The sequence below is a fragment of the Ruegeria sp. E1 genome (assembly GCF_056534225.1).
Window position 1 is genome coordinate 56,207 of sequence record NZ_JBQFPE010000005.1, and the last position, 55,731, is coordinate 111,937.

Below are 55,731 nucleotides of genomic sequence, written 5' to 3' on the forward strand. Positions count from 1 at the left end.
TGGGACAAAGGGTTGTCGATGATCTCGGGCTTTATTGACGAATTGGAAGCCATGGAAGGCTGAACCTGACGGGCTGCCCGGTGTGGGCGGCCCATTTCATCCCTCGGTTTTCTTAAGTGTTGTCAGAAAGATAGAGAGCACGATTAACGCAGCGCCCAGCACCGCCGGGATGGTAATCGACGCCCCCAGAAACAGCGCAGAATTGATGAAGGTGAAAACCACAGAAGCCGCGAACAACAAGGTCGCGGTCAATGTCGAAAGACGCGCGGCGGCCTCGTACCATAGGTAATAGGCCAGCGCCGTGGGCAGGATGCCAAGCAGCAACAGAAAGAACATATCCTGTGCGCTTGGCATCTGCATCGAGAACGCGGCCAGTGGCGTCAACAGCACGCCCGAGCACAGAAATATCCCGAATAGAAAGTTCAGCCGGTCAGACGTGGTTTGGGAAAATTGCATCGCGCGGCTGCTTGAGATCAGGAACACCGCCCAACTCAGGCCCGCGCCGATTTCCATGATATCGCCTATTAGGGGCTCACCGCCGCCCTGAAAGTCCTGAAAAACGGTGAGGAACACGCCAAATATCGCCAGAACGGTGGCAATCACTTCGATCCGACCGATCGTGGTATCCGCGAAAAAATACAGGAATATCAAGACGAAGAACGGAGCGGTATTCTCAAGCACCATTGCATTTGCGGCCCCTGTATGCTCAAGGCCGATGTGAAACAGGATGTAATTCACCACGGTTGATAGAACGGCCAGCCGAAAGTTCCAGTCCGCAAAGCGGATCGAAACACTGGCCCGCAGCACCCGCAGGATCGCATAAATCGCAAGCGCGGCAATAAATAGGCGCATCACCGCGATCTGCAGCCCGCCCAGATCGGTTGTCAGATATCGAACAATGACACTGTGCGTCCCCCACAAAAAGGCCGCCAGAAACCCCAGAATCAACCCGCTTTGCGGCCACATATGTGCTTTTTTCGGTACAACTGTCACTTCAGTTGGCTGTCCTTCGAACCCCGCCGGTTAATCCCACTGCGCGCCTTGAACGCACCGTCGCGTTCCTGCTGGCAATCCAGACACAGCTTGACCCCCGGCAAGGCAAGACGGCGTTTTTCCGGGATTGGCTCTTCGCATTCCGCGCAATGTGTCAGGCTTTTGCCAACAGGGCGTTTCCTTGCTTGCATCCGCGCCAATTCGTCCGAAATGGATGCCTCAATCTGTTCGCTTACCGCGCCGTCTCGCGCCCAGCCCCCAGCCATGATCCACCTCCTGAATGTGTGTCGGACAGATTAGGCGTGAACATGGGGCGCTGGCAAGCAAGCCGTCAAAGCGGGACAGCACAATCGAAAACGCGGTCAATCATGGCCTGGGTTCCTTTGGAGAATTCCAATGGGCAAGGGTATGCGTCGCCATTGCTTATGGTCCGCCCGAACGCCTCGACCTGCAGCTTATAGTGATCGTCGCCGGGAAAACGCGTGACCTGCAACTCAAGCCCCGGGCGGTGCAGTTCGACCCGCGCCTCGCCGAACACCCGCGCGTTGAACGGCGCGGTCAGACGGATGACGCCGCCTTCGCCGTGAAACTCCATCGCCTGATTGGGGTGCATCCGGGTCGAGACATAGGTGGAGTAAGTGAAATCGGGAAAACGCGCGGTGATCTCGGTGAACACGTCTACCTCATTCTCCCACCTGATCCTCGATTGCACTTCGATCGGTTCTTGCCCGGTCACAAATCGGGCGCTGCCGATGGTGTAAACGCCGATATCGCGCAGACCGCCGCCGCCGGTTTCAGGGCGGTTGCGGATATTGCCGGTGTCAGTACGATTGTCATAGGTGAACACGCCCGTAACGTGAACCAGTTTGCCAATTGCCCCATCGGCAACCAGCTTGCGCAAAAGTTGCCACTGGGGATGATGGACGATCATGTACGCCTCAGCGGCCAGCAGACCTGTCTGATCCCGTTTGGCGATGAGCTGGTCAAACTCTTCGGCCCGCATCGTCATCGGTTTTTCGCACAGAACATGCTTTCCCGCGTCCAACGCCTTGAGGCTCCATTCGACATGCAGATGATTGGGCAATGGGATATAGATCGCATCAATCGCTGGGTCCGCCAAGAGCGCGTCATAGTTACCGTAAACGCGCAGATCCGGGCAGAATTGCTGAAACGGCGCGGCCTTTTCCGGGGCCGACGTGGCGAGACCCGCAAATCGCGCACCCTCGGCCGCATGGATCGCAGGGGCCATATACTGACCTGCGAATTTCGAGGCCCCTAGAATACCCCAATTGATCGGTTGATACATGCTTTTCCCTCGAATATCGATTGGATCCCAAGCGACAAAACTTGAATTCCATGTCTGTGGCAACTGACTAAAACCAGCCTCGGACGTGTCAGGCCTGACCTGACCCTGTACAGATAACCTGTTTTAAACGATTTCAATCCAGATTCAGCACTCAGGTATAAATATCTGAAAATCTGAGTGAATTACCCGGCGCGGTCCGCTTCAAAACCCAGTCCTGCCGATTTCGCCGAATACTTTTGTTGATCCACTCCGCTGCGATGGTCGTAGCAATCACATCGACGGAGGAACGCGAAATTGTCGCACACGCTCTGTCCCGAACCTAGGCATACAGGGTGGGAGGCTTTCTGAAATGCCAGCAACACATACGATCACAGAAACAGTATTGCAAAGTGGTAATCCCGGAACTTTCGACGCCAACAGTGAGGATTTCGACATCCTGCGCGAGGCTGTCATCGCGGCTGGTCTGGCGGGCGTACTTAACGATCCGAATGTGGAACTGACCGTCTTTGCGCCCAACGACGCGGCGTTCGTCACCTTGGCGCAAACCCTGGGATTTGAGGGATCCGACGAGGCTGGCGCGCTAAGCCACATCGTCAAGGCCCTTACTTTGCTGGGCGGCGGTGACCCAATCCCTCTGCTGACCAATATCCTGCAATATCACGTGGTCGATGGGGAGTTCGACAGCACCACGGTTGTTGGCCTAGGAAACGGTGCCGAGATTGAAACGCTGCTGGGATCGGCGGTCACCCTGAACCTTGAAAGTGACCCACCCAGCTTGGGCGACGCGGACCCGGGGATCGACGATCCGGGGCTGATCGGATTTGACGTGGATGCGTCGAACGGGATCATCCACATTCTGGACGGTGTTCTACTGCCGGTTTCCGTCACAGGAATTCTGGGCCAAAAGAACACCGACTTTGTCTTGGGCGACAGCAGTGACGAGTTTATCTTTACCGGGCGCGGCCAGGACTTCGCGTTCGGTGACGGCGGCAACGACGTGATCAAAGCAGGCCGAGGTGACGATGTTGCGCTCGGTGGCGCTGGCAATGACATCATATTCGGTGGACGCGGCAAGGATATCCTGCGCGGCGACGAAGGGCATGACATCATCTATGGAGGTCGCGGGAAAGATATCATCGACGGCGGCGCGGATAACGACAAGCTTTTCGGTGGGCGCGGCAAGGATATGTTCGTGTTTGAAAATGGCGATGGCGACGACTGGATCGTCGATTTCCGCATCGGAAAAGACAAGATCGATCTGTCCGGTTATGAAGGCATCACCAGCTTTGAAGATATCGAAGACGGCATCGACGGCGAATTCTTCGGCACCGAGATCGAGCTGGAAGACGGCGACAGCATCTATCTGTCTGGTGTCTGGGCCAGCCATCTGTCCGAGTCGGACTTCATCTTCGCCTGATACAAAAGAAAGTCAGCCCGCCTTTGCAGCGGGCTGACGAAACACGAGATCAGTTCGATCTCAGCATTCCCTTTTCACGTGCCAGTTCACGCATCTTTTTCTGCAGTTTCTCGAACGCCCGCACCTCGATCTGACGGATACGTTCGCGGCTGACGTTGTACTGAGTGCTCAGTTCTTCCAACGTCACAGGCTGATCCATCAGACGGCGTTGCGTCAGGATGTCCTTTTCACGGTCGTTCAGCACATCCAACGCAGCAGTCAGCAACTCTCGGCGCGCTTCAAGCTCGTCCCGCGCCTCGTAGTCACCAGCCTGATCGGCATCTTCATCCTCAAGCCAGTCCTGCCACTGCATCGTGCCTTCGCCTTCGGACCCCACGGTGGCGTTCAGCGAGGCGTCGCCGCCGGACATACGGCGGTTCATGCTGATGACCTCATCCTCGGTCACGCCCAGATCTTCGGCGATCTTCTTGACGTTCTCGGGACGCAGATCCCCCTCTTCCAGCGCACCGATACGGGCCTTGGCCTTGCGCAGGTTGAAGAACAATTTCTTCTGCGCCGAGGTGGTGCCCAGTTTCACCAGTGACCACGAGCGCAGGATGTATTCCTGGATCGAAGCACGAATCCACCACATGGCATAGGTGGCAAGACGGAAGCCTTTTTCCGGGTCAAAGCGTTTGACGGCTTGCATCAGGCCCACATTGGCCTCAGAAATTACTTCGGCCTGCGGCAAGCCGTAGCCGCGATAGCCCATGGCAATCTTGGCTGCCAGACGCAGGTGCGATGTGACCATTTTATGCGCGGATTCGGTATCCTGTTCCTCGACCCAGCGCTTGGCCAGCATATATTCCTCTTCCGGTTCCAACAGCGGGAACTTGCGGATTTCCTGCATATAGCGGTTCAGACCACCCTCGGGTGTCGGTGCGGGAAGATTTGAGTAATTTGCCATTTGTTTCTGCCCCTTGGACAAATGTTTAAGCCCTTAACATAGCATATGGTAACGCAATCAGTCACATTCAAGAGGTACTGTTAACAGTGTGTAATTAACCTGAGATTAAGAAAAGCTGAGATTACGCTAATCACGCGTCTTTGCAGATTATGACACCGGCCCGCGCAGCCCGTCCAGCAGAGTTTCCATGTCCTCGGGCAAGTCGGCCTCGAAGCGCATAAATTCTTTGCTGATGGGGTGTTCAAAGCCCAAAACGGCGGCATGTAGCGCCTGACGCGGGAAATCACGCACGGCTTCGGCGGTTTCTGCCGTGAAAGCGCGCGCGGCCAGCTTGCGTTTGCCACCATAGACCGGGTCGCCGACCAGACCATGCCCGGCATGGGCCATATGCACACGGATCTGATGCGTGCGACCTGTTTCCAGCCAGCATTCGATCAGCGCCAGTGCAGCCGGAGAGCCAAAGCTTTCGACCACACGCGCGCGTGTGACGGCGTGCCTGCCACCGTGGAACAGAACCGCCTGTTTCTGGCGGTCAGTCTTGTGTCGCGCCAATTGCGTGGTCAGACGCATGATATTGCCCGGTTCGAAACTGACGCCCTTCACGCCCCGCAACCTCGGATCGTTGGCATCCGGCACACCGTAGCAAATGGCGCGATAGTACCGTTCGACCGAATGCGCCTCAAACTGGGCAGCCAACCCCTGATGTGCCGCATCCGACTTTGCGACGACCAGCAAGCCGCTGGTCTCTTTGTCGATGCGATGCACGATCCCCGGACGCTTGACCCCGCCAACGCCAGACAGATCATTGCCGCAGTGGTGCAGCAGCGCGTTGACCAGCGTACCGCTGGGCGAACCGGGGGCCGGATGCACGACCATTCCTGCCGGTTTGTTGATGACGATCAGATCATCATCCTCATGGACAATGGCCAAGGGAATGTCTTCGGGACCGATATGGCTGTCTTCGGCCTCGGCCACGGTGATCGCGATATGTGCACCCTCGGGCACCTTGGCCTTCGGGTCGACCGCGGCCGCTCCGTCCACCAAAACCGCCCCGTCCTGTATTAAACGCGCCAATCTGGTGCGCGACAGGTTTTCCCCATCTGGCACATCCCGTGAAAGCGCCTTATCAAGGCGGGACGGCGGCGCAGCCGCGATGTGAAACTCTATCAGGCGGGTGCCCATGACTGTCCCTTCCGACCCTCAGGAACCGCAGGAAACGCCTCAGCTGCGATTGCTGCGGCGCATGGTCATGCTATTGACCGCGGTGATGATTGGCGGGGTTCTATTGACCTTCGCATTGATTGTCATCCGTTTATCGGATCGAACGCCCAAGCTGCCTGATCAGATCGAACTGCCTGATGGCGCACGCGCGCAGGCGCTGACCATCGGGGCCAACTGGTACGCGGTTGTCACGGATGACAACCGCATTCTGATCTTTGACAAGACGACGGGCAATTTGCGGCAGGATATTCCGGTTCGATAAGCCCTACCCCTTGAGAACAGGTTCAGCACCGGACAAATCCGGTGCAATCCGGATCGTGTGTTGCAACGTGGTCCCGCCCGGATCGGGCAAAAACCCAGCCGGAATCGTTGTCGCCGCGGCCAAAGCTTCGTCCAACGCAATACCAACCTTGGTGGTCAGAACGCGTATTGCGGTGGTCAAATCCAGATCGGCCCCAGCCAAGGTGCCGTCTTGCAGCGTCAAACGGCCACTCTCACGCCGGATCAGGCGACCTTCAAGTTGGAACTCCGTTAGGGACGTCCCCGCAACGGCCATTGCGTCGCTGACTAGAAAGATCCGACCCGGCCCGCGTTTGGCAGCCCACGCGGCGCGCATCGTGTCAGGATGAACATGGACCGCATCAGCAATCAGACCTGCCGACATTGTCCCGCAAGACAACGCCGCCCCAACAAGACCGGGTTCACGGCTGCCAAGTTGGCTCATCGCGTTGAACAGATGGGTGGCACATCGCGCACCGGCATCTGCAAACGCCGTGCAAGTCTCAAACGACGCATCCGTGTGACCCAGCGAGACGATGATCCCGGCCTGCGTAAGTGCACTGACCTGCGCGGGCGTCGTGCTCTCGGGTGCTATCGTGACCATCAGCGCCGGAAGCCGCGCCGCAGCTTCGACCAACGCCTCAAGGTCGGTCTGCTGCATGGGCCGGATCAGGGCCGCATCATGCGCGCCTTTGCGCCGCTCGGACAAATGCGGGCCTTCAAGGTGAAATCCAGCGATTCCCGGAACGCCTCGCGCAACTGCCTCAACCGCAGCGTCAATCGCGGCCAGTGTTTTCTCAGCCGTATCCGTGATCAGAGTCGGCAGGATCCGCGTCGCACCCAAGCCCCGATGGGCCGAGGCGATCCGCGTCAATGTCTCGACAGACGGATCGTCGTTGAACATCACGCCATCACCGCCATTTACCTGCAAATCGACGTAGCCGGGGCTAAGGATATCCCCGGACAGATCCTCGATCCGGTCGTCGGCCGGAATGTCGGCCTCGGGCACCACGGCCCGCAGCACCCCATCCCGGAACCGCGCAGCATGACCGCTTCGCAGGGATTTTCCGTCAAAGATTGGGCCGCCAGCGAAGGTGATGTTGGTGGGGCTCATACCGTTTCCGTCACTTTCCGCAGATGCCTCGGCGTATCGGGGTTCACCCCACGCTGTGTGGCGACCCGTTCGACCATACCGTAGAAAGATGCGATCAGCGGAATCGGATCCGTCATCCAATGAGATGTACGCACATGGGGTAATACCGTTGCACGTTCCACGCGACTTGTGGTTGCGAATACCCTCGCCCCCTTGTCCGACAGGGCATCGGAAACCTCGGCCAGATTGGCCTCGGCCGCATCGCCAGAGGCCAGCGCCAGCACTGGAAATCCCTTGTCCACAATCGAAACCGGCCCGTGCAAGACCTCGGCTGACGAATAGCTTTCCGCGTGAATCTGACAGGTTTCCTTGAACTTCAACGCGGCCTCGTTCGAGATCGACAGTGATGTCCCGCGCCCCAGCGTGAACACGGATTGTCCATCCACAGCATCCGCCATAACGTTCCAGTCGCAGGCGATGGCAGCGGCCAAGTTGTCAGGTAGACCACGAACGGCACGCAACAGATCATCGTCGCGTTTCACCTGCGCGATCAGCCACAGACCGGCGACCAGCGAGGTGACAAAGGTCTTGGTCGCCGCAACGCTCAGTTCAGGCCCCGCATGGATCGGCAAGGTGGCCGAGGAAACGCCCGCAAGCGCCGAGCCAGAATCGTTGGTAATTGCCACAGAATACGCGCCACCTTCTGTCAGCGACCGGGTCAATTGGACGATGTCCGGGCTTTGTCCGGATTGCGAAACAGAGATGCAAATCGCATCGTCGCACCGAATATCAACACCGTAGATGGAATTCACCGAAGGCCCCACCGACGCCATCGGCAGACCCAGCATCAGTTCCGAGGCGTATTTGAGATAGCTGCAAGCATGATCCGACGATCCACGCGCGACCGAGATCAGGAAACGTGGATCGCGTGCGCGGATTTCGTCGGCAGTTTGCAAGACCGTTTGTGCGCCTTCGCTCAGCAATCGTTCAACGGCATCGGGTATCTCATTGATCTCCCGCCGCATTTGAGTTCTTTCGTCAGACATTTTTCCCAGGCTTTCAGTTTGACAGGCGCAGCTCGGCGACAAAATCGTAAGCCTCGCCGTGATAGATTGAGCGCGTTAGCTCGGCCACGCGCCCGCTTTCCAGATATGACGTCCGCTGAATACGCAGCCCAGCAGTCCCTTCGGCGACATCCAGCAACTCGGCCTCGGCAGCTTCGAGGTTGATGGCCGAGATTTTCTGAATGGCGCGGACCGGGCGGAACCCGGATTGTTCGAGAAACGCATAGAGCGAACCACTCACTTCAGTTGGATTCGGCAGGATATCCAGCGGCAACGCCGCACGCTCCAACGCCATGGGTCTGCCACCCGCTTCGCGCAGGCGATGGATACGCGCAACCTGCTCATTCGCCGAAAGGCCCAGCGCCATCATCTCTTCTGGCGAGGGCAGGAATATCCCGCGCTCCAACCATGTCGATGTCGTCCTAAGACCGCGCCGTTCCATATCTTCTGTGAACGACGTCAAATGCGACAGAGATTGTTCGACCCGCGCCACAGGCTCACGCACGAACGAGCCCGAGCCCTGCCGCTGTTCGATCGCGCCTTTTCGCACCAGTTCCTGAATGGCCTTGCGCACGGTCACCCGCGACAAGTCGGTCAGTTCGGCGATCTCGCGTTCGGGCGGTAATGAGCTGTTGGGCGGCAGGATCCCGTCTTCGATCCCCTGCTCAAGCCGCTGGCGCAGTTGCACATAACGGGGCCCCGCCGTTTGGCCAAGCCATCCTTCGGGGCGCAGGAAATCAACTATGTTCATCTTCGATCTCCTCTTGAAACGCCTGCGCCAGTGCGATCGCGCCGGACAGCGGATCGCCTGCGGGTTCAGTCAACGCATCCTGCATGTCGGCTGGCAAGTACCGTGCGAAGTGCGGCCCGATGCCACCTGTCAGGCAGATCGGCGACCCCTTGACCCAACCCAGCCTGACCATCCGATCCGACAGATAGCCTGCGGCGTCGCGCAGGATTGAAATCGCCAGCGCGTCCCCACACCTCGCATGTTCGGTCACTTGGGGTGCAATCGCCCCGAATTCGGCTGGTGTCATGTTGGAAGCGGCGCTCACGATTTCCGCCGTGCCGCCAAATTTGGCCAGCAAAGCATCAGCCATGTCCGATGGCCCGGTCACACCATCTGTTTTCTCAAGCGTGTCAGACAGCGCGCGGCGTCCGACCCACTGGGCCGACGCTTGATCCCCAAGAACCGAACCCCAACCCCCGGCAAGTCGCGTAGCTCCTCCGATTTGGGCCGCGATGAATGATCCTGTCCCACAATGCGCGACGATCCCGTCCGCAGAACCAAGCGCACCGCGCAGAGCCGCGCGTCGGTCATCTTCAATCCGAACCCGTTTCAGCGGAAGAGCGGCTGAAAGCCTGTCCACAATTGCCTCACCGGTGATTCCCGCCAGACCCAGATAGGCCGGAGCAGATGCAAGCACGTCGGCTGAATATCCCGAAGCCGTAGCCAACGAGTCCAGCCCTTTGATAAGTTCATGACAGGCTGCGTCGAAATCAGTCGAAATGTTCGCGGCCCCAACTTCGACCCGATGCACGACACCCGCGTGGCACGCAGCCAGGCGACAACGGGTCCCCCCGCCATCAACAGCCAGTACAAGAGTGTCAGAAGATCGAGTCATGACAAGACCTTTATAATACCTTTTGTGATTTTTGAAGTCCTAAATATAACCAAATTATCTGATATATCTGATTTTGCGCCACTTCTCTGGCTAAAAAACAAAATGGTAGACTAATGGTATCTAAAAGGTATGATGCCTGAAATCCAAAGGGGGAATCACGTGCCAACACCGGTAACGGAACAACTGCATCAGGATGCGCAGGGGCTGGATGCCCGGCCGCTGACCGACGTTGCCGCCTTGCTGGCCGAATCCCAGGCGGTGGCTGCCCGGGCCGCGATGGGTGCGGTTGATCCGATTTGCTCGGGTGCGCAGGCGATGGCAAATACGATCCGTTCGGGCGGCGCCTTGCGGTATCTTGCGGCGGGTTCCTCAGGTTTGATGGCCGCGTCCGACGCAATGGAACTTGGTGGAACCTTTTCGATTCCAACGCACCAGATACGCATTCACATGGCGGGCGGCCTACCCACCAGTGCCGATATGCCCGGTGATGTCGAGGATATCGCCGACAGTCTGGACGGTGATCTGGCCGATCTGACCCCCAACGACACATTGATTGCGGTCTCGGCCAGCGGCACAACGCCCTACACCGTTGCGGCGGCAAAAATTGCCCGCCAGAAAGGGGCCGCAGTTATCGGCATCGCCAACAATGCCGACACACCGTTGCTGCAACTGGCGGATCACGCTGTCCTGCTGGCCACTCCGCCCGAACTGATTTCCGGATCAACCCGTATGGGGGCCGGAACCGCGCAAAAGATAGCGCTAAACATGCTGTCGACATTGATGGCCGTTGAACTGGGGCATATTCAGGACGGCATGATGATCAACCTACGCGCCGACAACGACAAATTGCGCGCCCGCGCCAACGGCATCGTGTGTCAGCTGACGGGTGTAACGCCCGAGCGAGCCAATATGGCCCTGAATACCGCCAACGGAAACCTCAAATGCGCGGCGCTTATCGCAGCAGGTGCCGAGACGCTGGAGGCTGCACAAACTCTGTTGCGCGAAACCAACGATCACCTGCGCCCCGCATTGGAGCGACTGAAGTGAGAAAACAAGCCAATCAGCCTGGGAGTAACCAAATGAAACGCAATACCCTGAGCCTGGCCCTGCTGAGCACCACGCTCATCGCCAGCGGTGCTTATGCCCAAGATGCCACGCTAACCATTGAAAGCTGGCGCAACGATGACCTTGCCCTGTGGCAGGAAAAAATCATCCCGGCGTTCGAGGCAGAACACCCCGGCATCAAAGTGATCTTCTCGCCGTCGGCCCCAGCCGAATACAACGCCGTTTTGAATTCGAAGCTCGAGGCCGGATCAGCTGGCGACTTGATCACCTGCCGCCCCTTTGACGCGTCGCTGGCGCTGTATGAAGACGGCCACCTGACCGATCTGTCCGATCTGGATGCCATGAGCAACTTCTCGGACGTCGCGAAATCGGCATGGCAGACCGATGACGGCTCGGCCAGCTTCTGCGTTCCGATGGCATCGGTGATCCACGGCTTCATCTACAACAAGGACGCTTTCAACGAGCTGGGCATCGAAGTTCCGACCACCGAGGCCGAGTTCTTTGCCGCCCTCGACAAGATCAAGGAAGATGGCACCTACATCCCGATGGCGATGGGCACCAATGACCAGTGGGAAGCCGCAACCATGGGCTATAACAACATCGGTCCGAACTACTGGAAAGGTGAAGAAGGCCGTCAGGCGCTGATCAAGGGTGAGCAAAAGCTGACCGATCCGCAGTGGGTTGCACCTTATGCAACGCTGGCGAAATGGGGCGCTTATCTGGGCGACGGGTACGAGGCGCAGACCTATCCTGACAGCCAGAACCTGTTCACTCTGGGCCGTGCGGCGGTTTACCCTGCAGGTAGCTGGGAAATCTCGGGCTTCAACACCCAAGCCGATTTCGAAATGGGTGCGTTCAAGCCCCCAGTCCAGAATGCGGGCGATACCTGCTATATCTCGGATCACACCGACATCGGCATCGGCATGAACGCCGCCAGCGAAAACCAAGAGGCTGCGCGTACCTTCCTGGCGTGGGTCGCAAGCCCCGAGTTCGCCAGCATCTTTGGCAACGCCCTGCCCGGCTTCTTCCCGCTCTCCAGCACTCCGGTCGAGTTGGAAGATCCGCTGGCCAAGGAAATCGTCGGCTGGCGGGATGAGTGCGAAAGCACGATCCGCTCGACCTACCAGATCCTGTCGCGCGGCACGCCTAACCTTGAAAACGAGACTTGGGGCGCATCTGTGGCCGCCATCAAAGGCGCAGAAACACCCGAAGCTCTGGGCCAGCAGCTGCAAGACGGTCTGGCCAGCTGGTACGCACCGCACCAGTAAAACCTGAACCACTCACACCGGACGCGGCATCCGTGTCGCGTCCGGGCCTTTATCCCCCGGAGATTCCCATGCAAACCCGCCGCATACGCTGGCACATTGCCGTTTTCCTCGCCCCTGCGGTGCTGGTTTACACGGCGGTGATGATCTTCCCTTTGTTCAACACGCTGCGTCTGGCGCTGTTCACCGAAGTTGATCAGGCGCGCGTCTACGTGGGCTTGCAGAATTTCCGCACCCTGTTTTTCGATCCGATCTGGTCTGAACAGTTCTGGAACGCTTTGGGCAACAACTTCTGGTTCTTTCTGATCCACATGCTGGTGCAGAACCCGATTGGGATCGCTCTGGCGGCACTCCTGTCGCATCCGAGACTACGGTTTGCGGCACTTTATCGGTCGGCCATCTTCATCCCGACGATCCTCAGCTTCGTCATCGTCGGCTTCGCATGGAAACTAATCCTGTCCCCGCTCTGGGGCATCGCCCCATCAATGCTGGACGCCGTCGGCCTGAAATCCCTGTTCGCACCGTGGTTGGGCAAGGAAGAGTACGCGCTGACCACGCTGGCGCTGGTTTCGGTCTGGCAATTCGTCGGCATCCCGATGATGCTGATTTACGCCGCCCTGCTGTCGATCCCCGAAGAAATCCTGGAGGCCGGAGAGATCGACGGCATCACCGGAGCCTCGGCCTTTTGGAAGATCAAACTGCCGCTGATCTTGCCTTCGATCGGGATTATCTCGATTCTGACATTTGTGGGCAATTTCAACGCCTTCGACCTGATATATGTCTCGCAAGGCGCGCTGGCGGGGCCGGATTTCTCAACCGACATCCTCGGCACCTTCATGTACCGAACCTTCTTTGGCTTCCAGCTGCAACTGGGCGACCCGCATATGGGATCGGCCATCGCCGGGGCCATGTTCGCAATCATCCTTGTGGGTGTTTGTATCTACCTTTTCGGCATCCAGACCCGGATGCGCCGGTATCAGTTGTGAGGGCCAAGCGATGAACAAAGCACGTTCCAACCCACTCAACACCGCCGCAATGCATGGCGCGTTGATCATCTACACGCTGATCGCCCTGTTCCCGGTCTTTGTGATCATCATCAACAGCTTCAAAAGCCGTCGCGCCATCTTTCGCGAACCGCTCGCCCTGCCGGATGCCGAGAGCTTCTCGCTGATCGGTTACCAAACAGTGGTGAAACAGGGGGACTTCTTCCTCTACTTTCAGAACTCGATGATTGTCACCGTCGTGTCGCTGGCCTTTGTCCTGCTGTTCGGCGCCATGGCCGCATTTGCGCTGAGCGAATACAAATTCAAGGGCAACACGCTGATGGGCCTTTATCTGGCGCTAGGCATCATGATCCCGATCCGCATCGGTACGGTCGCAATTTTGGAGATGATGGTTGCCACCGGGCTGGTCAACACGCTCTGGGCGCTGATCCTAGTCTACACAGCGCAAGGATTGCCGCTGGCCGTTTTCATCCTGTCCGAGTTCATGCGGCAGGTGTCTGACGATCTAAAGGACGCCGGGCGTGTTGACGGTCTGTCCGAATACACAATCTTCTTCCGGTTGGTCCTGCCCCTCGTACGCCCCGCCATGGCAACGGTTGCCGTGTTCAACATGATCCCCATCTGGAACGACCTCTGGTTCCCGCTGATCCTCGCCCCCGCTGAGGAAACCAAGACCCTGACTCTGGGAAGCCAGGTCTTCATCGGCCAGTTCGTGACCGATTGGAACGCGGTTCTGTCGGCGCTCAGTATGGCGATCCTGCCGGTGCTGGTGCTTTACGTCATCTTCTCGCGCCAACTGATCCGCGGCATCACATCCGGAGCTGTCAAATGACCAAAGTTCTGATCGCCGGCCTTGGCAATATGGGCCTCAGCCACGCGCTGGCCCACCACCATCACCCGGACGCTGAAATCGTCGGGCTAGTGAACCGGTCAGGTCGCGTGGATCATCCGGATCTGTCCGGCTACCCGGCCTATTCGGACTTTCACGCGGCTTTGGCCGAGGCCAAGCCCGATCTGGTTGTTGTCGCCACCTATTCCGACAGCCACGCCGATTATGCCTGCGCGGCGATGGAGGCTGGCGCGCATGTCTTTGTTGAAAAACCGCTAGCGACCACTGTGGCGGACGCCAAGCGCGTCGTCGCAAAGGCAATTGAGACCGACCGCAAGCTGGTCATCGGCTACATCCTGCGCCACCATCCCTCATGGATGCGTTTGATCTCTGAGGCGCGCGATCTGGGCGGGCCATATGTCTTCCGCCTGAACCTGAACCAGCAGTCGTCGGGTGCCGAGTGGGAGACACACAAGGCGCTGATGCAAACCACCTCGCCCATCGTCGATTGCGGTGTGCATTATGTCGACGTGATGTGCCAGATCACCGATTCCGACCCGGTACGCGTCCATGGCATGGGCTTGCGGTTAAGCGATGAGATCGCCGAAGACATGTACAATTACGGCCAGTTTCAGGTGATCTTCGAGGACGGCTCGGTTGGGTGGTACGAGGCTGGATGGGGTCCGATGATGTCCGAGACCGCGTTCTTCGTGAAAGACATCGTTTCGCCCAACGGTTCGGTCTCGATCACCGACGGCAATAAGGGCGCATCGGCCGATATCGACGGCCACACCAAGGTCGGCGGCATTTTGGTCCACCGCCCCGCGGGCGACCAGACAATCGACATGCCCGATGAACCCGGCCATCAGGAACTCTGCGATGCCGAGCAAGCTTACATGCTGCGCGCAATTGCCGAGGATATCGACCTGACCCGCCACATGAACGACGCCGTGCAATCGCTGGCCATTTGCCTGGCCGCCGATGAAAGCATCCGCACCGGCCAACCCATTTCGCTGAAAGAGGCACGCACATGACCGCCCTGACGCTCACCAATGTGAACAAGTCCTTCGGCACTGTCGAAGTTCTCAAGGACATCAACATCGATGTAGAGGACGGAGAATTCGTCGTCTTCGTCGGCCCATCGGGCTGCGGTAAATCCACCCTGCTGCGCGTGATCGCGGGGCTCGAAGATGTAACGTCGGGCGAGGTGCGTATCGGCGGAGAGCTAATGAACCTCACCCCGCCCTCGAAACGTGGCATCGCGATGGTGTTCCAAAGCTATGCGCTCTACCCGCATCTGAACGTGCGCAAGAACATGTCGCTGGCGCTGAAACAGGAAGGGCAAAGCAAGCAGGTCATCGAAGACCGCGTCGCCAAGGCCAGCAAGATGCTGAACCTTGAGCCCTATATCGACCGCTATCCTTCGGAATTGTCGGGCGGCCAACGCCAGCGCGTCGCCATCGGCCGCGCCATCGTGCGCGAACCCAAGCTGTTCCTGTTTGATGAGCCGCTTTCCAATCTGGACGCCGCCCTGCGTATGAACACGAGGTTGGAAATCGCCAATCTGCATCAACAACTCGATGCCTCGATGATCTATGTCACCCATGACCAGACCGAGGCGATGACGCTGGCCGACAAGATCGTCGTACTGCGTGACGGCCGCGTGGAACAGGTCGGCAGCCCGATGGAACTGTACAACAATCCCGCGAACCAGTTCGTCGCGGGATTCCTAGGGGCTCCGGCGATGAACTTCTTCCCCGCCAGCCTGCTTGGCAACAGCGCGGACATCACAACCGGTATTCGGCCCGAGGATCTGTTTCTGACCGATGACGGCCCGATCGCCGCGCAGGTCACTCATGTCGAACATCTGGGCGGAGACACCAATGTCGTCGCAAACATGCAAGACCACCAGATCACAGCACGTCTGTTCGGCCAGCATCAGGTGCGTTCAGGCCAATCAGTCCGCTTTGGCTATTCGCCCGAACGGACCTACAGGTTCGATCCAAACGGTGCCCGGCTCGACTGAGCCGGGGAAACAGGGTCTCGTGACGTTCGATTAAAAGAAGCTCAGGCACCATTCACCTGATCGCACCCTCGAGTGGTGCAAAAAGCCTAGAATAGCTGCAAATCCTTCGCGCCACTTTGGATTTCGGCAAAGTCCGGCATGTTCTGCACCACCACGGGGGCTGGTTTCGCACCCGGCATTGCCACCGTCGGCTTTGCCGCCGCAGCCTTGCCAAAGGCGGGTTTCTCAAGCTCGCCCCGAATATCGCGCAACAGCGTCTTGTGATCCGGCATCGTCTTGAGGATCTGCGCAAGATCCATTTTTGCACCCTTCCACCACTGGAACCAGATCGGTTTCTTCAGCGGGCGAATGCGATCCCGGATACCGGTGCCATAGCCCGTATCATAGACCTGTTTACCCAAAAGCACCGTCTGGAAAACGCGGTGGTCAAACAAAGTGGCGAACTCGACATCGTGCTGCATCGGAAGGCGGTGCTGCCACAGTTCCAAATTCTCGGCCAACCGGTCCGGAAGCTTCATTTCCGTACGCGCGTCGATCCAGTACTGGTCATCTGTGCGGTTGCCCAAACGGTAGTGCAAACAGATAAATTCCAGCACCTCGTTATATAGCTTGTCCATCTGCCGGTTATAGCGCGCCCGCAACGATGGCTCGATATCGCGCGTTGGCAGATGCTCGGCGAACCAGCGTATCGCGTGATCGATCATGTGGATCGCGGTGCTTTCAAGCGGTTCGATGAAGCCGCCGGACAGGCCAATGGCCACGCAATTCTTGACCCAGGCATTGCGCACACGCCCAACCCGCATCGGGATTACGCGCGGCGTTAGGCCCTTGCCGCTGTCGCCAAGCCACTCAAGATATTCATCCGCCGCCTGATCATCCGTTCGATGCGCCGATGAATAGACATATCCCGTGCCGACGCGGTTAAACAGCGGCACCCGCCACGTCCAGCCCGCGCCCAGAGCGGTCGATCGCGTGGCGCTTTCGATCTTTTCCGGGTCGGGATGTTCGACCTGCAATGCCATCGCCCGGTCGTTGGGCAGATAGTCCGAATAATCCAGAAACGGCTCACCCAAAGCCTGATTGATGATCAACCCGCGGAAGCCGGTGCAATCCACGACCATCTCGATGTCATGGCGGCCCTTACGCTCAAGCATCAGGTGGCTGACATTGCCCTGTTCGTCCAGTTCGACCGACTGCACCTCGTCCTGGATATGCTCAACCCCGCGCTTGGTGCAGACTCTGGTCAACATGCCAGCAAACTTCACCGCGTCCAGATGATATGCATAGCCAAACCGCTGCTCAAACTCGGGCTGGCCCAATTGCCGCGCACCCTTGCACAGACGTGCCAGATCATCATGCGGCGAGATCGACTGAGTAAAATCCCGATCCCCGTTGCCAAAGCGCAGGAAATATTCGGCTGCTTCCAGCCCCTCCAGCATCTGGCCGTGGGCAAAGGGATTCATATAGTCGATGCGATTGCCCTTGGAGTCATTGTTCCAGTTGCAAAACTTCACACCCAACTTGAACGAAGCATTGGTTTCGCGGAAAAAATCCCGCTCGGTTATCCCCGCCTGACGCAGAGTGACCGGCATCCGAGGCACCGTAGCCTCGCCCACGCCGACGGTCGAGATATTGGGGCTTTCGATCAGGCAGAGGCGCGGACGGTCCTTAGGCGCAGAGGTGCGGGAAAACACCATATCGAGGATCAGCGCGGTCATCCATCCTGCAGTACCGCCACCCACGATGGTGATCTTGCGCAAACGATTATTCATGTGACTCAGTTCCTGTTGGCTTAGGGATTTTATCGCCGCCGCCCTTTTTTGGTTTTGCGGGGATTCGAAAACGGCGTTCCCTTTTGGCTTTGGGTGGACCATAGCATCTTTCGCGCGTTCAGCTAGGGTCAATAGAGCCACGCCCCAATCATCTTTGCCCTCCGCAAGATGCCCATGAGCTGCGATCAACCCATTGCGGTGCACCAAGCTACAGGCTTTGGCACCGCGCTCTCAGGATCAATGCGAAACTATCTCATAACACCGGATTTCACCTGAGCGAAAACACGAATGATAAGTTGTCGAAAGCTGATTGTTTGGTGCGGTCGAGAAGCATCCGGTGATTTCGAACTAACTTCTATGACCCCTTATTTTTATGGGCGAAATACCCTAGGGCAGCCTTCAGGTTTCCCCGAATGTGTGCTGTCCTAGGAGTTATTGTGTGTCGTTCGGTCTGTCAAGTCGCCCAGATTTGTTCGCCTAGACCAACGCACTGAAGATTGCACATCTCGTGATTGGGTCAGCAAGGGCGTCTTAGTTCACGTAAATCGCTGTCCCTGAAACGGTCTGCTCATCATAGGGGTACGCAATATTGTCGATCATGATGAAGCCGCCCGTTTGAGCGCCCGTGGAACCAATCACGACGCCGTTGGCACCGACCTTTGCAGCTTGGTTCTTCAGTTCAGCCACCGCGTAGTCGATGGATTGCTGGTCTGTCCAACCATTGCCACTACTCGCACGGACAAGACCAATGACTTCATAGGAGGACTGAGGTGTCTGTGGATACAACTTCACCTGTTCAGGGTTGATTGCGGGACGCTGCTGTCCGGTCACAACAGTGGTGCCCTCCGCACACGCGACAAGAAAAGCTGCGGATAAAATAGCGGCAGTAAATTTCGCGATTCTCATTTCTTTCTCTCTCAACAATTGGCCCTGACTACTAAACCTGCTCGAACTTCTGGTTAAAGGGGGAAGTATCGAAGGGGCACTTTTTGCGAAACAAAAGTTGCATTTTGATACCCTAAATGTTTTCGGGGCAAAAATTTGAGAGCCCGAGATAGAATAGGATGCCGCGCATCACCCCCCGCTAGGGGCACCGTCAATCCACCTTGTTTCCACCTGCGGGACATTCCCATTAGTGGAGCTAAATCAATGGGTTGACAGGGGTTCTCGCATGACTCATCTAGGCGTTGCATCACAACGATGCAGCACTACCAAAATTAGGATTACCTTCATGCTGAAATTCTTCGACCTTCGCTTTGGCTCTTTCGTGTCTCACCTGTACGTGGCAACTCCGCGTTGCTTTACGCCAAGATGCGAGACTACTGACCCCAAACATATCTTCGACTTCCGCGTTGGTCCCCTTGATCTTCTGATACTGCGCTACTCGCAGGCTGCTGCTTTCAAGGTCGAGAGTGACCGCCGCGATGAAGTCACCGTCGATCTTTGGAAGCTTCAAGCCATGTTCACATACCACCGCAAGGAAACCAAAGGCGCTGATTTTGTCACAGCCGAATAGCCCTCGGATAGCTGCGTAACAGTCACAACCTTCGTTGACATTTGCAACGGTTGAATGATAGGCCCCTCCTGAAACACTCAGCGAGGGGTCTTCTTGTGGAAAAGTATGTCATTTACCGCAGAGTCAGTACCGAGGACCAAGGAAGGTCCGGGCATGGAATTGACGCGCAAAAGCGGGACATAGGGCTTTTCCTAGAGAACTACTCTGAGGAGCCTTTCGAAATCTTAGGTGAGTTCGAAGACATACTGAGCGGCAAGACCAGTGAAAGACCAGAACTTGCTAAGGCGCTTGAACTTGTTCGCAGCAATGGCGCTGAATTGTTGGTATCTAAATTGGACCGACTAAGCCGCAAGGTGTCCTTCATCGCCACCATTATGGATGACCCGAAGGTGAAACTCAGGGTGGCCTCAATGCCCTATGCCGACAATTTCCAACTTCACATCTACGCTGCGTTAGCTGAACAAGAACGCGAGTTCATATCCGCTCGGACGAAAGCCGCATTGGCGGAGGTCAAAGCCAAAGGGAAAAAACTTGGTGGCCTTCGTCCAAAGACTGAGGCGAGAAACAAGGCCATTCAGGCCAACGCCATAGCCAGAGCGGAGCGGGTATCCAAAACTGTGCTGCCTCTCAGGGCACAAGGCGTATCCCTCAGAGAGATAGCGGAAGCACTAAACACCTCAGGAGTGCCAACGGCGCGTGGCGGTAAGTGGCAGGCGTCACAAGTAAAGCGGGTGATAGAGAGACTGGGGCAAACATCCTAAGGCTTCAGGCCAATTCACCCACCCCAAAGCCCTACACAGCCGTGCCAGCCTAGCTGCACCCTCGGTATCGCCCTCATAGGGGCCTTCAGCAAGCCCCGAAGTCTCGGTCAAGGAAAGGTCCGAGGGTGTCGCTAGGGTGGTGTGCGGTCGGCCTGTTGCAGCGATTTACCCACCCCATAGAAGAAGACAGGCGCAGCAAGCGTTTCAAATCTCCGAAACCTGTCTGTTAGGTGGGGTGTTCAATCAGTTACGTTCGCAAGTTGGACCCAAGTTAACCGGCTTTGCTCACTATGTGGCGGGATACCCACCCGGAAATACCCTCCGTAACCCTTTAGGTAGTTTGAGGGGCTGAAACCTCCATCATCTCCTTGATTAGGAAGACCATGATCGGCTTCGCCGGAGGAGACCGATATCAATCATCACCCCTAACCAACTCTACGGGCAGTTTTAGCCGCCCCCAAAGGGACATGCTCATTATGCTCACAGATATTAACAATGCCCCCTTGTTCACTGATGTCTTCACCCGTCATGTCTTCAGCCACAACGGTGAGGACATAGACATATTGGTCTCCAACGGAAACGTCTGGTTCCACGGGTCTGATGTGTTGCGCTTCGCCCGGTTCACGGAACATGCAAAGGGCGGATTTGGACGAACCCTAAAGCGTGTGTCTCCGCCCGACATAATCAAGATCAAAGAAACTCCGTTCAGGTTCCCTGATGGTCGCCGCAACAGAGGCGCGTTCATCAGCCCGCGAGGTTTCATTGAGTTGGTCGAGAATTCCCGAAAGGGTTACAACAAGATACTCGCAGGTTTCTTTGCTGATTGGATGAGGGACAACCTATTCACTGACGGCAGAAACGCAGATTTCTGGTCTCCTGCACGAGAGGAGCCAGTAAAGCTACAGCCGGTTTTCAGGGCTACCTCGTTTCCCGATGACAAAGAAACGAAGCTAGACCCTCTGGCACCAGTAGGGCCAAATCCGAGACTCAATGATGGAACGGCCATCAAGCCGGATGAAGTTCAATTCTGCCTATGTGGACGTGCATGCAAGTGTGAGCTTCGAGAGATCAGGCCCCACCATCCACCGGAAACAGACGATTGGATTGACCATGGCGATGATTTCTCGCCCGAGACCTCGTGGCCCGTTGTATGGGCGAAGGTCATTCATGAAGGGGCCGGACCTGACTACTTCAACTCCCTAACACTCCTTGGCCGTCCCTCCACGTGCGACAGCTAAAGTAAAATCCCGGAACTCATGGGGATAAGGGCGAACAACAGCCCTCCACCAAACCTCAAGGAAAATCTATGAAGACCTTACACACCGCCGCCAAGCGGCCCTCTAAGCATGCCCGACAGGGTCTTGGGGAGAAATCTCGAACCCGTTTCACGCGACAACTGAACGACCGCGCGCGCATTCTGTTTGGCCCGTGGCGTTGGGCATCAATACAGCGCAACTGGCTCGAAGATCGCCGCGAAGCTACTGGACGACAGGAGGGCCACCTGTGGGCAAACCTGAAAGTCCGCCCTGAAGTGGTCCATGCTGCTCACATCTTCCAGAGCCGCTATCTGGCGAACAAAGGTGATGAGGTCTCCCTTAGCGAGGTCATCAGCCTAATGGTGGCTGAAGGCATCAAAGCCGTGGACCGCATGCCTGATTTCAAGGGGAAATCGTCATGAGGCAAGAACTCAGAGAACGATTGAGAAAGGTCGTCAGGGACAACCACAGGCCACCTTCAGACCGCTCAGACAATCACCCCCACGTACACTTCATCGACATATTTGGGGAATACCGTCTGGTGACCTCTGTCAAAAGCACCGGCTACGCCTTCCAAAAGCGAACTGGCGACCAGCCGCACAGACCTTGGATTACCCTAGCCAAGCACCAGAACCCACGCGCCCTCCGTAGTGGCGTTGTCAAATGTCTCGCCCGAGAGGTGGGGCTGAACCCTAGCGACGTTGAATTGCGATCTGACATCAACGCCGCCTTCACCAAACTCAGAAAACACCAGCAAACCGAAAAGGACACCCCATCATGACCGGATGGTATGACGCAACGGGCAACGAACAGCCCAACACATCAAGCAACATCGCATCAGAGTACCGGCAAGGCGGGCCGATTATCGAAACCAGCCGACCGGTTGAAGTGACCATCCGCAACGGCGAGATGACAACTACCGTGGAGAATCCAAGCGAGTATCAGGCAGCCAGCAACCACGACCGGGGAACCGGCATATTGGCGACTGTCCGCGATGCTGGAAATGGTCTCATCCACTCGCGCGCCTTGCGTGAAACGGACACGGTGGACATTGGCGGCATGCGCACCGACATCGCAACGGCAATCTCTATGGGGTTTGTGGAACGGGATGGCCGAGGTGGCTACCGCGAAGCAATCATTCAGGATGCCTCTCAGGTAAACCAACAGGAAACATCTGAAGGTGCCTCTGATGAGTTCCATATTGGAGATGATGGGGAAGCCGCTATGGACCGATTGGTCACCAGTATTGACCAAGGCAGCCTCCATTCTGCGGTTACGCAGGTTATCCACTCAGGTGAAATCAACGATAGCACCATTGAACGGATTGCCCGTGGCATCGGTGCAGAACCAGCAGAAGCCCAAGAACTCGTAAATCAGGCGTGGCAGGGTTTCTATGACAACAGCATTGCCCGGTTCGAAGATGCAGGGGTCTCGGAAGAAGCCCTTGAGGGTCTCCTGAACAGCAACCCGAGGGCGGCTTCGCTTATGAAAGAGGCGGCGCAGGATTTGTTCATGCACAACGACACAGCAAAGATTGATGACGTTCGCCAGATGGCGTTGGAAAACCTTGATCGGCTGGACCCGGCAGAGGTCACCCAGGCTTTGACGGATGCTGGCTACGGATACCGCATCGAAAGAAACGGGCAGGTCTTTGTCATCGACCAAGCGGGACTGGTCACACCTTGGAGCGCCGCCGTGCGTAGCGGCCTAATCCGCTTCCTTTAACTCGCCCCCACTAACAACCTGAACTTTAGGGCTGGCCTGCGGGCTGGCCCTCACTCAACCCCCAAAAAGGACAAACCCCAATGACAAACCACATTACTGAACAGCAGAAACAGGAAGTCCTGCTTGAACGTACCCGTCGCGCCCTAGACCATTTTGAAACCATTTCTGCCTTACTCTCCGCTATCGTGCAGGACTGCCCCGAACTGTCATCCTTACTGTGTTTGACTGGCGATGAAGTTGATCGCGCCAAGAAACTGGTGGGTGCCTTAGAGGACGTTCTGGACGGCTATACACAGAAGGTGGCGTCTGGTGCTTGATACTCAACGACGGCTTTCCCCGGCAGCCAAGCGCCGTTTACGGAAGGGGATGGAGCGGAACGCCTTGGAAGACGAAGCCCGCCGCACAACGCCCGAGACCTACGCTCTGAAGGCGAAAGCCGAATGCGAAGCCTCAGCACAGCGCATTATGGGTGCGGCAGCCAAATCCATCCCCCGCCCAGCGCACAACCCCAAACCGTGTCAGACACCGGCAGATCAGGTTGATCTATGACGGGCACCGAAATCACAATCCACACAGATGGCTCTTGTCTCGGAAATCCGGGGCAAGGTGGCTGTGCCGCCGTAGTACGCCGATATGAGGGTGCAGCAGAAATCAAGAAGCGGGTCGTTCAAGACAGTCAGACATCGACAACGAACAACCGCATGGAGATGACAGCCGCTATCCTCGGGCTTCGCCAGATCAAGCGGGACGAACAAGCTTCGATCACCATCTACTCAGACAGCCAATTGCTCGTCAGGGGGATGAACGAGTGGTTGCCGAAATGGGTAGCCAACGGCTGGTGCAAAGCCGGACGCAAGCCTGTTGAGAACCGCGACCTTTGGGAAGAACTAATGGCGTCGTCAAACGGTTTGGACGTGCGCTGGCAGTGGGTCCGAGGCCATGCCGGAGACCCTCGGAACGAAGAAGTAGACGCATTGGCGTTCGCCGCAGCCAACAAGGCGGCGTGAATATAGCCCGTTCAATACAGACAAGGACAATCATGAATATTAACCGCCCACAAACCCAAACGGAACTGCAGGATGCGCCTTCAGTTCGCGTTACAGCACGACCGACCGGTGACCGGGCTGCCGTTGCCCGCGTACCTCAATCCGGGGCCATGCAACTCGCCGCCGCTCTGACTTCCGTTGAGCCCAAGCTACAGGGATACCTGAAGGAGCTTGAAGGCCAGCATGCGGAGCAAGAGGAACAACGTGCCTATGACACCATCCAAGGCATGACCTACGAGCAATCCGCTCAGATGGTGAAGTCTGGCGCGATGCGTGACACCGAGAGCCCGTGGTTCCAAGCCGCCTTCAACAAGCAGTTCGGTATGGCCCACGCTGCCCGCCGTAAGCGCGAGATCGTGGATGCGTACAACAACGAGTTCGACAAGGAAAGTGGCGACCTAGAAGCCTTCCTCGCTCAGTACGCCAAGACTGACTTCGAAGCATATGGCAACAACAACTTCATCATGTCCGGTTACCGGGAAGGGCTGAAGGGGGTCTTTGGGAATATCAAGGACCAGCATGCCGAGTTCGTCTCAGGGAATACCCGAGAGAGAACCGCAGACCAGTTCTTTGACGTCGCTCGTGGTGCAATCGACACTGCGGTTGAGGCGGGCTTCGATCCGATGGCCCGCGTCCGTCAGCTTTACACCGACCACAGCAAGGCCCTCGGGCTGACCTATGGTGAGATGGATGACTACGTCATGCAGATCGCCGCTGAATACGCTGAAGCCGGTGACCTGGCTACGGTTGAGGCATTGATGAACCATAACGCTGTCGGTGACGACGGCACCAAAGTGGGTTCGTTTTCCAGCCGCGCGAAGTATTCAGAGAAGGCCGCACAACTCGTCGAAACCGCCAAGGCCAACCAAGGGGACTTCCTCAGGGAAACCAACACGGAAGCCTTTGTGGACCTTCAGGTGAGTGCGACGGCTGGTCTTCTGACCGAGGCCGATAAGGTCCGTCTGGTCACCATGAAGGACAGCGATCAGATCACTCAGGCGCAGCACGAGGCTATCCTCAAGGCCAACGCTCTGGGTATCGAACGCAGCCGCGCCGCCGCCTTCACGCGCAACCGGGAAGCCGAGATACTCAATCAAGGCATGGACATGATCACGACCGGCAATGCCCACGCCATCCGTGACGTCACCTTCACCGACACCTCAGGGAAGTCGCACACGATCTCCGCAGACACCATCCGTGAGAAGAACACCCTCGCGCTGATGGACCAGTTCGCCGCGCAGGACGTTCCGACGCCTGTTATGGCAGCCCATCTGGCCTCCTACGGTGTGGACGTGAACTACCCGGAATGGGAACAGGGCATGACCAACGGCATCACCGCCCTCAGTGCAAGCCTTGCTACGGCAGGCGCGAACGGGGAGACGAAGGTGCCTGAGCGGGCTCTGAAGGGTTACGCGATCTACAAGTCCCTTGGTGAACAACCGCACCTGCGAGAGCGCCACATCAATGACAGCACTGCCTCGTCCATCTACCGCGATGCAGCCGCTCTTGAACGGGTTGGCTGGGATGCTGAAGAAGCCTTGATGGCCTCTGCGTCCATTGATCGAAAAGGTCCCGGCACAACTCTTGTCAGCGCAAAGGACCTGCGAAACTTCAGGAATGCAGTGAAGGAGCAACTCAGGACTGGTGGGGCTCTTGGTCTTGGTTCGTCATTTGTCTCTAACGGTACACATGTCGCTCAGTGGATCGAAGAAAGCGTTAGGATTCAAGTCGATCTTGGTGTCCCGATGCGTTCGGCAATCCAGAACGGCATCAAATATTACGAGGAGAGCCACACGGTCATTAACGGGACCGCAGTCAACACGCGCAATGTCTTTCTGCCTCCGACCTTCGAAGAAGACTTTCAAGAGGTTCTTGAAGATTTCGCTGAAGCAACCGGGGAGGACATTGACGACCTGACTTTGGTGCCCGCACACGACGATTCGAACTACTGGCACATTTCTTACAAGGCCAGTGCAATACCCGTGGTCACCGCCCCCGGTGTCCCAAGTATCGTTCACCTTTCTCAGATCAAACAGATCGGGGACGAACGTCGAGAGATGCAGGCCGCTATCATCCAGCAAGAGGCGGCGGTGGCGATTGCTGCCCGAGCCGAGGACCGAGCAATTCAAGAACGACATCGTCAAGGTTTCCTTGAGTGGCAAGGATTGACTCGGAAGGAACGCAAGGAACGCGGCCTCCCGACTTCATGGCTGGGAGCGCAGAGGCACTTCTCATCCAAGAGCGATGAGCGCAAAGCAGCAAAGCGTCGTGCTGAGGAAAAAGCCGTTGCTGAACGTGAAGCGCAGCAAGCAGAGATGATCGAAGCGATGATCGACGCAGGCGTGATCCAGTCACCGGAAAACCCTGATACCAAATAAATGTGTCCCCGCTTATGCGGGGGCATCAGCCTTTTATGCGGAACAATCCCCCTAGTGAATCAGGCGCAGCGCTACTATATCTTGCCGCAAGTATTACATGAGGCACAGATTATACCATGTCGCGTTGGGCGGAAAAATTCGAGAAGCACCCTATTCATGCCACTTTGGAGCAATTACTGAACTGGTTAGAGCCTAATGAAGCAGAAATAGATGCTGATACGGAAATCGAAAAGCGGCGCTTGAAGAAGGTCTTATTGCACATCCAGCAAACGGTCGAAGGGCTTGATCCAGAATACGTGCCTGAAGACCAGGTAAACCAAATTGAAGCTAATCTGAAGCATCAACACATTTGGGCACAGTTGCAGTCCTTCCATCGCGAGCAAACCGTTGGATTCCTTCGGACGGCGAATGACCACATTAGTCGGACAATTCCTTTGGTTTGTACTTTATCCGCCGCCTCGACACCGTCAGATCAGTTGGCACAGATGCGCGAAATCGAACACGCCCACGATAATTTCTGCCAAAAAACGGATGACCAATTGAAGGCATATGCTGAGGAATCCCGAAAGGGGACAAACGCCTTTCGGGAACTTGTCGAGTTGTCAGATAAGAGATTAGAGGCATTTCACGAGCTTTCGGTAAGCACGTTAAACTCACTTAAAGAATGGCAAACTGAGTTTACAAATGCTCAGACATCGCGGGCCGAAGATTTTTCCAACGCCCAAATTGAGCGGGGAAAGCAATTCGATGAGACGATAAGGGGTTACAATGCGCAGGCTCAGAAAGAAACAGCGCAGCGAGCGCAGCGGCAACAACAGGAAATCGAACGCCTACACGATGAGTTGGCTGAGGGTGCCAATAGCATCATTGAAGACATGCAAGAAAAACACGTTAGTGTCCTAGAAATCCACGGCCTAGTGGGAACAGACGGAGTGGCTGGCGGGTATGCTCGTGGGGCAGCAGACGAACATTCCCAAGCGAATTTTTGGCGATGGGCGGCGGTAGGAGCTTTAGTGCTGGCTGCCGCTTGGCTTTGCCTGAAGTATTTTATGGGCTTCGAACTGACTACCGAAGGTGGCGTCAATTGGTCGGAGGTGATAACAGCTAGTTCGCTTACCGCAATTTTATTGGCCACAGCAGGTTATGCCTCCCACCAGTCAAAAATACACAGGGAGACAGAGCAGCAGATGCGCTGGTTTGCCTTGGAAGTGAAAGCGCTCGATCCATTCCTGTCGTCATTATCTTCCGATCAGCAAAAGGAACTGAAAGCTCAGCTAACAGAAAAGATGTTTGGTCAGAATCGAGTTACGACTGGTAAAGGCTCTGATGGTATTGACCCGAAGTCGCTAAAGGCATTGTCGGATTCGTATCTGTCACCGCTAAAGGAATTGATGAAACTAACTGGAAAGTAGGGGATAAGGCCCTTATGCGGGTCTTCGCCTGTAATTGCAGCGACCCCTTTTATTCGGGCGACATCATTGGGATTAATTTAGCGAACAAGTGTCACCTTGAAACTCGAACTAGTGGTACATAATGTAGTTCAGAGCAGTGTTTGCACTACCTATGGGCTAAAATGATAGATCAGCAAATCGACAACCGTCTTCGCAGCATTGGAAAACTGGCAGTGGTTGGCGGTTGGTTCGAGCCCGAAACTGAGTGCGACAACAGGTACGCACTGCACCTTAGCGCGACGTTTCGGGAGGAGCGGCTTGGGGGTGTACCAGAATCAAATATTCACTTCCGCGTATCTCTGAAGCAATGTGAAATCGTGACTGTACTTCCTGAAAGAGGGAATGGTTTTCGCATAGATCAAAAGACGATGGCTAGAACAAAACCGGGTCCAGCAATCGCGGTCAACGAGCGCCTAGTTCAAAAGGATGAAGCGGGTGGCTCCCTGCAATTGAACATCGACAACAACGGAATCATGGGGAAAGCAGCGGCGTTGATCTCTCGCAAATACGAGCGGACCAGTGACACCACAGACGTTCGTGATGTACCCCGAATGGAGGCTATGCATAGCGAAACCCCTGAAGGTCACCCGAGTTGGGTTGTTTCAACAATATTGTCTCAATTGGAAGGCGCTGTGTGGGACGCCTCAACCGAGCCCCGCTTTACTATTGTTGACAATAGACCGGAGAGCCAAGTTCAGGCGGAAAAAGAAAATAACATGCCGCCAATGGCGCTCATACAAGTTCGATGCAAAAGAGAAGACCTAAAAGTCTATCATGTCGAATTCAAAGACCTTACGCGCGACGGAATAAGGCAAAACAGTCAAAATCAAGAAGTCCGTCAGAGGGCCGCTGAGGCATTCTTAAAGGCTGAAATCCAAAGGCAGGGATTATTCGTCGGTGACATAGGCGACAAATTCTCAGAGATGACTTTGGCAGAATACGTTGTACCCCTATTTGAATGACAGATTTCTTCCTCACTGCTGAAAAGATTCTTGAAGCGGACACGACGGACCTTCAGGAGCTTGCAAGTATCGCAGGATACGACCCGCGTGTAATGTACTACGGGGCGTCTCTAAATGGTGCCGATTTACGTGGACAAGATTTGGCATTCTTAGTCGGCCTCAAAGTCGACTTTGAAGGGGCAATCTTGGACGACGAGCAGACTGCTTTTCTAGAGTCGCATCAAGAGCTTGAAAGCGAATCTACGACCGAAAGCACCGCCACTTCGATAGCCGAACTAAGGACCGAAATAATCATGAACTTCATGACGGAGGTTGGTGGATACCCCTCGGCAGACGAGTTCGTGCTGAGGTTGGTGGAGCCGCTTGTTAGACGTGAATCGCATCTTAACCGGCAACTGATCGACGTCTCTTATCCAAGGTTTGCAGTGACTACACTCGCCAAGGAGTGGGACGGCTTCCGAAACACGGCACACCAGAGATCGTTTGTAGCCGCTTTGAACAAGTGCAGGTTTACCTACAATGAGGAGACCCTTGGAACTTTTCAGAAGTGGATGCCAAGTACATTAAATGCAAGGTACTTTGGGCAATGCTATTCCACCCAGAACTGCACTGTCGGATTCATTATCAAGGCATTGCGGGAAATGAACCGCTACGAGTCCAACAAGATTTTCGGTGTCTTGAACGACCTGCTCGACAATTTGCCGAAACTGACTGACAAGTTCGCTATCTTTGCGTTGAATTTGTCACCACCACACAGGCTAACTCTGAAGGTGCTAAACAAGCTGACGGACGATAGTCTGATACGTTCTAGGTATTCTCTGGCTGAGTACCTGGGGAATAAGGCAAATACGGTTTCGGACGTAAACGATTTTGCGGGTGCGCTGACTGATGCTCCTCACACCAGAGAGACGTTCCTAAACAACGTGTTGAAGTCTCAGAATTTGACGGTCGCGCTTGCAGCGCTTGGAGTACGCGCGAAAGAAGACTTCAGACTCAGAACTACCGAGTTGAGCGATATTGCCTATCATTTGGATGGAACCGAAGTGAGGCTCAAGTATGCGAGGTTGGCTAAGGTTGTCTTGCAGGAAGATGACCATAAGTTCTTCGTTCATGAAGTAGAGAAAATTGCCAAAACCCGCCCTGAAAAGGAGGTGGTCAGACGTCAATGGCCTAGCTATTTTTCCCGCTAGGCCAACAACGCAATCCACCAAACCCCGCTAAAGCCCGGCCTGCACGCCCCATCGCGCGAACTCTCTAAGCCGCGCCTCCCGTCCCCCATAAGTATTCTCAGCGACCGACTGAGCAGAGTGACCGAGATAGCCATGACGCACTTCTACAGGTGCCCCAGCATCTCTTAGTTTGTCGCTTGCCCGGTGACGTAGCCCATGCACCTTCATCCGCTTATCATCAGTGGCCTTTCTGACCGCTTTCATCAGTGCGGCGGACGCAGCCGTGGGGCCTCCTTCACGGCCATAAGAGGGGAATAGAGGCTTGTTGCCCGCCTGCCCCTCTACGCGCTTCCTGAGGGAATCTATGAGGCTGTCTGAAGCAATAGGAACATACCTGTCGCTGTTACTATTCTTGATGCCGTTGATTTCATTGGGCGTGACTAGGATAGACGGGGTTTCACCTTTGAGGTCCACATCGCTTACGCGCAGACCACAGGCTTCGCCCAGCCGCATACCCGTGCCCTTAAGCACCCGCCATATATCCGGCAGGTCTTTACTACGCCCTCCTTCAAGGGTTTCTTGAACAGCGTCCACGATGCCATCTGGTAATGGGACGTTCTTGTCTAAAGAACTGACTTGTTCCTTGGGCCACGGAAGGCGTTCAAAATGGTTGCGATCAGATGGTATTTCCAATTCCCTGACGGCATGGTTGTAAGCCGCAGCGACAATAATGACTTCACGCTGACACGACTTTAGCGCGAGTGGCTGACCGTTGGCTTTCTTGAGGCGCAATAAGTGGTCCATGAAGCAACGCGCCGTTTGTCGGTCGATGCTTTCAATGGTCACGTCTTCCAGAGGCTTCTTCAGGGCATCCTTAAGACGGCCAAACGTGCGGTCGATTCTGACCATAGCCTTTCGGTCATCAGCAAGTCCCTTGTCCTGAGCGTAGGTGTCCCGCATATCGGCCAGAGTTGGCTTTGGCGGCTCCGCGTTCGGGTTCAATACCGCAGCCACTACCTCGGGCGCTTCCCCTTGCTTTGCTAGACCTTCGGCTACGATACCTCGCGTCAAGCTGTCATCTTCGAGACCTCGGATGCCAGTCATGTAATGTTCGGCCAAGCGTTGCGCGTCGATGAACTTCTGCGTTGGCGACCGGTTATCAGTCAGCGGGTTCCGTCTAAGGGTATCCTCAACAATGGTATCAAAGTTTCTCAGATGGAATTGGTACTCGCGCTGAAAAGCGGCCCCTTCACGCGCTTGTATGTGCTTTTGGTAAGCATCCTCGCCTCGAATTTCACGCACCCGTTTCGGCCACCGTCTACGGAAACGCCATTGGGTATCACTAATGCAGTCGATGTACTTGATCGTCATTCTAAGGGCCATTGTGTGCTGTCCGTGTGTGTTGTTTGCGTTACGCGACACACTCGGAAAATGCTGAATGCCCTTGTTTTTAAGGCCCAAAACCAGATCGTCAAGATGGTTCTGGTGCGGTCGAGAAGACTCGAACTTCCACGGGTGTTACCCCACAGCGACCTCAACGCTGCGCGTCTACCAATTCCGCCACGACCGCACTGCCAGTGACTTGGTAGAGGCGCGTATAGACGGACGGGCGCTGGATGTGAAGGGGCAAAAAACACATGGGTTTGAATTCATCCGCATCCGCCATATCTAACGCTCAGACCACAATCCCCGACCCCGGTAGGAGCGCCCTATGACATCGCCTGACCCTCGTCCAATTGTGCAGATCGATATTGTCTCTGACGTCGTCTGCCCCTGGTGTATCGTGGGCTTTCGCCAGCTTGATCAGGCATTACAGCAGCAAGGCGTGCTTGCGCAGCTCAGGTGGCATCCGTTCGAGCTCAATCCCGCGATGGGGCCTGAAGGTCAAAACCTGCGCGAGCATATTGCCGAGAAATACGGCTCAACACCCGAGCAAAGCCAGCAGGCGCGCGACAGGTTGACGGCGTTGGGCGCTGAGCTTGGTTTTGCCTTCAAATTCGACGATGACAGCCGCATCGTGAACACCTTTGCCGCGCATCAGTTGCTGGATTGGGCGGAAACGCAGGGGCGTCAGCACCCGCTTAAACTGGCGCTGTTCCAGGCGTATTTCACCGACCAAAAGGATGTATCGGACCCCGATGTGCTGCTGAACGCGGTTCAGTCGGCCGGGCTTGACCCGCAGGCGGCAAGCGCGGCGCTTAAATCCGGCGCGCATGAGCAATTGGTGCGGCAGAAACAACAGTTCTGGACCAGCCGGGGCATTTCTGGCGTGCCGTCGATGGTGTTTGGCGGCAAGTACCTGTTGACCGGTGCGCAGGGCACCGAGACCTATGCGCAGGTCTTGCAACGCTGCCTGACCGAGGCCGCCTGATCCCTTCCCCCTACCCCTCAGACAGTCTATGGACGTGCCATGGAATGGAAAACGACAGATGGTCTGACCGACTATGATGAGGCCGCCGCCTTTATGGAGACGCGCGTTGCGGCGATTGCTGCCGGCGAGGCCGAGGAATGTATCTGGTTACTGGAGCACCCGCCGCTTTATACCGCCGGGACCTCGGCGCGAATTGAAGATCTGACCGATCCTGATCGCTTTCCCGTGTATGAAAGCAAACGCGGTGGGCAATATACCTATCACGGTCCCGGTCAGCGCGTTGTTTATGTCATGCTGGATGTGGGAAAACGCGGGCATGACGTTCGGCGCTTTGTCAAACAGCTTGAAAACTGGGTTATCGCCGCGCTGGACGAATTCAACGTCAAGGGTGAGATCCGCGATGGACGCGTGGGCGTTTGGGTTCAGCGCCATGACAAGCCGTTGTCAGTGTCCGGGCAACCGGCCGAGGACAAGATTGCCGCGATTGGCATACGGTTGCGGAAATGGATCAGCTTTCACGGCATCTCGATCAATGTCGAACCTGACCTGGACCATTTTTCCGGCATCGTCCCCTGCGGTATTCAGGAACATGGCGTGACCTCTTTGGTCGATCTGGGGCTGCCGGTTACGCTGGCGGATGTGGATGTGGCCCTGCGACGCACGTTCGAGCAGGTTTTTTCCGACTCAGCTACAGCGGTATGACGGACTGTCACTTCGGGACGAATCGCAGATTCACACGAACCCACGCGACAATCTGCTTTGACGCAGCGATCTGTTTCTGAAACGCGGTAACGCTTCCCTTGCGTTAACCTAAATTCGCTTAAAATTCAGGGTTTCTTCACTTCTGCTCAATACAAACGCCGTCGAACCACATAGTATGTGATGGCCGTTCAAGAGTGAGTGGTGTGTTAACCGGTGATCCTGGGTTTACCTGCGAACACCGACGTGTGTTTGGTAAAGAGTCTGCCGTTCCGACCCCATATCGGAACGGCATCTCTCTTTTTGGGGCACATTCGATCTGGAAATCCACACGCCTTGCGATCAGTCGGCAAGGGACTGCAATCGCCTCAGCCCAAAGCCGCGCGAATTTTCTGGGCCTGCTCTGCGATCAGATCAAAATCGCCCATCGTCCCCGGCGGGCGCATCGACACGCCCTCGTAACGGGGCAGCACATGGAAATGCAGGTGAAAGACCTCTTGCCCACCCGCGGCCTCATTAAACTGCTGGATCGTGACACCATCCGCGTCAAACGCCGCTTTCACCGCATTGGCCAGCTTCTGAACCGTCGCGATTACCGCCGCCAGCTGCGCAGGCGAGGCATCCAGTAGGTTGCGGCAGGGGGTTTTCGGGATCACCAACAGATGCCCCTCTGATCTGGGCATGATGTCCATGAAGGCCAGCGTCTCATCATCTTCGTAAACACGTGTCGCCGGGATTTCCCCGCGCAGGATCTTGGCAAAGATGTTTTCTGGATCATAGGCGGTCATCGTCGGTCTCCGGGTGTTGCACTGCTCCCTGTTTTGCGGCTGCGCCAGGTCAGGGTCAAGATACGAGTCCCCCGCCCTTGAAATTGCCGCGCGTATGAACAGATAGGTGGCATCGGGCAAAAATCTCGCGCAGCATCGGCTGCCCGCGACAATTATTCTTGACCCAGATCAAACTCGGCCATTGAAGGTCGCCCCCTCACAAACTAAAACCACCGTGAAACCCGCGCGTTGGAGAGGTCCGACTGCGCGGTGCAGTTGCAACAGGAGGCACCTAAATGGCAGACGCAGCCATTCATGGTCACGATCATGAAGACGAGCGCAGCTTTTTCCAGCGCTGGTTCATGTCGACCAACCACAAGGACATCGGGATTCTCTACCTGATCTTCTCGGCTTTGGCCGGTCTGATCTCGGTTCTGATGACCGTCTATATGCGGCTCGAACTGATGCACCCCGGTGTGCAGTACATGTGCCTCGAAGGCTTCATGGCCGATCCCTGCACCCCCAACGGGCACCTGTGGAACGTGATGATCACCTATCACGGTGTTCTGATGATGTTCTTTGTGGTCATCCCCGCTCTGTTCGGCGGATTTGGCAACTATTTCATGCCGTTGCAGATCGGTGCGCCAGACATGGCGTTCCCGCGGATGAACAACCTGTCCTTCTGGCTGTACGTCGCTGGTACCTCGCTGGGTGTGGCTTCGCTGCTCAGCCCCGGTGGCAATGACCAGCTTGGGTCTGGTGTTGGCTGGGTTCTCTACCCACCGCTGTCCACGACCGAGGGCGGCATGTCCATGGACCTTGCGATCTTTGCCGTGCACGTATCGGGCGCCTCCTCGATCCTCGGCGCGATCAACATGATCACCACCTTCCTGAACATGCGTGCCCCGGGCATGACCCTGTTCAAGGTGCCGCTGTTCAGCTGGTCGATCTTCGTCACCTCGTGGCTGATTCTGCTGTCTCTGCCGGTTCTGGCGGGTGCGATCACCATGTTGCTGATGGACCGCAACTTTGGCTTCACTTTCTTTGATCCCGCCGGTGGTGGCGATCCGATCCTGTATCAGCACATCCTGTGGTTCTTCGGCCACCCCGAAGTGTACATCGTGATCCTGCCCGGTTTCGGCATCATCAGCCACGTCATCGCGACTTTCGCCCGCAAGCCGATCTTTGGCTACCTGCCGATGGTCTGGGCGATCATCGCAATCGGTGTTCTGGGCTTTGTCGTATGGGCGCACCACATGTACACCGTTGGTATGTCGCTGCGTCAGCAGGCCTACTTCATGCTGGCCACGATGGTCATCGCGGTTCCGACCGGCGTTAAGGTCTTCTCGTGGATTGCAACCATGTGGGGCGGCTCGATCGAGTTCAAAACTCCGATGCTGTTCGCCTTCGGCTTCCTGTTCCTGTTCACCGTTGGCGGTGTGACAGGTGTGGTTCTGTCGCAGGCCGGCGTGGACCGCGCCTATCACGACACCTACTACGTGGTGGCACACTTCCACTACGTGATGAGCTTGGGTGCGGTGTTCGCGATCTTTGCCGGAGTGTACTTCTACTTCGGTAAAATGACCGGTCGTCAGTATTCCGAGTTCTGGGGCAAGGTTCACTTCTGGCTGTTCTTCATCGGCGCCAACCTGACCTTCTTCCCTCAGCACTTCCTGGGCCGTCAGGGTATGCCACGCCGCTATATCGACTACCCCGAGGCATTCGCCCAGTGGAACTTTGTATCGTCGATTGGTGCTTTCGTGTCCTTCGCCTCGTTCCTGCTGTTCTTCGGCATCGTGATCTACGCCCTGATGCGTGGTGCGCGGATCACGCAGAACAACTACTGGAACGAATACGCGGACACGCTGGAATGGACCCTGCCCTCGCCGCCGCCCGAACACACGTTCGAGCAGTTGCCCAAGCAGGAAGACTGGGACAAGGGCCACGCGCACTGATCCCGGACACCTGATCCAATTACGACAAAGCCCCGCCCCGCGCGGGGCTTTGCTTTTGAAAACGCAGTGTTTTGAATCTAGACCGCTTTCCGTGGACAGATGATGGATCGGGTCGCTAGTATCCGCGAAACCCATCCCTGAACCGCGACGGACCCGCACCAGATGATACTCCACAACGGCATTACGATCCGGCAAATGGCCCAAGGATCGGTTGGTTTTATCTGTATTGTTCTGGTCTGGATATTCCTTGTCGAACTGATCGACGCCCTCACGCCGATGGACCTGATATCAGACTCCAGCCCACCGGTTACGATGCTGGGTCTGGCGGTTGCATTCTTCTTGGGCTTCAAGAACACGTCGGCCTATGGCCGCTGGGTCGAGGCGCGCAAGATCTGGGGCGATCTTGTCAACGGCAGCCGCGACTGGGGCAATACCATTGCCAACCTTGTGCAACCGGATGGTACACCGATTGACGCCGGTATCCGCCACGAATTGCTGGAACGTCATATCGCATGGTTGAACCTGCTGGCCTTTCAACTGCGCCAACCCGCCGCAACTGGCCGCACGCGCAAGCCGTGGATGTTCGGGCATAAACCGGTCGTGGACAAGATTGCCCTGCATCAGGATCCCGAGTGCTGGCGCCGAAGCCAGCTCGAAGGTGATCTGCCGCGCCTCGAAGGGAAATCCAACCGCGCCGCCTATCTGATGTTTCTTCAGGGCGAACGCCTCTCGGCACTGGCGCGGGCCGGTCGGATAGATCCCTATTGGCACGTGGCGCTGATGCAAAGACTGTCGCGGTTTACCGACGCGCAAGGCCAAAGCGAGCGGATCAAGAACACCCCGTTCCCCAGACAGGTCGCTGAGGTGGGGCGTATCTTCAGCTATATCTTCATCTTCATGCTACCATTGGCCTTTAATGACGAACGTTCGATCACGGTTGGTTTGAACCTGCCGATAATGCAATCGGTACTGCTTGACTGGATGGTGTTTGCCCCTGTTGGCGCGTTGGTTTGCTGGATCTTTTTCGTGACCGAGCGGGTGAGTGCTTCGATGGAAGACCCGTTCGAAGGCGACGTCACCGATGTCCCGATCGCCGCCATCTGCCGCATGATCGAGATCGACATCCGCCAGATGACAGGTTGCGGCACCGCCCCGGACCCAGCCAAACCAATCGATAAAGCCCTGCTGTAACGGGGTCGCGCGTTCCGGCGCAGCGCGTAGAGATCGAAAAATCACCCGTTTTACGCTATTGTGGTATCAAAGCCTTTGAAAAACGGAGCATCGCCATGCCCGACATTGATTTTTGGTTCTCAATAGGCAGCACCTACAGCTTCCTCACCATCATGCGTCTGGATGAATGGTGCGATGAACAGGGCGCGTCCGTGCAGTGGCGGCCCTTTAACGTTCGGACAGTCATGTCGGTTCAGCAGAATATCCCTTTTGCCGGAAAGCCCATAAAGTCCGCCTATATGTGGCGCGACATTGAACGGCGCGCGGCCAAGTACCACATCCATGCCAGCCTGCCCGCGCCCTACCCGATCAGCGATCTGGCGCTTGCAAATCAGGTGGCACTGCTGGGAATGGGCGAAGGCTGGGGCAAAACCTTCGTGCAATCGCTCTATCGCGTCTGGTTCGAGGACGGAAACGAGGCCGGCAGCGACTCGGCCCTGTCCGAGGCACTGCACCGCTGTCAGCAGGACCCAAGGCTGATCCTCGCCCGCGCCCGCAGCCCGGATACGGTCGCCGCACTGGAGACCGAAACCGAAACCGCTACAAAGCTCGGGGTTTTCGGCGCCCCCAGCTTTGTTGTGCGCGGCGAGGTGTTCTGGGGCGACGACCGGCTGGACGACGCATTGTCCTGGGCGCGGGTCGGCCACGTAATCTGAATTTCGCGCTTCGACTTTGGCACAGCTTGGTCTAGGTTCCAGCCATGCCCTATCAATGGAAACAGACACCTGCTGGAGAACAGGAACTCAGGCTCTGGCCGCACAACTCTCTGCCTCCGCGTGGCGCTATGGGAGTGGTTGTGGCGGTGTTTCTGTTTGGCCTGATCCCGCTGATGGCCGTGCTGGGATCAGTCCTGCTGTGGGGCTTGCTGCCCTTTCTTTTACTGACCGTTCTAGGCCTCTGGCTGGCATTCGAGATGAACTATCGCGCCCGAAGTGTATCCGAAGTTTTGACTCTGGATGACACACAGGCGCATCTGCTGCATCGCGACCCGCGCAAGGGCGATCTTGAATGGTCTTGCAATCGATATTGGGCTCGACCTGAACTGCACACCCATGGTGGCCCGGTTCCGGACTATGTCACGCTGGCAGGAGATGGCCGGCAGGTCGAAATCGGCGCATTCCTCACACAAGAGGAACGCGTCGCACTTTATGATGATCTGGTCGAAAGGCTGCGTGCACCCGCGGCCTGAGGCCGTTTAACCGCCGTTCGATGCAGCGCAGAGGTGATCTTTGACCATCGGGCCAACCTTGCCAAAGTCCATTTGGCCGGTATAGCGAGTCTTTAACTCGCCCATGACCTTGCCCATGTCGCGGATCGAACCCGCACCAGTGGCCGTGATGGCTGTCTGGATGGCTTTGCTGACTTCGTCGTCATCCAGCTGCTTTGGCAGGAATTCCTCGATCACCTCGACCTCGCGCAGCTCGCGCTCGGCCAGATCAAGCCGTCCGCCTTCTTCATAGGCGCGCGCGCTTTCCTTGCGCTGCTTGGTCATTTTACCAAGGATTTCAAGAACCTCGGCATCACCGCACCCTTTGGCCTCATCATTCCCGACGCCTCTTGTGGCGATGTCGCGGTCTTTGATGGCGGCATTAATCAGGCGCAACGTCGACAGACGCTCGGCCTGCTTGTCCTTCATTGCTTGCTTCAGGGCAGAGTTCACCCGTGATCGCATATCCATATGTTCTGTCCATCCCCATGGCAAAGGAACCCCGACCATATCGAAACAAAAAGGCGGGCACAATGGGCGTTGGATATGCCTAACCCATTGATTTAAAACAATAGCCCAAAAATTGAACAGACTTGACCCGAACGCACAACCCCCTTAGGTATGCGCCGGTTTACCTTGCAGGAGAGTCGCGCCATGGCCCAGAACGCCCCGTCCAAGCCCACCGCATGTCTGGCTTTGGCCGATGGAACCCTGTTTTACGGCGCGGGCTTCGGCGCCACTGGCCAGACCGTCGCCGAGCTGTGCTTTAACACCGCGATGACCGGCTATCAGGAAATCATGACGGACCCGTCTTATGCCGGGCAAATCGTGACCTTCACCTTCCCTCATATCGGCAATGTCGGTGTGAACCCCGAGGATGACGAGACCGCCGATCCCGTTGCGGCTGGCATGGTGGTCAAATGGGATCCGACCGAGCCGTCGAACTGGCGGGCGACCGAAGAACTGAAGACCTGGCTGACCCGTCGTGGTCGCATCGCCATCGGTGGCGTTGACACTCGCCGCCTGACCCGCGCGATCCGACAGCAGGGCGCGCCACATGTGGCTTTGGCACATGATCCCGAAGGCAACTTCGATATCGAAGCTCTGGTCGCGGCAGCGCGCGGATTTTCCGGGCTTGAGGGGCTGGATCTGGCCAAGGACGTGACCTGTGCTCAAAGCTATCGCTGGGACGAAATGCGATGGGCGTGGCCGGATGGCTATCAGCGGCAAGAGGCCCCGGTGCATAAGGTAGTTGCCGTGGACTATGGTGCAAAGCGCAACATTCTGCGCTGCCTCGCCTCGGCCGGATGCGACGTAACCGTCCTGCCCGCAACCGCCACAGCCGCCGAAGTGCTGGCGCATGAGCCCGACGGTGTGTTCCTGTCCAACGGCCCCGGTGATCCGGCTGCCACAGGCGAATACGCCGTGCCGATGATCAAGGAAGTGCTTGAAACGACAAACCTGCCCGTATTCGGAATCTGTCTGGGGCATCAGATGCTGGCCCTCGCGCTTGGCGGTCAGACCGTCAAGATGAACCACGGCCACCACGGTGCGAACCATCCAGTCAAGGACATGGAAACCGGCAAGGTCGAGATTACGTCCATGAACCACGGCTTTGCCGTAGACGCGCAATCGCTGCCCGACGGCGTGATCGAAACGCATCGGTCGCTGTTTGACGGCTCGAACTGTGGCATCCGCATGGAAAATCGCCCGGTCTATTCCGTGCAGCACCACCCCGAAGCCTCCCCCGGCCCGCAGGACAGTTTCTACCTGTTCGAACGGTTTGCCGCCGCCATGGCAGATCGAAAAGCGCAAGCTTGACGCCAGATTCATCAGAGTTAACCGCCCGTTAACCCTGTTCAAGCAAACCTGCCTGACAATGGTGCAGGCAAGGGTTGCTTATGGTGGAATTGAATCTTCAGCGTCTGACATCGGCCCAGCCGGTCTCGGATGTCAAAGCGCGCAAACCCCTGGGCGCATTCCTGCTGGATCGCGGCGCGATCACGCGATCCCAGCTTGTCCGTGCCCTGCAGATGCAGGCCCATCAGAACGCCCCGTTGGGCGAGATTCTGGTCGGCGAAGGATGGGCCAGCCGACAGGACGTACTGGCCGCCTTGTCCCAGCAAAGTGGCTTGCAGATTGCTGACCTCGAAAACGCGCCCCCGCCCCCGGAACTCTGCGCCATCAAGCCGGTCGATTTCTGGCTGGCGCATCGTGTTGTCCCATGGGTCCGTATGGGTCCGCTGCTGCTGGTTGCCACCGCGCAGCCGGATATGTTTGCGGTCGTTGCCAAAGAACTAAAGGCCTGCAGGCTGACGGTTGTTCCCGTTCTGGCAAGCCCCGAACAGATTGACAGAACCATCGCCCAGTGCCACGCGACCCAGCTTGCGCAGGCTGCGGAAACCCGGGTTGAGGCATCGCAAAGCTGCCGCAACCTGACCTCGACATCCCATCTCAGGATGGCCTCACTGGCGCTTGGCTGCTGCGCGCTTTGCGCGGCGATGCCACAGGCCGGACTGGCCATCCTGTTCTGGCTGGCTGTCGCAACCCTTGTTTTGTTCATGCTGTTTCGGGTGTTCGGGGCGGTCAACACGATTCTGACGCCACAAGCGCCACAGACCGATGCGTCAGCCGATCAAACCCGCCTGCCCTGCATCTCGATCATGGTGCCCCTTTATAAAGAGCGCGAGATTGCCGATGCGCTGATCGCGCGTTTGCGACGTCTGACCTATCCAAAGGCATTGCTGGACGTCATTCTGGTGCTGGAAGAACGCGATGACGTAACCCGTGCGGCCTTGCAAACGGTCGAGCTGCCCAGTTGGATCCGCGCCATCGAAGTGCCTGAACTGGGCGATCTGACCACCAAGCCGCGCGCGATGAACTATGCGCTGGATTTCTGCCGGGGCGAGATTGTCGGCGTCTGGGATGCCGAGGACGCCCCTGCCCCGGATCAGCTTGAAACCATTGCCCGTACCTTTGCGCAAGCCCCGGATGACGTTGTCTGCCTTCAGGGCGTGCTTGATTACTATAATCCCCGCACCAACTGGCGGTCGCGGTGTTTCACCATCGAATACAGCGGCTGGTTTCGTGTGATTCTACCGGGCATCGCCCGTCTGGGTCTGGTGGTTCCGCTTGGCGGCACCACGTTTTTCTTTCGACGCGACAAACTGTTAGAGCTGGGCGGCTGGGACGCCCATAACGTTACTGAAGATGCCGATCTGGGCGTCCGCCTTAGCCGCGCGGGTTATCGCACTCAGATCGTGAACACCACGACGTATGAAGAGGCGAATTTCAGGGCGTGGCCTTGGGTCAAGCAACGCTCGCGCTGGCTCAAGGGGTTCATGATTACCTATCTTGTCCACATGCGCGCGCCCCTTCGCTTGCTTCGCGACCTCGGCCCAAAGCGGTTTCTGGGCGTACAGGCTTTTTTTCTGGGCACGCTCGGGCAGTTTCTGCTGGCCCCGGTTTTGTGGCTGTTCTGGCTGACAACGCTCGGTCTGGCACATCCGTTGGAAACCGTGGTGGCCGGAAACGTGCTGACCATCTGCATCTACCTGTTTCTGGCTGCCGAAGCTGCGAACATTCTGGTGGGCGCATTGGGTGTGATCGCCGGAAACCGGCGCTTTCTGATCCCCTGGGTGCCGACAATGATCCTTTACTATCCGCTGGGTGTTCTCGCCGCGTACAAAGCGGTCTGGGAACTGGCCGTTAACCCGTTTTTCTGGGACAAGACCCAACATGGGCACGCCACCGAAGAAGCACCCGCGCTCTGACAGGCCCTATTTTTCGCGCTCAACCGCGTCTTGCTTGAGCCGGGTCATGAAAGCGACCGAGATATGCTCTTTCAGCGCATGGGCCGCGCCGTCTTCATCGCGCGCGGCGATGGCTTCGACAATCGCCTTGTGTTCGCTTTGGGCGATTTCACCGCGCCCTTGAACCGCAAGTGACGTCGTCGCCATAAGCGCCATCGTGCGGTGCACCAGATCCAGCTGTTGCACCAGATACCGGTTGTGCGAGGCCAGATGGATCTGTTCGTGAAACCGCCGATTGGCGCGCGACAGCGCGGTTGGGTCATCGACCAGCGCATCATCAGCAGCGACCATTTCCTGCAGCACCCGGACCTCTTCCGGTGTGGCGTGACGCGCGGCCAGACGCGCGGCCAGTCCCTCCAGCTCACGCCGCACTACATACAGCTCGGCCATCTGGTTGTGATCCAACGAGGCCACGATCAGCGACCGCCCATCGCGTTCCAGCAGGGATTGCGTCTCGAGCCGCTGCAGCGCCTCGCGGATCGGTGTTCGGGACACGCCAAAGCGCTCGGCCAACTCGCTTTCGACCAGACGGTCGCCGGGTTTGTAAACGCCGACATCGATCGCTTCGAGTATCAGGCTATAGGCATCCTTGTTGGACTGTCTGGATTGGGGCATGGGGTTGGTTTTCTCCTCGTTCGGACATGTCTATCCGCCACAACGGGCCGCGATCAAGGGCGACCATTGAAAACGCCGCACAAGCACCCTAAACCCACACTCATGGTTAAGCCGGCATTCTCTCATGTCACGCAATGGGTGTTCGATCTGGACAACACCCTCTATCCGCCTCACATGCGCCTGTTCGATCAGATCGAGGTGCTGATGACCGATTATGTGGTACAGGCCATCGGCGTTGACCGGGACGAGGCGGACCGGCTGCGTTCCCACTATTGGCGGCAATATGGCACTACTCTGGCCGGGCTGATGGCCGAACATGATCTGGACCCCGATCCTTACCTGCACGCGGTGCATCAGGTGGATATGAGCCACATGGAACCCGACGCAGCACTGGCCGACCACATCCGCGCGTTGCCCGGGCGGCGCATCGTCTATACCAACGGCTCGGCCCCCTATGCCGAACGTGTGCTGGCCGCCCGGGGCCTGAGCGGTTTGTTCGATGCAATCTACGGCGTCGAACACGCAGGCTACCGCCCGAAACCGGAACAAGCCGCGTTCGAGGCGATCTTTGCGCAGGATGGAATTCAGGCCGACAAAGCCGCCATGTTCGAGGATGATCCCCGCAATCTGGCCGCCCCTCACGCGATGGGAATGCGCACCGTTCACGTCGCCCCCGACCCGCATGAGGCGGACCATATTCACCATCATACCGACGACCTGACCGGATTTCTGGCCCGCCTGCGATAGGCTGTCACACTGCGACGATCTGTGCGTTTCCCGGGCGCCTGACGTGCCCCATATGCACCCCAGCGACGAACAGAACGGAGGTCCCCATGACCGCGCTCGACATGCCGCGGCGCCTGCCCCTCTGGCAGCGCCTTTTGTTTGCAATCCCCTTGTTTGGCTGGATGGCCCGTGATGCAGCCGATGCCAAAGGCGATGATTGGTACTATAGCGCCATCGCTCTTTTCAGCATGTGGGGCTGTTCCATCCTTCTGTTCGGCCTGCCCGGCCTGTATATCCCGGCCCTGATGATGGTGCCGGTCATGTTCCTGATCCTCATCCTTATTTCGCGCGGGTGACTGACGGGACAGGATGTCACTTGGCGAAGGTCACGAAACGGCCTTAGGGTCTGCGGCAACGGAGAATTGCCCTCATGACTGACAGCTGTGACATCCTGATTTCCGGCGGCGGCATCGCCGGACTGACCGCCGCCGCCACTTTTGGGGCCGCAGGGTTCGACGTGATCTGCGTCGACCCCACCCCACCCGTGACCGAGCGGGATGTCGACGGATCAGACATGCGCACAACCGCCTTTCTGCAACCCGCGCGTGGATTGCTTGAGGACTGCGGCCTGTGGCAGCGGTTAGAGACACATGCAGCCCCGCTTCAGATCATGCGGATCGTGGATGCGGGCGGTGATCTGCCGGAACCGCGCGTGGTGCGCGATTTCAACGCCGCCGATATCTCGGACCAGCCGTTTGGTTGGAATCTGCCCAACTGGCTGCTGCGGCGCGAGATGGTGGCGCGTCTGGCCGACCTGCCTAATGTCGATTTCAGACCCGGCACCGGCACTGTCAGCCTGTTCACCCGCACAGGCGAGGCCCGCGTCGGACTAAGCGACGGCACCCGCGTTCGCTGCAAGCTGGTGCTGGCTGCGGATGGCCGTGGATCGCCCATGCGCGAGGCCGCCGGGATCAAGGTTCGCACCACCCGCTATGGTCAAAAGGCGTTGGCCTTCGCGGTTACGCATCCCATCGCGCATGAGAATGTCTCGACCGAAATCCATCGCTCGGGCGGTCCGTTCACTCTGGTGCCTCTGCCGGACTGGCAAGGGCAGCCTTCGTCGGCGATTGTCTGGATGGAACGCGGGCCGCGCGCGATCGAATTGCTGCATCTGGAAGATGAGGCGTTCGAGGCGGCAATGACCGAACGATCCTGTGGATTATTCGGACCGTTAAAGCTGGCTTCACGCCGAACCATCTGGCCCATCATCAGCCAGTCAGCCGAGCGGCTTTCGGCCGAACGCACCGCGCTGATGGCCGAAGCCGCGCACGTCGTGCCGCCCATCGGCGCACAGGGGCTGAACATGTCGCTGGGCGATTTGCGCTGTTTGCTGGATCTGGCTCAAACCCGCCCGGATGGTCTGGGCGATGCGCAAATGCTTGATGCCTATCACAAGGCCCGCCATACCGAGATCGAAATGCGCGTCAAAGGCATCGACCTGCTGAACCGCGCCTCGATGATCGAAGCACGCCCGCTTCGGGATGCCCGCGCCGTGGGGCTGAACGCGCTTTATTCGCTGCCTCCGGTACGCAAAACGCTGATGCAAATGGGCCTTGGCGTGCGTTAAAGCACAGGACGTAGGGCGGGCTTAAGCCCGCCACCCCCGGTCAAAGCACCTGATCCAACACCCGCTGTAGTCGCGCGATTGTGCCATCCACATCATAAAGCTTGTCCAGACCGAACAAGCCCAAACGGAACGTACTGAACCCTTCCGGCTCATCGCATTGCAGCGGCACGCCCGCAGCGATCTGCATCCCCAGAGCCGCAAATTTCTTGCCATTCTGAACCTCGGGATCTGATGTATAGCTAACCACCACTCCGGGCGCGCCGAACCCTTCTGCAGCAACCGAAGTGACACCCTTATCTTTCAAATAAGCCCGTACTCCATCGCCCAGGGCCCATTGTGCCTGACGCAGCTTTTCAAATCCGTAGTCCCGCGTCTCGACCATTGTATCGCGGAATGCACGCAGCGAATCTGTTGGCATGGTCGCGTGATAAGCATGGCCGCCGTTTTCATACGCTTGCATGATCTGCCGCCACTTTTTCAGATCAATGGCAAAGCTATCCGACTCGGTCTCAGACAACCGCGCCTCGGCCCGTTCAGACAGCATGACCAGGCCCGCACAGGGTGTCGCGCTCCACCCCTTTTGCGGGGCCGAGATCAGAACGTCTACGCCGGTCGCCTTCATGTCGATCCACGCACAGCCCGAGGCGATGCAGTCCAGCACCATCAACGCACCGACCTCGTGCGCCGCAGCAGCCATCGCAGTTACATAATCATCGGGCAGAATCACACCGGCTGCAGTCTCGACATGCGGCGCAAAGACAATATCCGGGCGATTCTCATGGATTGTTGCCACAACTTCATCAATCGGTGCGGGTGCGAATGGCGATGGGCTGGCATTCCCACTATGCCGCGCCTTCAGGACCGTCGACGATGCAGTCAGCCCCCCGGTTTCGAAAATCTGACTCCAGCGATAGGAAAACCACCCGTTGCGCACAACCACTGCATTGGCCCCGCGCGCGAATTGCCGGGCGACGGCCTCCATCCCGTAGGTCCCTCCTCCGGGGATCACGGCCACACCATCCGCATTGTAAACCTGACCCAGCATCGCAGAAATGTCGCGCATCACCCGCTGAAAATCAGCCGACATGTGATTTAGCGACCGGTCCGTGAATACGACCGAAAATTCTTCGAGCCCATCCGGGTCGACTGTGTCCAACAACGCAGGCATGTCAAATCCTCTTTTTTGATGACTCGTTTCTGCACGCTTGGGCAATGCCGGTAAACCCGCAATCGCAATAGACGAGTTGACCTCAGGGAAACCACAACCTCTAATTTTATTTCCCGCTTCACTGTGCAACAAATGGAAGAAATGACGCCAACCAGTGTCACCGTGCCTTTACACTATGACGTGTTTCTGAACAGATATACACACTTTGAACTAGAAGGATATTTCAGCCCGTGGCTGCGCAAAAGCGGATCAGTTTTCAAGTTGTAAGAGACGAAGTTAAAAGAAGGATCGAATCTCGGGTCTGGCCGCAGGGATCGCTGCTGCCAACCGAAACCCAACTGGCCGAAGAGTTCAAATGCGCCCGCGCGACTGTCAACCGTGCCCTGCGTGAACTGGCCGAACAGGGCTTTGTCGAGCGCAAACGCAAAAGCGGAACGCGCGTCACGAAAGAGCCGCAAAAACAAGCCAAGCTTGAGATTTCGCTGGCCCGGCAGGCGGTGGAAAAGCAAAACTCGGCCTACCGCTATGCGCTGGTCGAACGCAAGGTTGTCTACAGCCCCGGCTGGTTAAGCTCGCAACTGAACGTGGAACCCGATGCCAAGGTTCTGCATGTGATCTGTATGCACTATGCAGACAACCGCCCGTTTCAACTGGAAGAACGCTGGATCAATATCGACGCGGTCCCCGAGGTCGAATCGGCTGATCTAAGCGTGCGCGGCCCGCATGAATGGCTGCTGAACGCTGCCCCCTTTACCGAGGCCGAGATTTCGTTCAGCGCGATTTCCGCCGACGGACGACTGGCCGAGTTCATGGGAACCACAACCGGAACCTCGATGATCCAACTGGAACGCACCACATGGCGCGACGGGCAACCGATCACCTTTGCCCGCATGACCCATCATCCCGGCTATTGCATCCGGTCGCGGTACTGAACCGAATTATCCGATTGGTCCGGGCAGGCGCTCCTCGCTCAGCAGAACGTTGGCCTCGACATCCCCTGCCCCCGGCAAGGTCATGATCCTTCGCCGCAGGACACGCTCAAAATCGGACAGATCCCGCGCAACAACACGCAGACGATAGTCATACAAGCCCAGAACGTGCTCGACCGTTTGCACCTCGGGAATGGCACTGACCGCGCGCTCGAAATCCTCAAGGCTGACCTGCCCCTTGCGGGCAAGCTTGACCCCCAGAAAGACAGTGACGCCAAACCCCAGCGCCTCGGCATTCAGGCGCAGACGGCGACCTTTTATGATGCCCGATTGTTCAAGCCTGCGAATGCGCCGCCACGTTGCGGGCTGAGACAGGCCGAACCTGCGCCCCAACGCCCCGGCGCTTTGCGTTGCGTCCTGCGACAGGGCACGCAGAATCCGGCGGTCGATATCGTCCAACTCGATCATACCGGCAACACCTCGTCCCGCTTGAGGCGCGCGATATGCATCAGCGCCTCGATATCAGCGATATGAGGCAAAGTCAGAATGCGGTCACGATAGATCTGCTGATAATGGGGCATGTCCCGCGCCAACACTGACAACCGCACATCCACCCGTCCCAGAAACGTCTGAATCTCAACAACCTCGGCCACCTGACGCGCCGCAGCGGTGAACTCGTCAAACGCGCGCGGCTGGGTCTTATCCAGCGTCACACGCAACGATACTTCGACCGCATACCCCAACGCGGCCCAGTCAATCACCGCCTCTTGTCCCTGAATAATCCCCGCCGCCTGCATCTTTTCCACCCGCCGCCAACACACGCCCGCACTGATGCGGCACCGTTCCGCCAGCTCTGCCGCTGACAGGCTGGGATCGGCCTGAAAATGGCGCAAAATACGCCGATCAAGATCATCAAGCATGAAATTCACACATTTCTTGTTTATTGCGAATTATTCTTCATCTTTTTCTCAAATACTCAATCGCACAACACTCGCCAATACCCAAACGCCCGGTTAAAAGCACGGCAATCAAAACTGAAAGGACCGGCGAAATGCGCGTCTATTACGATCGCGACTGCGACATCAACCTGATCAAAGATAAAAAAGTGGCGATTCTGGGCTATGGCAGCCAAGGTCACGCCCACGCGCTGAACCTGCGCGACTCGGGCGCCAAGAACCTTGTTATCGCCCTGCGCGAAGGGTCGCCCTCGGCCAAGAAAGCCGAAGGTGAAGGCCTGACTGTCATGGGAATCGCCGAAGCGGCGGCCTGGTGTGACGTCATCATGTTCACCATGCCCGACGAATTGCAGGCCGAGACCTATAAGAAATACGTCCATGACAACATCAAGCCCGGTGCCGCCATCGCGTTCGCCCACGGCCTGAACGTGCATTTCGGCCTGATCGAGCCGAAAGAAGGCGTCGACGTCATCATGATGGCCCCCAAAGGCCCTGGCCACACCGTTCGTGGTGAATACACCAAAGGTGGCGGCGTGCCCTGCCTGGTCGCCGTTCACAACGACGCAACCGGCAAGGCGCTGGAAATCGGCCTGTCCTACTGCTCGGCCATCGGTGGCGGCCGCTCGGGCATCATCGAGACCAACTTCCGTGAAGAATGCGAAACCGACCTGTTCGGCGAACAGGCGGTTCTGTGCGGCGGTCTGGTCGAACTGATCCGCTGCGGCTTTGAAACTCTGGTCGAGGCCGGCTATGCGCCCGAAATGGCCTATTTCGAGTGTCTGCACGAAGTGAAACTGATCGTCGACCTGATCTACGAAGGCGGCATCGCCAACATGGATTACTCGATCTCGAACACGGCTGAGTACGGCCAGTACGTCACCGGCCCGCGTATCCTGAAATACGACGAGACCAAAGCGCGCATGAAAGAGGTTCTGAACGACATCCAACAGGGTAAGTTCGTTCGCGACTTCATGCTGGAAAACGCCGTTGGCCAGCCGACCATCAAAGCGTCGCGCCGCGCCAATGACGAGCACATGATCGAAGAAACCGGCGCCAAGCTGCGCGGCATGATGCCATGGATCTCGGCCGGTAAAATGGTCGACAAAGAAAAGAACTAAGTCTGGCGTCAGTCAGCGAAGGGCGGCCCCGGTGGTCGCCCTTTTCTATGCGGTCATGGCGTTCGCGAAACACTGACCCAGCACGAAATCCCACCCGGTATCGTATCCGCTGCGTTTGTTTGGGGCATCTTTGGCCCAGATCTCCCAACCGGAATGCGTCAGGGTCACCTTTGCCTGCCCTGCCCCCTGATCCTCAAAAGTGACATCCACGCGCGTCGGTTTGTCGGCGTTGGTCCCCGGATGCCAAGTAAAGGCCAAACGCCGCCCGGGTTCAAATTCCAGCACCTTGCCCCACTCGGCACGCGTTCCATCAAACATGGTCTCATAGATTGCCCCACCGACCCGGGGTTCGATAACCACGGCAAGCGCAGGCTTTCCTTGCGATGCCGAAACGGCATGACCGTCCAAAGGCCACCATTTCGCGATCCGATTGACGAAGACATCAAAGGCGCGGTCTGCCGTGGCATTGACGATCACTGTTTTGACAATTGGCTCGGTCATTGGCCCTTTCCCCCTTTGTTCACTTCATCCGCAAAGCTGCTCATGACATCGGACCAATACCGATCCAACCAGTCGCGCAGCTCTGCCAGCCCTTCTGGTCTGACAGCATAAATGCGCCGCGTGCCCTCGGCCCGGCTTGTCACCAAACCCGCGTCCGAAAGCACCTTGAGGTGCTGCGACACTGCGGGGCGGCTGACAGGCAGTTCGGCGGCAATTTCACCCACCGCTTGGGGCTTACTGGCCAAGACTTCGAACACCTGTCTACGTGTCGGGTCCGCCAAAGCAGAAAATGCCAATTCGTAAGTCATTACTTACCGTAAGCCAATACTTACCCATAGTCAAGATCACCACGTGACTCCGGCCTCGACGCGGGATAAGGGGATGGAATGGTTGAACAACCCACCAAACAGGATTGGAGCGGCGTCTTCACGCTGGGCCTCATTTGGGGCGGCACATTCATGGTCGTCGCCATGGCGCTAGAGGGCTATGGCCCGATTACAGTGGCGACCTCGCGCACGACATTAGGGGCCGTGACCCTACTGATCCTGATGCGGATCACAGGCCGCCGACTGCCTGTTTTGACCCCTGCGTTACTGACCTCGATCATCCTGATCGGCATCTTGTCGACGGCTGTGCCCTTTATGCTGCTCAGCTGGGGACAGCAATTCGTTCCTTCGGCCTTTGCCGGTCTGTCCATGGCGGCAATTCCGCTGATGGTGCTGCCGCTGGCCCATTTCTTTTCGGACGAGCCCCTAAACCTGCGCCGGCTTATCGGTGTTTGCCTTGGATTTTCCGGCGCGCTGATCCTGATTGGCCCCGGTCTGGCGCAATTGGGCCAAGGGGCCGAGCCTTTGGCGCAACTGGCCTGTGTGACGGCGGCACTTTGTTATGCCACGTCCTCAATCCTGACGCGCCGCTGCCCACCGATCGAACCCATTGCACTGGCAGCGATGACTTTGCTGGTCGGTGCCGCGCTGCTGCTGCCGATCATGCTGATGACCGAGGGCGTGCCAACGTGGCAAGACACTCGACCCGCACTCGCGTTGATCGTGCTTGGCCTCGTGCCGACCGCATTCGCCAACCTGCTGCGCGTTTCAATCACGCGCAGCGCCGGGTCCGTGTTTCTGACGCTGGTGAACTATCAGGTGCCGATCTGGTCGATGGTTTTTGGCGCATGGATTCTGTCCGAGGCGCTGCCTCTGCGGTTCTTCATCGCGCTTGGACTGATCCTGACCGGCATGGCCATCAGCCAATGGTTCAGCCTGCAACGAATGCTGCTGCGGCGTTAACCCGCAGCGGCCTCGACCTCGGCCACGATGCCGTCGACAACCTGCACCAACAATGCGTCATCCTCGCATTCGGCCATCACACGGATCAGCGGTTCGGTTCCCGATTTACGGATCAACAGACGGCCTTGCCCGCTTAGACGCGCCTCGGCATCGGCAATCACCGCCTGCACATTTGCCGCCTCAAGCGGAAGCTGACCCGCCTGATAGCGCACGTTTTTCAGCAATTGCGGCACGGTCTCGAACTGCCGTGCCAGCTCCGAGGCTTTGCGCCCGGTCAATACCATCTCGGACAGGAAATGCAGACCAGCCATCAAACCATCTCCGGTGGTCGCATAGTCGCTCATCACAATATGGCCGGATTGCTCGCCACCCAGGTTAAAGCCCCCCTCGCGCATCCGTTCGACCACATAGCGGTCGCCCACAGCCGTCCGTTCCAGCCGCAGGCCCTGCCCTGACAGGTGCCGTTCCAGCCCGAGGTTCGACATCACCGTCGCAACCAGCGCGCCACCTTTCAGTTGATCGGCCCGCGACCATGCACCGGCCAGTAGCGCCATCAGCTGATCCCCGTCAGCGACCTGCCCGTTCTCATCAATCACCACAACGCGATCCGCGTCACCATCCAGACAGATGCCCACATCCGCGCCATGGGCCACCACGGTTTCCGCAGCAACGCGCGGTTTGGTCGAGCCGCAATCAAGGTTGATGTTCTTCCCGTTCGGCGATGTGCCAACCGGAATAACATCTGCGCCCAGTTCCCACAGAACTTCGGGCGCGGTGCGGTGCGCAGCGCCATTGGCGCAATCGATCACCACCTTCATCCCATCAAAGCGCACTCGGCGCGGCAATGAAGATTTGACCCGCTCACCATAGCGGAACCGCGCGTCATCCACGCGGCGCGCACGACCAATATTCTGCGCCTGCGCCGGGGTTACACCCTGTTCGATCAGTGCCTCGATCTCGACCTCGGCCTGATCCGACAGTTTGAACCCGTCCGGACCAAAGAACTTGATGCCATTGTCCTCGGCCGGGTTGTGACTGGCCGAGATCATGACGCCAAGATCAGCGCGCATCGACCGGGTCATCAAACCGACCGCCGGCGTCGGCACCGGCCCCAGCAGCAGCACGTTCATCCCGGTCGAGGTCAGCCCCGCGGTCAAAGCATTCTCAAGCATGTAGCCCGACAACCGCGTGTCCTTGCCGATCACGACCCGATGCACGCCCGAGGCGTCGCGACGGAAATACCGGCCCACGGCGGCCCCGATGCGCAATGCCATTTCCGCCGTCATCGGGTGCGTGTTGGCGGTGCCCCGCACCCCATCGGTTCCGAACAGCTTGCGCATAAGGGTATCTCCTTGAAACTTCTGCGACCCGATTACCGGACAGCAGCCCACAGACGCAAGGCCTGAGCCGTCTCGGCCACGTCATGAACACGAATGATCTGTACGCCCTGCGACAGACCGGACAGTGCAACCGCAATGGAACCCGGCGCGCGCGCATCCTTGCGCGGCTCTTGCCCGATCTGCCCGATGATGCCCTTGCGAGATACGCCCAGCAAGATCGGACAGCCCAACCCATGAAACAGGCTGAGGTTTCGCAAAAGCGCCAGATTGTGGGCTTCGTTCTTGCCAAACCCAATCCCCGGGTCGACCAAGATCAGATCGCGCGACAGCCCCAAAGCGGTTAGTTTGGTGATCTGCGCGTCCAGAAAATCATACACATCCAGCAAAACGTTGTCGTATTGCGGATCGTCCTGCATCGTCGCCGGATCGCCCTGCATGTGCATCACACAAACCGGCGCCTGAACCTCGGCGCAAAACGGGGCAAGCTGCGCATCGAACGTAAATCCCGAGACATCGTTGATCAGATCGGCCCCGGCCTGATACGCCGCCCGGGCAACAGCAGATTTGCGCGTATCGATCGAGATCAGGGCGTCTGTTTCGGCACGGATCGCCTGAATCAAAGGACGCGTACGCTCAATTTCTTCGTCCTCGGGCACAAAACTGGCACCGGGCCGCGTCGATTCCCCGCCGATATCCAGAATGGTTGCGCCGTTGGACACCATGGTTTTCGCCGCCGCCCGCGCTGCATCGACCGAGTTGTGCAGCCCACCGTCCGAAAAGCTGTCCGGCGTTGCGTTCAGAATGCCCATGATCTGCGGGCAAGACATGTCCAGACCACCCAGCGCCGGACGCGGATTGCTGAGGCGATCAAGGATATTGGCCGGAATATCATCAACGGGCACGACCTTGGCGGGCGCGTCGCGGCTCAACACTTCGACATGCGTGAACCACAGCGCCTGACCGGCAAGCGACAGCGCACCTTCGGGCCTCAACGGCCCATGCTGAACAAGCGGTCGGTAATATGCGGTCACAGTTTGACCTGCTCCACAGACACCGCGCGCAGGGGTGTTTTTGGGGCCTCTGGCAAATCACCGCCGATCACCATCATTTCGCTGGCCTCAAAGGTGGCCGCAAACCACGCGGCCAGAGCAACCGCATCCGATGGGGCCGCCGATGGTCCATCAACCGCGTCCAGCACGATCTTGGACGGGGCCCAGACGCAGATCTGGCCGTTTTTCATCGCCCAATCCAGCTCGGTCCGGGTTGAAACCACGACGCAGCGGTGATCCCGTGCGGCCAGAACCCAGGCGTTCTGTTCAATCGCCAGCAGGTCGATCCGTCGCTGGGTCATCGCGTGCCCCGTCTGAGGCACCGCCATATCAGCCGCGCCGACACACAGGATCAACGGGCGCTGACGGTTTTCCAACTGGTCGATCCAGCCCTTCAGATTGCCCGAGCCAATCGCAGCGTTCGACAGAAACACCAGACGCGGATGAGGGCGCTCTTCCTCGGTGACGTCATGATGAACAGCGTCCTTACCGCGCACAATCTCGACGCCCAATGCACCCGGGCCCCGATCCAATTTTTCTATGCGGACAAAGGCTCTTACGGCCTGAGGTTCAAGCAAAATGCGCTCGGCCACACGATCTGCCAGCGTCTCCAGCAGGTTCAGCCGCTCGGCCGCCAGCTCAAACGCTATCGCCTCGGTCACACGATCGTAGGACAGGATACGATCCACATCGTCGTCAATCACATCGGTCAGCGGGCGCACCTCGACCACGATGTTGAAGCAGATGCGCTGCGTTGTCCCGCGCTCGGCCTGAAACGCACCGATTTCGACGTCCACGATGTGGTCACGCAACGAGATACGGTCCAAAGGCCCACGCGCCGCCGTCGCCTCAGAGCGTTCGGACGGGTGCGCAAAGGCAAGGCGGATTTCAGAACTCATAGATCAGGCCCTTCGCCATCAGGTATAGTGCGCCCAGATTAGGCATCGTGGGGGCGTATAGCACCGCAGCAAACGCCATTCTACCCGCGGAATGCGGCGTCAGGCCACGCGAAACCAGCTCATCATGCCCGAGGCCGCATGGCCCAGCATATGGCAATGCAACAGCCAATCCCCCGGATTATCCGCCATCAGGGCGATCTGACGGGTCTGTCCCCGCTCAATCAACACAGTGTCGCGCCACGGACCCAATGCGCCGCCCTCAAGCACCAGTCGGAAATGATGCCCGTGCAGGTGCATGGCATGGGGGAACGCGGTTTCATTTACAAATTCAATGCGATGCAGGCTGCCCAGCGACGTATCCAGAAACGGTTTTGCAGGGCGCTCTGCCTCGCCATTCAACGCCCAGAACCGCCCAAGCTGTGCCAGTTCGCGCCCTGTCATCTCGGTATCACCGATCCGCGCGCCTTCGAGCCAGCGCATCGCGCCGCCTTGCAAGACCATCCGGTGCAGGGGCGCATCTTCTACGCCGGTCAGGTCCGGCAACGGGTTCGGCGGCAAGGGCACCACGCCCTGTCGGCGCGCATCAGAGGCCGCACCCGTCACCTCGAACCGGGCCAGACCAAACGCGCCATCGCGTTCGACGCTGACAAGGCTGGCCACATCCCCCGCCCCGGCAACCACATCGACGATCAGATCGGCCCGTTGCGCAGGGGCAAGTGGGAACGATCCGTCTAACGGCATCGGAACCTCCAGCGGCATTCCGTCCAGCGCGACAATCCACCCGGCCAGCCCCTCGGTCTCCAGATCGAAAATCCGCGCATTTGCCGCATTTATCAGGCGCAGCCGCAAGCGTTCGTTTTGTTTCACCGAAAAACCCGGATCAAACGCCCCGTTCACCGAGATCAGATTGCCCAGTCGCCCACCATGGCTCAGGTCATGGCCATTGCCGAAATCATCGGTGATTTGCGCGGTTTCGGGGTCAATCCGCCAGTCATCCAGCATCAGAACCAGATCCTGATCCACATCTGGTGCTTCGGATTCGTCCACGATCAGAGGGCCGTAAAGCCCGCGTGCCACCTGCTCCATCGACTGGTTATGGGCGTGATACCAATAGGTTCCTGCATCCGGGGCAACAAAATCATAGTCGAAACTGCCACCCGGCGGAACAACGTCCTGCGTCAACCCCGGTACCCCGTCCATGGCATTGTCGATCCGAATGCCGTGCCAGTGAACCGATGTGGGCTGCGGCAAGGCATTGACCAATTGGCGCTGCACGCGTTCGCCTTGGCCAATGCGTATCGAGC

59 protein-coding genes and 1 tRNA gene (2 of these 60 only partly in view) are annotated in these 55,731 nt (G+C 57.6%); 35 read left to right on the plus strand and 25 right to left on the minus strand.

Going from position 1 to position 55,731, the window contains the following annotated elements; all coding sequences use genetic code 11:
* Nucleotides 1–63: the 3' portion of a M3 family oligoendopeptidase gene (locus ACR0FG_RS07475; RefSeq protein ID WP_480891608.1), read on the plus strand. It extends 1,758 nt beyond the left edge of the window; 63 of the gene's 1,821 nt are visible here — the last part of the coding sequence; the start codon falls outside the window, past its left edge; the stop codon is at nt 61–63.
* Between the two features lie 33 nt (nt 64–96).
* Here the strand turns inward: ACR0FG_RS07475 and ACR0FG_RS07480 are convergent, their stop codons facing one another.
* From ACR0FG_RS07480 to ACR0FG_RS07490, 3 genes are all read right to left on the minus strand, one after another.
* Nucleotides 97–993, minus strand: coding sequence for a DMT family transporter (locus tag ACR0FG_RS07480; protein ID WP_480891610.1), 897 nt, complete (start codon nt 991–993; stop codon nt 97–99).
* Nucleotides 990–1,259, minus strand: coding sequence for a DksA/TraR family C4-type zinc finger protein (locus tag ACR0FG_RS07485; RefSeq protein WP_480891612.1), 270 nt, complete (start codon nt 1,257–1,259; stop codon nt 990–992). The genes ACR0FG_RS07480 and ACR0FG_RS07485 overlap by 4 nt, the downstream gene beginning before the upstream one ends.
* A 65-nt stretch (nt 1,260–1,324) precedes the next feature.
* A complete protein-coding gene (locus tag ACR0FG_RS07490; RefSeq protein WP_480891615.1) occupies nt 1,325–2,299 on the minus strand; it encodes a Gfo/Idh/MocA family protein in 975 nt (324 codons plus the stop codon).
* Between the two features lie 349 nt (nt 2,300–2,648).
* Here ACR0FG_RS07490 and ACR0FG_RS07495 point away from each other — a divergent pair, with 349 nt between their 5' ends.
* Nucleotides 2,649–3,716 (plus strand): fasciclin domain-containing protein, encoded by a 1,068-nt coding sequence (locus ACR0FG_RS07495; protein WP_480891617.1) that lies wholly within the window; start codon nt 2,649–2,651, stop codon nt 3,714–3,716.
* 49 nt (nt 3,717–3,765) lie between these two features.
* Here ACR0FG_RS07495 and rpoH read toward each other — a convergent pair whose 3' ends face one another.
* Both rpoH and ACR0FG_RS07505 read right to left on the minus strand, forming a co-directional pair.
* Nucleotides 3,766–4,662 (minus strand): RNA polymerase sigma factor RpoH, encoded by an 897-nt coding sequence (gene rpoH / locus ACR0FG_RS07500; protein ID WP_170716928.1) that lies wholly within the window; start codon nt 4,660–4,662, stop codon nt 3,766–3,768.
* Between the two features lie 147 nt (nt 4,663–4,809).
* Nucleotides 4,810–5,844: an RluA family pseudouridine synthase gene (locus ACR0FG_RS07505; RefSeq protein ID WP_480891620.1), complete on the minus strand. Its 1,035-nt coding sequence runs from the start codon at nt 5,842–5,844 to the stop codon at nt 4,810–4,812.
* Between ACR0FG_RS07505 and ACR0FG_RS07510 the strand changes: the two genes are divergently transcribed.
* On the plus strand, nt 5,843–6,145 hold the full coding sequence (locus ACR0FG_RS07510) for a DUF6476 family protein (protein WP_480891623.1): 303 nt from the start codon (nt 5,843–5,845) through the stop codon (nt 6,143–6,145). The genes ACR0FG_RS07505 and ACR0FG_RS07510 overlap by 2 nt on opposite strands.
* A gap of 3 nt (nt 6,146–6,148) precedes the next feature.
* Here the strand turns inward: ACR0FG_RS07510 and nagA are convergent, their stop codons facing one another.
* Genes nagA through ACR0FG_RS07530 form a run of 4 tightly spaced genes read right to left on the minus strand, consistent with a single transcriptional unit; the run spans nt 6,149 to nt 9,944 of the window.
* Entirely contained in the window at nt 6,149–7,276 is a 1,128-nt protein-coding gene (nagA, locus tag ACR0FG_RS07515) for an N-acetylglucosamine-6-phosphate deacetylase (protein WP_480891626.1), read from the minus strand.
* The gene (locus ACR0FG_RS07520) at nt 7,273–8,301 is read right to left on the minus strand and encodes an SIS domain-containing protein (RefSeq protein WP_480891629.1); all 1,029 of its coding nucleotides are present in this window, start codon (nt 8,299–8,301) and stop codon (nt 7,273–7,275) included. The genes nagA and ACR0FG_RS07520 overlap by 4 nt, the downstream gene beginning before the upstream one ends.
* A 13-nt stretch (nt 8,302–8,314) precedes the next feature.
* Complete coding sequence (locus ACR0FG_RS07525; RefSeq protein ID WP_170716938.1) at nt 8,315–9,070, minus strand: GntR family transcriptional regulator; 756 nt, start codon at nt 9,068–9,070, stop codon at nt 8,315–8,317.
* A complete protein-coding gene (locus tag ACR0FG_RS07530) occupies nt 9,057–9,944 on the minus strand; it encodes a glucosamine kinase nucleotide-binding domain-containing protein (protein WP_480891633.1) in 888 nt (295 codons plus the stop codon). Before ACR0FG_RS07530 ends, ACR0FG_RS07525 begins: the two co-directional genes overlap by 14 nt.
* A 159-nt stretch (nt 9,945–10,103) precedes the next feature.
* On the opposite strand from ACR0FG_RS07530, the gene ACR0FG_RS07535 reads away from it, so the two are divergent.
* The 6 genes from ACR0FG_RS07535 (at nt 10,104) to ACR0FG_RS07560 (ending at nt 16,133) form a co-directional block, all read left to right on the plus strand.
* Entirely contained in the window at nt 10,104–10,991 is an 888-nt protein-coding gene (locus ACR0FG_RS07535; RefSeq protein ID WP_480891636.1) for an N-acetylmuramic acid 6-phosphate etherase, read from the plus strand.
* 32 nt (nt 10,992–11,023) lie between these two features.
* The gene (locus tag ACR0FG_RS07540; RefSeq protein ID WP_170716944.1) at nt 11,024–12,277 is read left to right on the plus strand and encodes an ABC transporter substrate-binding protein; all 1,254 of its coding nucleotides are present in this window, start codon (nt 11,024–11,026) and stop codon (nt 12,275–12,277) included.
* A 68-nt stretch (nt 12,278–12,345) separates the two neighbouring features.
* Nucleotides 12,346–13,260, plus strand: a complete 915-nt coding sequence (locus ACR0FG_RS07545) for a carbohydrate ABC transporter permease (protein WP_170716946.1) — start codon at nt 12,346–12,348, stop codon at nt 13,258–13,260.
* A 10-nt stretch (nt 13,261–13,270) separates the two neighbouring features.
* The gene (locus ACR0FG_RS07550; RefSeq protein WP_480891639.1) at nt 13,271–14,110 is read left to right on the plus strand and encodes a carbohydrate ABC transporter permease; all 840 of its coding nucleotides are present in this window, start codon (nt 13,271–13,273) and stop codon (nt 14,108–14,110) included.
* Nucleotides 14,107–15,141 (plus strand): Gfo/Idh/MocA family protein, encoded by a 1,035-nt coding sequence (locus tag ACR0FG_RS07555; RefSeq protein ID WP_480891641.1) that lies wholly within the window; start codon nt 14,107–14,109, stop codon nt 15,139–15,141. Before ACR0FG_RS07550 ends, ACR0FG_RS07555 begins: the two co-directional genes overlap by 4 nt.
* Entirely contained in the window at nt 15,138–16,133 is a 996-nt protein-coding gene (locus ACR0FG_RS07560; protein ID WP_480891643.1) for an ABC transporter ATP-binding protein, read from the plus strand. Before ACR0FG_RS07555 ends, ACR0FG_RS07560 begins: the two co-directional genes overlap by 4 nt.
* Before the next feature lie 86 nt (nt 16,134–16,219).
* On the opposite strand, the gene ACR0FG_RS07565 is transcribed toward ACR0FG_RS07560, so the two are convergent.
* Nucleotides 16,220–17,905, minus strand: a complete 1,686-nt coding sequence (locus ACR0FG_RS07565; RefSeq protein WP_480891645.1) for a tryptophan halogenase family protein — start codon at nt 17,903–17,905, stop codon at nt 16,220–16,222.
* 531 nt (nt 17,906–18,436) lie between these two features.
* On the minus strand, nt 18,437–18,811 hold the full coding sequence (locus tag ACR0FG_RS07570; RefSeq protein ID WP_480891647.1) for a DUF4156 domain-containing protein: 375 nt from the start codon (nt 18,809–18,811) through the stop codon (nt 18,437–18,439).
* Nucleotides 18,812–19,136: 325 nt separating this feature from the next.
* Between ACR0FG_RS07570 and ACR0FG_RS07575 the strand changes: the two genes are divergently transcribed.
* The 12 genes from ACR0FG_RS07575 (at nt 19,137) to ACR0FG_RS07630 (ending at nt 30,190) form a co-directional block, all read left to right on the plus strand.
* Entirely contained in the window at nt 19,137–19,421 is a 285-nt protein-coding gene (locus ACR0FG_RS07575) for a hypothetical protein (RefSeq protein WP_480891649.1), read from the plus strand.
* A gap of 95 nt (nt 19,422–19,516) precedes the next feature.
* Nucleotides 19,517–20,182, plus strand: coding sequence for a recombinase family protein (locus ACR0FG_RS07580; RefSeq protein WP_480891651.1), 666 nt, complete (start codon nt 19,517–19,519; stop codon nt 20,180–20,182).
* A gap of 476 nt (nt 20,183–20,658) precedes the next feature.
* Nucleotides 20,659–21,420: a hypothetical protein gene (locus ACR0FG_RS07585; RefSeq protein WP_480891653.1), complete on the plus strand. Its 762-nt coding sequence runs from the start codon at nt 20,659–20,661 to the stop codon at nt 21,418–21,420.
* A 68-nt stretch (nt 21,421–21,488) separates the two neighbouring features.
* Entirely contained in the window at nt 21,489–21,860 is a 372-nt protein-coding gene (locus tag ACR0FG_RS07590; RefSeq protein ID WP_480891655.1) for a hypothetical protein, read from the plus strand.
* A gap of 355 nt (nt 21,861–22,215) precedes the next feature.
* Complete coding sequence (locus ACR0FG_RS07595; RefSeq protein ID WP_480891658.1) at nt 22,216–23,163, plus strand: hypothetical protein; 948 nt, start codon at nt 22,216–22,218, stop codon at nt 23,161–23,163.
* 80 nt (nt 23,164–23,243) lie between these two features.
* Entirely contained in the window at nt 23,244–23,480 is a 237-nt protein-coding gene (locus ACR0FG_RS07600; RefSeq protein ID WP_480891661.1) for a hypothetical protein, read from the plus strand.
* Entirely contained in the window at nt 23,473–23,712 is a 240-nt protein-coding gene (locus ACR0FG_RS07605; protein ID WP_480891662.1) for a hypothetical protein, read from the plus strand. The genes ACR0FG_RS07600 and ACR0FG_RS07605 overlap by 8 nt, the downstream gene beginning before the upstream one ends.
* Complete coding sequence (gene rnhA / locus ACR0FG_RS07610; protein ID WP_480891664.1) at nt 23,709–24,170, plus strand: ribonuclease HI; 462 nt, start codon at nt 23,709–23,711, stop codon at nt 24,168–24,170. Before ACR0FG_RS07605 ends, rnhA begins: the two co-directional genes overlap by 4 nt.
* A gap of 32 nt (nt 24,171–24,202) precedes the next feature.
* The gene (locus ACR0FG_RS07615; RefSeq protein ID WP_480891667.1) at nt 24,203–26,587 is read left to right on the plus strand and encodes a hypothetical protein; all 2,385 of its coding nucleotides are present in this window, start codon (nt 24,203–24,205) and stop codon (nt 26,585–26,587) included.
* A gap of 116 nt (nt 26,588–26,703) precedes the next feature.
* Nucleotides 26,704–27,999, plus strand: a complete 1,296-nt coding sequence (locus ACR0FG_RS07620; protein ID WP_480891670.1) for a hypothetical protein — start codon at nt 26,704–26,706, stop codon at nt 27,997–27,999.
* Nucleotides 28,000–28,160: 161 nt separating this feature from the next.
* Entirely contained in the window at nt 28,161–29,000 is an 840-nt protein-coding gene (locus ACR0FG_RS07625; protein ID WP_480891673.1) for a hypothetical protein, read from the plus strand.
* Nucleotides 28,997–30,190, plus strand: coding sequence for a hypothetical protein (locus ACR0FG_RS07630; RefSeq protein WP_480891676.1), 1,194 nt, complete (start codon nt 28,997–28,999; stop codon nt 30,188–30,190). The genes ACR0FG_RS07625 and ACR0FG_RS07630 overlap by 4 nt, the downstream gene beginning before the upstream one ends.
* 27 nt (nt 30,191–30,217) lie before the next feature.
* Here ACR0FG_RS07630 and ACR0FG_RS07635 read toward each other — a convergent pair whose 3' ends face one another.
* Together ACR0FG_RS07635 and ACR0FG_RS07640 are read right to left on the minus strand one after the other, a co-directional pair.
* Nucleotides 30,218–31,540: a tyrosine-type recombinase/integrase gene (locus ACR0FG_RS07635; RefSeq protein WP_480891678.1), complete on the minus strand. Its 1,323-nt coding sequence runs from the start codon at nt 31,538–31,540 to the stop codon at nt 30,218–30,220.
* Nucleotides 31,541–31,652: 112 nt separating this feature from the next.
* Nucleotides 31,653–31,739: transfer RNA gene (locus ACR0FG_RS07640), tRNA-Leu, on the minus strand.
* Nucleotides 31,740–31,880: 141 nt separating this feature from the next.
* Between ACR0FG_RS07640 and ACR0FG_RS07645 the strand changes: the two genes are divergently transcribed.
* Nucleotides 31,881–32,540, plus strand: a complete 660-nt coding sequence (locus ACR0FG_RS07645) for a DsbA family oxidoreductase (RefSeq protein ID WP_480891681.1) — start codon at nt 31,881–31,883, stop codon at nt 32,538–32,540.
* Between the two features lie 39 nt (nt 32,541–32,579).
* A complete protein-coding gene (lipB, locus tag ACR0FG_RS07650; protein ID WP_480891684.1) occupies nt 32,580–33,242 on the plus strand; it encodes a lipoyl(octanoyl) transferase LipB in 663 nt (220 codons plus the stop codon).
* Nucleotides 33,243–33,607: 365 nt separating this feature from the next.
* Here lipB and ACR0FG_RS07655 read toward each other — a convergent pair whose 3' ends face one another.
* Nucleotides 33,608–34,027 carry an HIT family protein gene (locus tag ACR0FG_RS07655; RefSeq protein ID WP_480891686.1) on the minus strand — a complete coding sequence of 140 codons (420 nt, stop codon included), beginning with the start codon at nt 34,025–34,027 and terminating at the stop codon, nt 33,608–33,610.
* A gap of 275 nt (nt 34,028–34,302) precedes the next feature.
* Between ACR0FG_RS07655 and ctaD the strand changes: the two genes are divergently transcribed.
* The 4 genes from ctaD (at nt 34,303) to ACR0FG_RS07675 (ending at nt 38,380) form a co-directional block, all read left to right on the plus strand.
* Nucleotides 34,303–35,961 (plus strand): cytochrome c oxidase subunit I, encoded by a 1,659-nt coding sequence (ctaD, locus tag ACR0FG_RS07660; RefSeq protein ID WP_480891687.1) that lies wholly within the window; start codon nt 34,303–34,305, stop codon nt 35,959–35,961.
* A gap of 162 nt (nt 35,962–36,123) precedes the next feature.
* Nucleotides 36,124–37,152: a bestrophin family protein gene (locus ACR0FG_RS07665; RefSeq protein WP_170717515.1), complete on the plus strand. Its 1,029-nt coding sequence runs from the start codon at nt 36,124–36,126 to the stop codon at nt 37,150–37,152.
* Between the two features lie 95 nt (nt 37,153–37,247).
* A complete protein-coding gene (locus tag ACR0FG_RS07670; RefSeq protein WP_480891691.1) occupies nt 37,248–37,847 on the plus strand; it encodes a DsbA family protein in 600 nt (199 codons plus the stop codon).
* 44 nt (nt 37,848–37,891) lie between these two features.
* A complete protein-coding gene (locus ACR0FG_RS07675; protein ID WP_480891693.1) occupies nt 37,892–38,380 on the plus strand; it encodes a DUF2244 domain-containing protein in 489 nt (162 codons plus the stop codon).
* A 6-nt stretch (nt 38,381–38,386) separates the two neighbouring features.
* On the opposite strand, the gene ACR0FG_RS07680 is transcribed toward ACR0FG_RS07675, so the two are convergent.
* The gene (locus tag ACR0FG_RS07680) at nt 38,387–38,869 is read right to left on the minus strand and encodes a GatB/YqeY domain-containing protein (protein ID WP_170717522.1); all 483 of its coding nucleotides are present in this window, start codon (nt 38,867–38,869) and stop codon (nt 38,387–38,389) included.
* Between the two features lie 183 nt (nt 38,870–39,052).
* Here ACR0FG_RS07680 and carA point away from each other — a divergent pair, with 183 nt between their 5' ends.
* Together carA and ACR0FG_RS07690 are read left to right on the plus strand one after the other, a co-directional pair.
* Entirely contained in the window at nt 39,053–40,219 is a 1,167-nt protein-coding gene (gene carA / locus ACR0FG_RS07685; RefSeq protein WP_170717524.1) for a glutamine-hydrolyzing carbamoyl-phosphate synthase small subunit, read from the plus strand.
* Between the two features lie 80 nt (nt 40,220–40,299).
* Nucleotides 40,300–42,171 carry a glycosyltransferase gene (locus ACR0FG_RS07690; protein WP_480891695.1) on the plus strand — a complete coding sequence of 624 codons (1,872 nt, stop codon included), beginning with the start codon at nt 40,300–40,302 and terminating at the stop codon, nt 42,169–42,171.
* Between the two features lie 6 nt (nt 42,172–42,177).
* On the opposite strand, the gene ACR0FG_RS07695 is transcribed toward ACR0FG_RS07690, so the two are convergent.
* Nucleotides 42,178–42,825, minus strand: a complete 648-nt coding sequence (locus ACR0FG_RS07695) for a GntR family transcriptional regulator (RefSeq protein WP_170717528.1) — start codon at nt 42,823–42,825, stop codon at nt 42,178–42,180.
* 102 nt (nt 42,826–42,927) lie between these two features.
* On the opposite strand from ACR0FG_RS07695, the gene ACR0FG_RS07700 reads away from it, so the two are divergent.
* From ACR0FG_RS07700 to ACR0FG_RS07710, 3 genes are all read left to right on the plus strand, one after another.
* Nucleotides 42,928–43,572, plus strand: a complete 645-nt coding sequence (locus tag ACR0FG_RS07700; RefSeq protein WP_480891698.1) for a pyrimidine 5'-nucleotidase — start codon at nt 42,928–42,930, stop codon at nt 43,570–43,572.
* Between the two features lie 86 nt (nt 43,573–43,658).
* A complete protein-coding gene (locus ACR0FG_RS07705) occupies nt 43,659–43,907 on the plus strand; it encodes a hypothetical protein (protein WP_480891699.1) in 249 nt (82 codons plus the stop codon).
* 74 nt (nt 43,908–43,981) lie between these two features.
* A complete protein-coding gene (locus tag ACR0FG_RS07710) occupies nt 43,982–45,178 on the plus strand; it encodes a UbiH/UbiF family hydroxylase (protein WP_480891702.1) in 1,197 nt (398 codons plus the stop codon).
* A gap of 40 nt (nt 45,179–45,218) precedes the next feature.
* Here the strand turns inward: ACR0FG_RS07710 and ACR0FG_RS07715 are convergent, their stop codons facing one another.
* Nucleotides 45,219–46,346 (minus strand): aminotransferase class V-fold PLP-dependent enzyme, encoded by a 1,128-nt coding sequence (locus tag ACR0FG_RS07715; RefSeq protein ID WP_480891705.1) that lies wholly within the window; start codon nt 46,344–46,346, stop codon nt 45,219–45,221.
* A gap of 230 nt (nt 46,347–46,576) precedes the next feature.
* Between ACR0FG_RS07715 and ACR0FG_RS07720 the strand changes: the two genes are divergently transcribed.
* Entirely contained in the window at nt 46,577–47,278 is a 702-nt protein-coding gene (locus ACR0FG_RS07720; protein WP_170715969.1) for a GntR family transcriptional regulator, read from the plus strand.
* A 6-nt stretch (nt 47,279–47,284) separates the two neighbouring features.
* Here ACR0FG_RS07720 and ACR0FG_RS07725 read toward each other — a convergent pair whose 3' ends face one another.
* Entirely contained in the window at nt 47,285–47,743 is a 459-nt protein-coding gene (locus ACR0FG_RS07725; protein ID WP_170715966.1) for an Lrp/AsnC family transcriptional regulator, read from the minus strand.
* Nucleotides 47,740–48,195 (minus strand): Lrp/AsnC family transcriptional regulator, encoded by a 456-nt coding sequence (locus ACR0FG_RS07730; RefSeq protein ID WP_170715964.1) that lies wholly within the window; start codon nt 48,193–48,195, stop codon nt 47,740–47,742. The genes ACR0FG_RS07725 and ACR0FG_RS07730 overlap by 4 nt, the downstream gene beginning before the upstream one ends.
* Before the next feature lie 131 nt (nt 48,196–48,326).
* Between ACR0FG_RS07730 and ilvC the strand changes: the two genes are divergently transcribed.
* Nucleotides 48,327–49,349, plus strand: a complete 1,023-nt coding sequence (gene ilvC / locus ACR0FG_RS07735) for a ketol-acid reductoisomerase (protein WP_170715963.1) — start codon at nt 48,327–48,329, stop codon at nt 49,347–49,349.
* Between the two features lie 45 nt (nt 49,350–49,394).
* On the opposite strand, the gene ACR0FG_RS07740 is transcribed toward ilvC, so the two are convergent.
* A complete protein-coding gene (locus ACR0FG_RS07740) occupies nt 49,395–49,850 on the minus strand; it encodes an SRPBCC family protein (RefSeq protein ID WP_480891710.1) in 456 nt (151 codons plus the stop codon).
* Nucleotides 49,847–50,158, minus strand: a complete 312-nt coding sequence (locus ACR0FG_RS07745; protein ID WP_480891712.1) for an ArsR/SmtB family transcription factor — start codon at nt 50,156–50,158, stop codon at nt 49,847–49,849. Before ACR0FG_RS07745 ends, ACR0FG_RS07740 begins: the two co-directional genes overlap by 4 nt.
* 78 nt (nt 50,159–50,236) lie before the next feature.
* Here ACR0FG_RS07745 and ACR0FG_RS07750 point away from each other — a divergent pair, with 78 nt between their 5' ends.
* Entirely contained in the window at nt 50,237–51,139 is a 903-nt protein-coding gene (locus ACR0FG_RS07750) for a DMT family transporter (RefSeq protein WP_480891715.1), read from the plus strand.
* Here ACR0FG_RS07750 and glmM read toward each other — a convergent pair.
* From glmM to ACR0FG_RS07770, 4 genes are all read right to left on the minus strand, one after another.
* Nucleotides 51,136–52,479: a phosphoglucosamine mutase gene (gene glmM / locus ACR0FG_RS07755; RefSeq protein ID WP_480891717.1), complete on the minus strand. Its 1,344-nt coding sequence runs from the start codon at nt 52,477–52,479 to the stop codon at nt 51,136–51,138. The genes ACR0FG_RS07750 and glmM overlap by 4 nt on opposite strands.
* 32 nt (nt 52,480–52,511) lie before the next feature.
* A complete protein-coding gene (gene folP / locus ACR0FG_RS07760) occupies nt 52,512–53,510 on the minus strand; it encodes a dihydropteroate synthase (RefSeq protein WP_480891719.1) in 999 nt (332 codons plus the stop codon).
* On the minus strand, nt 53,507–54,427 hold the full coding sequence (locus ACR0FG_RS07765; RefSeq protein WP_170715950.1) for a dihydroneopterin aldolase: 921 nt from the start codon (nt 54,425–54,427) through the stop codon (nt 53,507–53,509). Before ACR0FG_RS07765 ends, folP begins: the two co-directional genes overlap by 4 nt.
* 99 nt (nt 54,428–54,526) lie before the next feature.
* Nucleotides 54,527–55,731: the 3' portion of a multicopper oxidase family protein gene (locus ACR0FG_RS07770; RefSeq protein ID WP_480891721.1), read on the minus strand. The gene runs 172 nt beyond the window's last position; only the last 1,205 of its 1,377 coding nucleotides appear in the window; its start codon lies beyond the right edge, outside the window; it ends in the stop codon at nt 54,527–54,529.

Bases quoted from the DNA above. Each gene is read 5' to 3' on its own strand.
- ACR0FG_RS07485 (WP_480891612.1), bottom strand. From the start codon at position 1,259: ATGGCTGGGGGCTGGGCGCGAGACGGCGCGGTAAGCGAACAGATTGAG.
- ACR0FG_RS07490 (WP_480891615.1), bottom strand. From the start codon at position 2,299: ATGTATCAACCGATCAATTGGGGTATTCTAGGGGCCTCGAAATTCGCA.
- ACR0FG_RS07495 (WP_480891617.1), top strand. From the start codon at position 2,649: ATGCCAGCAACACATACGATCACAGAAACAGTATTGCAAAGTGGTAAT.
- rpoH (WP_170716928.1), bottom strand. From the start codon at position 4,662: ATGGCAAATTACTCAAATCTTCCCGCACCGACACCCGAGGGTGGTCTG.
- ACR0FG_RS07510 (WP_480891623.1), top strand. From the start codon at position 5,843: ATGACTGTCCCTTCCGACCCTCAGGAACCGCAGGAAACGCCTCAGCTG.
- ACR0FG_RS07505 (WP_480891620.1), bottom strand. From the start codon at position 5,844: ATGGGCACCCGCCTGATAGAGTTTCACATCGCGGCTGCGCCGCCGTCC.
- nagA (WP_480891626.1), bottom strand. From the start codon at position 7,276: ATGAGCCCCACCAACATCACCTTCGCTGGCGGCCCAATCTTTGACGGA.
- ACR0FG_RS07520 (WP_480891629.1), bottom strand. From the start codon at position 8,301: ATGTCTGACGAAAGAACTCAAATGCGGCGGGAGATCAATGAGATACCC.
- ACR0FG_RS07525 (WP_170716938.1), bottom strand. From the start codon at position 9,070: ATGAACATAGTTGATTTCCTGCGCCCCGAAGGATGGCTTGGCCAAACG.
- ACR0FG_RS07530 (WP_480891633.1), bottom strand. From the start codon at position 9,944: ATGACTCGATCTTCTGACACTCTTGTACTGGCTGTTGATGGCGGGGGG.
- ACR0FG_RS07540 (WP_170716944.1), top strand. From the start codon at position 11,024: ATGAAACGCAATACCCTGAGCCTGGCCCTGCTGAGCACCACGCTCATC.
- ACR0FG_RS07545 (WP_170716946.1), top strand. From the start codon at position 12,346: ATGCAAACCCGCCGCATACGCTGGCACATTGCCGTTTTCCTCGCCCCT.
- ACR0FG_RS07550 (WP_480891639.1), top strand. From the start codon at position 13,271: ATGAACAAAGCACGTTCCAACCCACTCAACACCGCCGCAATGCATGGC.
- ACR0FG_RS07555 (WP_480891641.1), top strand. From the start codon at position 14,107: ATGACCAAAGTTCTGATCGCCGGCCTTGGCAATATGGGCCTCAGCCAC.
- ACR0FG_RS07560 (WP_480891643.1), top strand. From the start codon at position 15,138: ATGACCGCCCTGACGCTCACCAATGTGAACAAGTCCTTCGGCACTGTC.
- ACR0FG_RS07565 (WP_480891645.1), bottom strand. From the start codon at position 17,905: ATGAATAATCGTTTGCGCAAGATCACCATCGTGGGTGGCGGTACTGCA.
- ACR0FG_RS07570 (WP_480891647.1), bottom strand. From the start codon at position 18,811: ATGAGAATCGCGAAATTTACTGCCGCTATTTTATCCGCAGCTTTTCTT.
- ACR0FG_RS07575 (WP_480891649.1), top strand. From the start codon at position 19,137: ATGCTGAAATTCTTCGACCTTCGCTTTGGCTCTTTCGTGTCTCACCTG.
- ACR0FG_RS07585 (WP_480891653.1), top strand. From the start codon at position 20,659: ATGCTCACAGATATTAACAATGCCCCCTTGTTCACTGATGTCTTCACC.
- ACR0FG_RS07590 (WP_480891655.1), top strand. From the start codon at position 21,489: ATGAAGACCTTACACACCGCCGCCAAGCGGCCCTCTAAGCATGCCCGA.
- ACR0FG_RS07595 (WP_480891658.1), top strand. From the start codon at position 22,216: ATGACCGGATGGTATGACGCAACGGGCAACGAACAGCCCAACACATCA.
- ACR0FG_RS07600 (WP_480891661.1), top strand. From the start codon at position 23,244: ATGACAAACCACATTACTGAACAGCAGAAACAGGAAGTCCTGCTTGAA.
- rnhA (WP_480891664.1), top strand. From the start codon at position 23,709: ATGACGGGCACCGAAATCACAATCCACACAGATGGCTCTTGTCTCGGA.
- ACR0FG_RS07615 (WP_480891667.1), top strand. From the start codon at position 24,203: ATGAATATTAACCGCCCACAAACCCAAACGGAACTGCAGGATGCGCCT.
- ACR0FG_RS07620 (WP_480891670.1), top strand. From the start codon at position 26,704: ATGTCGCGTTGGGCGGAAAAATTCGAGAAGCACCCTATTCATGCCACT.
- ACR0FG_RS07625 (WP_480891673.1), top strand. From the start codon at position 28,161: ATGATAGATCAGCAAATCGACAACCGTCTTCGCAGCATTGGAAAACTG.
- ACR0FG_RS07630 (WP_480891676.1), top strand. From the start codon at position 28,997: ATGACAGATTTCTTCCTCACTGCTGAAAAGATTCTTGAAGCGGACACG.
- ACR0FG_RS07635 (WP_480891678.1), bottom strand. From the start codon at position 31,540: ATGACGATCAAGTACATCGACTGCATTAGTGATACCCAATGGCGTTTC.
- ACR0FG_RS07645 (WP_480891681.1), top strand. From the start codon at position 31,881: ATGACATCGCCTGACCCTCGTCCAATTGTGCAGATCGATATTGTCTCT.
- lipB (WP_480891684.1), top strand. From the start codon at position 32,580: ATGGAATGGAAAACGACAGATGGTCTGACCGACTATGATGAGGCCGCC.
- ACR0FG_RS07655 (WP_480891686.1), bottom strand. From the start codon at position 34,027: ATGACCGCCTATGATCCAGAAAACATCTTTGCCAAGATCCTGCGCGGG.
- ctaD (WP_480891687.1), top strand. From the start codon at position 34,303: ATGGCAGACGCAGCCATTCATGGTCACGATCATGAAGACGAGCGCAGC.
- ACR0FG_RS07665 (WP_170717515.1), top strand. From the start codon at position 36,124: ATGATACTCCACAACGGCATTACGATCCGGCAAATGGCCCAAGGATCG.
- ACR0FG_RS07670 (WP_480891691.1), top strand. From the start codon at position 37,248: ATGCCCGACATTGATTTTTGGTTCTCAATAGGCAGCACCTACAGCTTC.
- ACR0FG_RS07675 (WP_480891693.1), top strand. From the start codon at position 37,892: ATGCCCTATCAATGGAAACAGACACCTGCTGGAGAACAGGAACTCAGG.
- ACR0FG_RS07680 (WP_170717522.1), bottom strand. From the start codon at position 38,869: ATGGATATGCGATCACGGGTGAACTCTGCCCTGAAGCAAGCAATGAAG.
- carA (WP_170717524.1), top strand. From the start codon at position 39,053: ATGGCCCAGAACGCCCCGTCCAAGCCCACCGCATGTCTGGCTTTGGCC.
- ACR0FG_RS07690 (WP_480891695.1), top strand. From the start codon at position 40,300: ATGGTGGAATTGAATCTTCAGCGTCTGACATCGGCCCAGCCGGTCTCG.
- ACR0FG_RS07695 (WP_170717528.1), bottom strand. From the start codon at position 42,825: ATGCCCCAATCCAGACAGTCCAACAAGGATGCCTATAGCCTGATACTC.
- ACR0FG_RS07700 (WP_480891698.1), top strand. From the start codon at position 42,928: ATGGTTAAGCCGGCATTCTCTCATGTCACGCAATGGGTGTTCGATCTG.
- ACR0FG_RS07705 (WP_480891699.1), top strand. From the start codon at position 43,659: ATGACCGCGCTCGACATGCCGCGGCGCCTGCCCCTCTGGCAGCGCCTT.
- ACR0FG_RS07710 (WP_480891702.1), top strand. From the start codon at position 43,982: ATGACTGACAGCTGTGACATCCTGATTTCCGGCGGCGGCATCGCCGGA.
- ACR0FG_RS07715 (WP_480891705.1), bottom strand. From the start codon at position 46,346: ATGCCTGCGTTGTTGGACACAGTCGACCCGGATGGGCTCGAAGAATTT.
- ACR0FG_RS07725 (WP_170715966.1), bottom strand. From the start codon at position 47,743: ATGATCGAGTTGGACGATATCGACCGCCGGATTCTGCGTGCCCTGTCG.
- ACR0FG_RS07730 (WP_170715964.1), bottom strand. From the start codon at position 48,195: ATGCTTGATGATCTTGATCGGCGTATTTTGCGCCATTTTCAGGCCGAT.
- ilvC (WP_170715963.1), top strand. From the start codon at position 48,327: ATGCGCGTCTATTACGATCGCGACTGCGACATCAACCTGATCAAAGAT.
- ACR0FG_RS07740 (WP_480891710.1), bottom strand. From the start codon at position 49,850: ATGACCGAGCCAATTGTCAAAACAGTGATCGTCAATGCCACGGCAGAC.
- ACR0FG_RS07745 (WP_480891712.1), bottom strand. From the start codon at position 50,158: ATGACTTACGAATTGGCATTTTCTGCTTTGGCGGACCCGACACGTAGA.
- ACR0FG_RS07750 (WP_480891715.1), top strand. From the start codon at position 50,237: ATGGTTGAACAACCCACCAAACAGGATTGGAGCGGCGTCTTCACGCTG.
- glmM (WP_480891717.1), bottom strand. From the start codon at position 52,479: ATGCGCAAGCTGTTCGGAACCGATGGGGTGCGGGGCACCGCCAACACG.
- ACR0FG_RS07765 (WP_170715950.1), bottom strand. From the start codon at position 54,427: ATGAGTTCTGAAATCCGCCTTGCCTTTGCGCACCCGTCCGAACGCTCT.